37 protein-coding genes and 1 pseudogene (1 of these 38 running past the window's edge) are annotated in these 57,671 nt (G+C 46.2%); 25 read left to right on the top strand and 13 right to left on the bottom strand.

Going from position 1 to position 57,671, the window contains the following annotated elements; all coding sequences use genetic code 11:
* Positions 1–324, top strand: partial view of a phosphatase PAP2 family protein gene (locus ABDV94_RS19170; RefSeq protein ID WP_343748837.1) — the 3' portion only. The gene continues 264 nt to the left of window position 1, outside the view; 324 of the gene's 588 nt are visible here — the last part of the coding sequence; the start codon falls outside the window, past its left edge; it ends in the stop codon at positions 322–324.
* On the top strand, positions 321–689 hold the full coding sequence (locus ABDV94_RS19165; RefSeq protein ID WP_343748836.1) for a CrcB family protein: 369 nt from the start codon (positions 321–323) through the stop codon (positions 687–689). The genes ABDV94_RS19170 and ABDV94_RS19165 overlap by 4 nt, the downstream gene beginning before the upstream one ends.
* Before the next feature lie 94 nt (positions 690–783).
* Here ABDV94_RS19165 and ABDV94_RS19160 read toward each other — a convergent pair whose 3' ends face one another.
* Genes ABDV94_RS19160 through ABDV94_RS19150 form a run of 3 tightly spaced genes read right to left on the bottom strand, consistent with a single transcriptional unit; the run spans position 784 to position 6,569 of the window.
* The gene (locus ABDV94_RS19160) at positions 784–2,106 is read right to left on the bottom strand and encodes a 1-acyl-sn-glycerol-3-phosphate acyltransferase (protein WP_343748835.1); all 1,323 of its coding nucleotides are present in this window, start codon (positions 2,104–2,106) and stop codon (positions 784–786) included.
* Between the two features lie 47 nt (positions 2,107–2,153).
* A complete protein-coding gene (locus ABDV94_RS19155; protein ID WP_343748834.1) occupies positions 2,154–3,215 on the bottom strand; it encodes a PorP/SprF family type IX secretion system membrane protein in 1,062 nt (353 codons plus the stop codon).
* A 12-nt stretch (positions 3,216–3,227) separates the two neighbouring features.
* On the bottom strand, positions 3,228–6,569 hold the full coding sequence (locus ABDV94_RS19150) for an HYR domain-containing protein (protein WP_343748833.1): 3,342 nt from the start codon (positions 6,567–6,569) through the stop codon (positions 3,228–3,230).
* A gap of 128 nt (positions 6,570–6,697) precedes the next feature.
* Between ABDV94_RS19150 and purE the strand changes: the two genes are divergently transcribed.
* Positions 6,698–7,183, top strand: a complete 486-nt coding sequence (gene purE / locus ABDV94_RS19145; protein ID WP_343748832.1) for a 5-(carboxyamino)imidazole ribonucleotide mutase — start codon at positions 6,698–6,700, stop codon at positions 7,181–7,183.
* Positions 7,184–7,252: 69 nt separating this feature from the next.
* Here the strand turns inward: purE and ABDV94_RS19140 are convergent, their stop codons facing one another.
* Both ABDV94_RS19140 and ABDV94_RS19135 read right to left on the bottom strand, forming a co-directional pair.
* Positions 7,253–8,836: an FMN-binding glutamate synthase family protein gene (locus tag ABDV94_RS19140; protein ID WP_343748831.1), complete on the bottom strand. Its 1,584-nt coding sequence runs from the start codon at positions 8,834–8,836 to the stop codon at positions 7,253–7,255.
* Between the two features lie 471 nt (positions 8,837–9,307).
* Positions 9,308–10,564 carry a DUF1343 domain-containing protein gene (locus tag ABDV94_RS19135; RefSeq protein ID WP_343748830.1) on the bottom strand — a complete coding sequence of 419 codons (1,257 nt, stop codon included), beginning with the start codon at positions 10,562–10,564 and terminating at the stop codon, positions 9,308–9,310.
* A 13-nt stretch (positions 10,565–10,577) separates the two neighbouring features.
* Here ABDV94_RS19135 and ABDV94_RS19130 point away from each other — a divergent pair, with 13 nt between their 5' ends.
* From ABDV94_RS19130 to ABDV94_RS19120, 3 genes are all read left to right on the top strand, one after another.
* Positions 10,578–12,302 carry an FtsX-like permease family protein gene (locus ABDV94_RS19130; RefSeq protein ID WP_343748829.1) on the top strand — a complete coding sequence of 575 codons (1,725 nt, stop codon included), beginning with the start codon at positions 10,578–10,580 and terminating at the stop codon, positions 12,300–12,302.
* Between the two features lie 86 nt (positions 12,303–12,388).
* Complete coding sequence (locus ABDV94_RS19125; protein ID WP_343748828.1) at positions 12,389–13,150, top strand: hypothetical protein; 762 nt, start codon at positions 12,389–12,391, stop codon at positions 13,148–13,150.
* The gene (locus tag ABDV94_RS19120) at positions 13,151–14,356 is read left to right on the top strand and encodes a glycosyltransferase N-terminal domain-containing protein (protein ID WP_343748827.1); all 1,206 of its coding nucleotides are present in this window, start codon (positions 13,151–13,153) and stop codon (positions 14,354–14,356) included.
* A gap of 481 nt (positions 14,357–14,837) precedes the next feature.
* On the opposite strand, the gene ABDV94_RS19115 is transcribed toward ABDV94_RS19120, so the two are convergent.
* Positions 14,838–15,521, bottom strand: a complete 684-nt coding sequence (locus ABDV94_RS19115) for a TIGR00730 family Rossman fold protein (RefSeq protein WP_343748826.1) — start codon at positions 15,519–15,521, stop codon at positions 14,838–14,840.
* A 518-nt stretch (positions 15,522–16,039) separates the two neighbouring features.
* Between ABDV94_RS19115 and ABDV94_RS19110 the strand changes: the two genes are divergently transcribed.
* Genes ABDV94_RS19110 through ABDV94_RS19100 form a run of 3 tightly spaced genes read left to right on the top strand, consistent with a single transcriptional unit; the run spans position 16,040 to position 24,527 of the window.
* Positions 16,040–21,391, top strand: coding sequence for a gliding motility-associated C-terminal domain-containing protein (locus ABDV94_RS19110; protein ID WP_343748825.1), 5,352 nt, complete (start codon positions 16,040–16,042; stop codon positions 21,389–21,391).
* A 2-nt stretch (positions 21,392–21,393) separates the two neighbouring features.
* Positions 21,394–22,326 carry a type IX secretion system membrane protein PorP/SprF gene (locus ABDV94_RS19105; RefSeq protein WP_343748824.1) on the top strand — a complete coding sequence of 311 codons (933 nt, stop codon included), beginning with the start codon at positions 21,394–21,396 and terminating at the stop codon, positions 22,324–22,326.
* Between the two features lie 2 nt (positions 22,327–22,328).
* Entirely contained in the window at positions 22,329–24,527 is a 2,199-nt protein-coding gene (locus ABDV94_RS19100) for an OmpA family protein (RefSeq protein ID WP_343748823.1), read from the top strand.
* A gap of 215 nt (positions 24,528–24,742) precedes the next feature.
* Here ABDV94_RS19100 and uvrA read toward each other — a convergent pair whose 3' ends face one another.
* The 7 genes from uvrA to ABDV94_RS19065 form a co-directional block, all read right to left on the bottom strand.
* Complete coding sequence (uvrA, locus tag ABDV94_RS19095; RefSeq protein WP_343748822.1) at positions 24,743–27,589, bottom strand: excinuclease ABC subunit UvrA; 2,847 nt, start codon at positions 27,587–27,589, stop codon at positions 24,743–24,745.
* A 170-nt stretch (positions 27,590–27,759) separates the two neighbouring features.
* The gene (locus ABDV94_RS19090; protein WP_343748821.1) at positions 27,760–28,689 is read right to left on the bottom strand and encodes a lytic transglycosylase domain-containing protein; all 930 of its coding nucleotides are present in this window, start codon (positions 28,687–28,689) and stop codon (positions 27,760–27,762) included.
* A gap of 36 nt (positions 28,690–28,725) precedes the next feature.
* Entirely contained in the window at positions 28,726–29,790 is a 1,065-nt protein-coding gene (locus ABDV94_RS19085) for an MraY family glycosyltransferase (RefSeq protein ID WP_343748820.1), read from the bottom strand.
* Positions 29,787–30,344 (bottom strand): dTDP-4-dehydrorhamnose 3,5-epimerase, encoded by a 558-nt coding sequence (rfbC, locus tag ABDV94_RS19080; RefSeq protein ID WP_343748819.1) that lies wholly within the window; start codon positions 30,342–30,344, stop codon positions 29,787–29,789. The genes ABDV94_RS19085 and rfbC overlap by 4 nt, the downstream gene beginning before the upstream one ends.
* 4 nt (positions 30,345–30,348) lie before the next feature.
* Complete coding sequence (locus ABDV94_RS19075; protein WP_343748818.1) at positions 30,349–32,712, bottom strand: polysaccharide biosynthesis tyrosine autokinase; 2,364 nt, start codon at positions 32,710–32,712, stop codon at positions 30,349–30,351.
* 1 nt (position 32,713) lies between these two features.
* On the bottom strand, positions 32,714–33,484 hold the full coding sequence (locus ABDV94_RS19070) for a polysaccharide biosynthesis/export family protein (RefSeq protein WP_343748848.1): 771 nt from the start codon (positions 33,482–33,484) through the stop codon (positions 32,714–32,716).
* A complete protein-coding gene (locus ABDV94_RS19065) occupies positions 33,474–34,643 on the bottom strand; it encodes a glycosyltransferase (protein ID WP_343748817.1) in 1,170 nt (389 codons plus the stop codon). Before ABDV94_RS19065 ends, ABDV94_RS19070 begins: the two co-directional genes overlap by 11 nt.
* Before the next feature lie 181 nt (positions 34,644–34,824).
* Here ABDV94_RS19065 and dacB point away from each other — a divergent pair, with 181 nt between their 5' ends.
* The 16 genes and pseudogenes from dacB to ABDV94_RS18985 all read left to right on the top strand — a co-directional run.
* The gene (gene dacB / locus ABDV94_RS19060; protein ID WP_343748816.1) at positions 34,825–36,312 is read left to right on the top strand and encodes a D-alanyl-D-alanine carboxypeptidase/D-alanyl-D-alanine-endopeptidase; all 1,488 of its coding nucleotides are present in this window, start codon (positions 34,825–34,827) and stop codon (positions 36,310–36,312) included.
* 225 nt (positions 36,313–36,537) lie between these two features.
* Positions 36,538–37,389, top strand: a complete 852-nt coding sequence (locus ABDV94_RS19055; protein WP_343748815.1) for a methylated-DNA--[protein]-cysteine S-methyltransferase — start codon at positions 36,538–36,540, stop codon at positions 37,387–37,389.
* Between the two features lie 4 nt (positions 37,390–37,393).
* Positions 37,394–38,107, top strand: coding sequence for a 2OG-Fe(II) oxygenase (locus ABDV94_RS19050; protein ID WP_343748814.1), 714 nt, complete (start codon positions 37,394–37,396; stop codon positions 38,105–38,107).
* Between the two features lie 2 nt (positions 38,108–38,109).
* Positions 38,110–38,355, top strand: a complete 246-nt coding sequence (locus ABDV94_RS19045; RefSeq protein ID WP_343748813.1) for an Ada metal-binding domain-containing protein — start codon at positions 38,110–38,112, stop codon at positions 38,353–38,355.
* Complete coding sequence (locus ABDV94_RS19040) at positions 38,342–38,956, top strand: alpha-ketoglutarate-dependent dioxygenase AlkB (protein WP_343748812.1); 615 nt, start codon at positions 38,342–38,344, stop codon at positions 38,954–38,956. Before ABDV94_RS19045 ends, ABDV94_RS19040 begins: the two co-directional genes overlap by 14 nt.
* 248 nt (positions 38,957–39,204) lie before the next feature.
* Entirely contained in the window at positions 39,205–40,323 is a 1,119-nt protein-coding gene (locus tag ABDV94_RS19035; protein ID WP_343748847.1) for a DegT/DnrJ/EryC1/StrS family aminotransferase, read from the top strand.
* A 1-nt stretch (position 40,324) separates the two neighbouring features.
* Entirely contained in the window at positions 40,325–41,641 is a 1,317-nt protein-coding gene (locus tag ABDV94_RS19030; protein WP_343748811.1) for a UDP-glucose/GDP-mannose dehydrogenase family protein, read from the top strand.
* Between the two features lies 1 nt (position 41,642).
* On the top strand, positions 41,643–42,641 hold the full coding sequence (locus ABDV94_RS19025) for a UDP-glucuronic acid decarboxylase family protein (protein ID WP_343748810.1): 999 nt from the start codon (positions 41,643–41,645) through the stop codon (positions 42,639–42,641).
* Between the two features lie 112 nt (positions 42,642–42,753).
* Positions 42,754–43,326, top strand: coding sequence for an acyltransferase (locus tag ABDV94_RS19020; RefSeq protein WP_343748809.1), 573 nt, complete (start codon positions 42,754–42,756; stop codon positions 43,324–43,326).
* Between the two features lie 126 nt (positions 43,327–43,452).
* Positions 43,453–44,472, top strand: a complete 1,020-nt coding sequence (locus tag ABDV94_RS19015) for a Gfo/Idh/MocA family oxidoreductase (protein WP_343748808.1) — start codon at positions 43,453–43,455, stop codon at positions 44,470–44,472.
* Positions 44,450–45,751: a nucleotide sugar dehydrogenase gene (locus ABDV94_RS19010; protein ID WP_343748807.1), complete on the top strand. Its 1,302-nt coding sequence runs from the start codon at positions 44,450–44,452 to the stop codon at positions 45,749–45,751. Before ABDV94_RS19015 ends, ABDV94_RS19010 begins: the two co-directional genes overlap by 23 nt.
* Positions 45,752–45,988: 237 nt before the next feature.
* Complete coding sequence (locus ABDV94_RS19005) at positions 45,989–49,450, top strand: PKD domain-containing protein (RefSeq protein WP_343748806.1); 3,462 nt, start codon at positions 45,989–45,991, stop codon at positions 49,448–49,450.
* 60 nt (positions 49,451–49,510) lie between these two features.
* Positions 49,511–51,139 carry a hypothetical protein gene (locus ABDV94_RS19000; RefSeq protein WP_343748805.1) on the top strand — a complete coding sequence of 543 codons (1,629 nt, stop codon included), beginning with the start codon at positions 49,511–49,513 and terminating at the stop codon, positions 51,137–51,139.
* Positions 51,140–51,280: 141 nt separating this feature from the next.
* Positions 51,281–54,367 carry a T9SS type A sorting domain-containing protein gene (locus tag ABDV94_RS18995; protein ID WP_343748804.1) on the top strand — a complete coding sequence of 1,029 codons (3,087 nt, stop codon included), beginning with the start codon at positions 51,281–51,283 and terminating at the stop codon, positions 54,365–54,367.
* Positions 54,368–54,514: 147 nt separating this feature from the next.
* Positions 54,515–55,546, top strand: coding sequence for a sialidase family protein (locus ABDV94_RS18990; RefSeq protein ID WP_343748803.1), 1,032 nt, complete (start codon positions 54,515–54,517; stop codon positions 55,544–55,546).
* A 387-nt stretch (positions 55,547–55,933) separates the two neighbouring features.
* Positions 55,934–57,671, top strand: a pseudogene (locus ABDV94_RS18985) (hypothetical protein); the annotation flags it as partial.

Genomic DNA, 57,671 nt, shown 5'->3' with positions numbered 1-57,671 from the left:
TCACACAACCTGTTGCTCGAAAACCGGCTTCACTTTTATGTGAAAAGTAACGGTGATGTGTACCAGGGCGGACAATACGGTTTTTTCTCCTCACACGCGTCGAATAATGCCGCAATAGCACTGCTTTCCTGGTTCTTCCTCCGGGAGTTTTACCCGCGTCTGAAATGGCTGCTGATACTTGGGGTTGGGTTGATCGGCTTCAGCCGGATTTACCTCACTGTTCATTATTTATCCGATGTTCTGTGCGGAATTGTTTGGGGACTTCTCTGGGCTTTTGTATTTTGGAAGTTGTATCAACGATTGAGTACAAAAAGAATCAAATGAATAGCCTGTATGTTTTTTTGGGTGGAGGAATCGGTTCGCTTTTGCGCTACGGGCTCACATACCTGGTCCACAAATTCCCCAAGTCCGTTTTTCCGGTTGCAACGCTGGGATCTAACCTGATTGCTTCTTTCCTGGTGGGAGCCTCCCTGGTATTGATGATGAAAATGAAACCTGCGCATGCTGAATTCTTCCAGGCATTTTGCATTATCGGTATTTGTGGCGGATTCAGCACCTTTTCCACTTTTGCGAAAGACAACCTGGACCTGATGGAACGCGGATATTGGCTCATTGCAGGGTTGAACATCCTGGTTTCCGTTTCATTTTGTATCGGGATGGTGTATCTGGGACGGAAAATGCTGGGCTAGAAAAACACCGGTGAAAACGCTCTGGAACCCTTGTTCCTGCTGGGCAAATAGATGGATGTCTATCCGTATTTTTAAAGAACTCTTGAAGCAGAAATTAAGCCACCGGAATCAACTCCTGAATCCGTTTCTCCAAATCCGCACGTTTCTCTTCAAACTTGCTCAAATCAACGTTTTTCATCTTGCTTTTCAGCCGGATTTCCATGAATTGATGCGCGTATTCATAGCTCAAACGCCACAAAACAGGAACCATAAAATAGTACAAAACTCCTAAAGACCAATGTGGGAGATACCACTTGGTAAGGAAGATAATGATTGGAATATTGTAAATAGAACCAATGAGTTTCCCAAGCATCATTTTAACGGATCCCCAGAAAACTTTGCGCCGCATGATCTTTTCCGTTACTTTTTTCGCGATGATGTATGGAATAAACCCGTGAATAAACCCTACGATCGCAAATGGCCACATCAAAATCAGGTACAACCAGTTATTCAACGTATTGATCAGCTCCGGGTGTTTTTTAGCAACCACGAAACGGTCCTGGACTTTCATGCGTTTTTCCAGGTTAAAATAAGCGTCCAAATCTTTTTGAAGCGCCAGAATTTCTGTGCTTTCATCCGTCACATTCGCATTGATCCAAAGAGCCAGTTCGCGGGAGTATTCGAAACGTTTCAACAGCGGAATACTGTCGTCGTGGTTCGGATGATTGTATCCTTTCCGGGTAATCTGCATGATGTTTTCCAGGAGTGAATAACGCTTTGGGTTGGCAACGTAAACAATGCAGTTTTGCATGTCTTTTTCAACGCGCTTCGTCACTTCGTTGATCACCCGGTTTGGGTTTTCCTGGTAAGCTTCTTTGTAATCGTTCAGGCAAATTTTCGGACCGTTATTCAGAACAAATTCAGAACCAATCGTATTGCGGTCCGTGTAGCTGATCCCAATTCCGGAAATGTAAATCTTCTTACTCCAGTTGATAGATTCCAGTGCGCCGAATCCCATTCGAACCGGACCTTTTTTTACCGGTTTCAAACCGCGAATTGGTGTGTCGTCTGTAAATCCTTCCCCGAAAATCAGGATGTTTCGTCCCATTTTCAACGATTGGTTTACTTTTTTGAAGACATCCGAATTTTTCCCTTTCGTATCAGTTCCGTCCTGCTGGCGGTAAATAGGAAGCATGTGAGCAGCCCACAAGGTCGGCTTCAGCCACCAAACGAATACGTCCGAACGCGTCATGAAGTGAACGATCGGTCTGTTCATTGACCCGATCATAATCGGATCCATAAACGAATTGGGATGATTACTTACATAAATAGTGCTCCCAAAGAACTCTTTATGGCTATTTAAGACGAGAAATCGTTTGTAAAAAAGTCTAAAAGATATATTTAAGGAGATTTTTAGTAATAAATAAAACGGACGCATATTTATGATACTTTTTTACAAAATTAGCAATAGTTAGAAACTAACATTTATTCTTCCGGTTTAGTTTCGTCAGGTTTCGTTTCTTCCGGTGCCGGATTTTGCTTTTCGTCTTGTTTAAACTCCTTATTCATATTTCGCTTGTGTCCGAAAATAAATCCTAAGCGGATTTCGTGAGAAGTATTCCCGAATTTTTCCGTCACACCATTTCCGAATTCAAACGAATAGGAAACATTGAAATGAGCCAATACATTGACTCCGAATCCAACTCCGATGGAAGATTGTCTTCTGTAGGAAAGGCTCACCCAACCCAGGCGCATGTAGTGAAGGCGCATAGCCACATCGTAGCTGATAGGAGAGTGTCTCACGGATTTGAACTGAACAATCGGCTCCAAACCGTATTTCTGGCCTACGTCGAAACGGTAGCTTGCCAAAATGAACAGGTGCGGCCTGAAAGTGCTTTCAGTGGTGATGTCGCTCAAACGGGTTTTGTTGTTGAAAAGCTGACTTCCGCTTAAACTAACCAATAAACGGTCGTTATAGAGAACCAATCCTGCCTGTGCATCAAAGTAATTCTGACGCGCCGAAATTCCGAGGTAATTTACGTAGGCTTTATCGTCGGCAGTTCCCAAAGTCACTTTTGAAGCATCGATTCCGAAATTGGACCAGCCTAGTCCGATTCCAACTCCGGCGCTTAGTTTTTGAGACAAAGGAATGTGTACTCCGATGTTTCCTTTTACGCTGGTACGGGTAAACGGACCGATCACGTCATTGATAAACGTAAGTCCTGCAACCTGTTTGTAACCGATGGTGCGTTGTGGTGTGCTGTAGAATGTTTGTCCGAGTGAAGACAACTCGCTCAGTAAAGCTTTCGATTTGCGCTTTTTGAAACGAACCATACTCTGAATTCCGGCAAAAGTGGTCATAGGCCTTCCATCCACTCCTGCATATTGCAGGCGATTTCCGAGTACGACCTCACCAACGCTCATCATTCCACCCGCCGCCGGATTAATGAGGAACGGGGAAGAAGCGGTTTGTGTAAATTGAATATCCTGCTGACCAAAAGCGAATCCTGCAATCAGAAGGGAAGAGATAAATGCGATTTTTTTCATGATTGACAGGGATTAACGAATGATACTGATTGAACCTTTAAGTGCTTTGAAATCTCCGTTCGGAGAAACAATTTCGTAGAAATACGTTCCAAGCGGAAGTTCCTCTCCTTTGAAAGTTCCGTCCCACGGATCAGCATATCCTGTCGATTCAAATACTTTTGAACCCCAGCGGTTAATAATCATCACCTTGCAGTCGGGATACGTTTCGTGCAGGTTCGGAATGATGAATTTGTCGTTGTCTCCGTCCTGGTTCGGAGTGAACACGGTCGGGATCTCGAAAGAGCTTTCACCGCACAAATCCAGGTGGATTTTCAGGGTGTCCTGGGTAGCACCGCAGAAATCGTGAACGAGTTTGTACAACAACGTCAAATCGCCCGGAGCTGCTCCCGTAAGTTGTGTATTGGCAGTATATTTTTGAGTCAATGTTGCTGAACCTCCCAATACAATCCAGTAAGTTGCCTGGTCGTTTCCGGCATTACTTCCACTCAGGTTGATCGGCAGCTGGCTCAAACAAAGTGTGGTGTCATTGGTGAAGACATGCGCTTTCAACGGAACATAGACAATACTGCTGTCTACAGTACTTGGGCAACCGTTGGTGCTGATTGTCCAGTAAAGGGTGTGATATCCGTCCGGGATCGACAAAATGGTTGCCACCGGAGCGTGAATATTGTTGAAAGTAATGGTTGAATTACTCGACCAGGTTCCTTGTGCTCCGGGCCCGGGATTGTTTGCCTGAACCAGGTAGCTCGTTGTTGCACAGGCATACATCGAATCCGGAAGGGATGCTTGCGGTGGCGGCATGTTGACATCGATGCGAAGCGTGTCTCTGCGCGTGCCGCAGGTAGGTGAAGTAACCACCCATTCAAACGTGTTTGTTCCCAGGGAAAGATTCTGCACGGTTGTTTGCAACGCATTCGGATTGGTAATGGTTCCGCCTCCCGTCAGCATGTTCCACGAACCTGTTCCGGATTGAATTGCTTGCGCTGCAATCGGTGTAGTATACGTGTTGCACAAATAAATCAGGCTGTTTGGGATAAATGCTGTGTCAGGATATAGAAGTACCTGTACATTGAACGAACAGCTCGCCGTATTTCCGGAAGAATCCTCAATCTGGTATGTCTGGATCGTTGTTCCGATCGGGAAAATATCGCCGGAAGAAAAACCGGAAAGATCGGTTTGTGTCATCGTAAAGTAACAGTTATCCGTTCCAACCGGGTTCGAATAAGTTACCAGCGGGTTGCAGGTAGAGATATTTCCCGGACAGGTAATGGACGGAGCCTGTGTTTCGATAATAGTATAAGTCGTTGTACAGGAAGAACTGTTTCCAGCCAAATCCGTTGCGGTAATCGTCACGGTATGCGTCCCCGAAATCAGGTTGGTTCCTGCCGGAGGTTGCTGAGTAAGCGTATATCCGGAACAGTTATCCGTTACGGTTGCCAATGGTCTTAAATCCGAAATGATTGCGTAGCAGGAAACTCCGTTGTTATGAGTTTGTGCCGGGGGACAGGTAATGGACGGAGCAATGGATTCAATCGGAATGGTCTGCGTAATACAGGTTCCCACGTTTCCGGAAGTATCGGTATAGGAAATCACAATCCCTACCGGGTTGCTCACCACCGTCCCTGGAAGCGGATTTTGAGTAATGGTCAATAAATTCGAAGGAGTACAATTCTCAACAGCGCTATGCGTTCCTGTCAGGTTCGGAATCGTCATGGAACAACTACCTGAAATCGCCAGACTGGTATCAGCCAAACAGGTTACAACCGGCGCCAGTGTATCGATCGCAGTAATGAAAATCGTACAGCTTCCGATATTTCCGTTCAGATCGGCAGCGGTCATTAAAACCGTAATGGTATCGGAGAAAAGTAGTGTTGCCGGTTTGTTTTGAGCCAGTACAAGCAAACTGCTGGCAGTACAGTTATCCGTTGCAGAGACCAGTGGAACGAGATTCCCGACTTGAGCGAGGCATTGACCGTTTACCGGAGCTGTAATCGGTGAAGACGGACAGTTGATGACCGGAAGTGTTCCGTCCTGGACTGTCAGAACGAACTGACAAACCTGGGCGTTTCCGTCCTGGTCGATTGCCTGGATGGTTACGTTATTCGGCCCGATCGGAAGGCTGTTTCCAACCGCCGGACTTTGATTGAGTGAAAATACGGTGGAGCAGTTATCGACAACCGTTGCCTGCGAAGTGAAACTTGCCATGTCGTAAGTACAGCCGTTGTTGGTAGAAACCGCTTGGTTTGCCGGACAGGTAACCTGCGGTGAAATGGTGTCGAATAACAAAACGTGCGTGAAGCAGGTTCCAGCATTTCCGGCCTGGTCTGTTACGGTTACGAAAACGTTTTGCGTAGCATTCAATGTGGTTCCGGCTGCAGGGCTCTGACTGAAAGTCAACGAAGCAAATGGCGTACAATATTCAACAACAACCGTTACTTCCGGAATCAGGTTGGGAACAAATCCCGTGCAGGATGCAGACGCGTAAACGGTGTCGAGTGAAGGACAGGTTGGTTTGGGGGGAACAGTGTCCAGAACGGTCAATGTGAAGTTACAGCTTGCCGTATTTCCGGAAGGATCTACTGCCTGAAGAATAATGGTTGTATTGGCGCTCACGGTACTTCCGACAGGTGGAGACTGCACCACGGAAACAATTCCACAAGCATCACTGACAGTTGCCTGCGCTCCGTAATCCGGTAAAGTGAAGGTACACAACTCACTGGAGTATACTGATGCCGGAGAAGGGCAGGTAATGGTCGGCGGAGCTGTATCGGTGGAAGTTCCCTGGATGCGGAAATTATCGACTGCCGGAGCTTTGCTTCCGGTAACCGTATTGTTGTATGTGAAGCGGAATCCGATCCAGAAGGTGCTGTTGTTGAGCAGAGCAGGCAGTGACTGGCTGAATGCCGTGTAGTTGGTGTTTGCGGATAATTGCGAAGAAACGGCCGTCCAGGTTGCTCCTGAATTCGTACTATAAACCAATTCCAGGTAGTCGGCTCCGGCTTCTCCATCGATCTGTATTTCTGCCAGAACAGTCATCGTATTGAAACAGCTGGCATTGATCGATTGGTATACAATCGCAGTTTCTGTTCCCGATGCTGCATTTGTATATCCGTAGTGCTGGATTCCGGTTGGCGTACAGTCGTTGGTAGTTCCGCCGGAGGTAATGTACAAGGCAGCGTTTCCGCCATTGCTGGTGCATGGGCCCTGAATCCACTGATTGGAACCAGTCGTGCTGACAGTATTCCAGGAAAAGGAATTCTCAAAATTGTCTGTGACGAAAGTTGTTTGGGCGAGTAGTTGTGTGCTCCACAAAGTCAAAAAAGCACATAGGAGTGTTAGTATTGCTTTATTCATAATGTAAGTTGGACGAGGGCCAAAACTAACAGAAAATTCAATTAAGCAGGGAGTTTTTACTCCACAATCAGGGAATAGTTTTCAACGATGGGGATTATTCGTTAGATTTGCGTGCAAAATTGAATCAAATGGTTGGAATTATCATGGGCAGCACTTCAGATCTGCCGATTATGCAGGAAGCAGCAGACATCTTAAAACAGTTTGGAGTACCCTATGAGTTGACCATTGTTTCTGCCCACCGCACGCCGGAACGCATGTTCGAGTATGCAAAAACGGCATCCGAAAGAGGAATCCAGGTGATTGTTGCGGGAGCAGGAGGGGCAGCGCACTTGCCGGGGATGACAGCGAGCTTGACGCCACTTCCGGTGATCGGTGTTCCGATTAAATCCAGCAATTCAATCGACGGATGGGATAGTTTGCTGTCAATTGTTCAGATGCCAAACGGAATCCCGGTTGCAACCGTAGCAATCAATGCAGCGAAAAATGCAGGAATTCTGGCAGCGAAAATCTTGGGGGCTACCAATCCGGAGCTTCAAAAAACACTGAGTGCCTACATGGAATCCATGAAAGAAACCGTGCTGGAAGGCGCTAAGAAAGTGGAACAAAAAGGATAAGAGTAATTACGAATTCCAAAATTACGAATGCCGAATATCTTTTATTAGGAATTCGGCACTCGTAATTATTTACCATTGGTTCGCGTCGGCATTTTTAATGTCAACGACATATTTTTCCGGAATTTTTCCTTTCAACAAGCTTCCGGCTTCCAAACTCGGAAAGATTTCCTCATACGTTCGTGATTCGTACAGGAATACCCGGCGGTAAATCAAATCGCGGGTAATCTGGTCTCCGTGATCCATTCCTGCAGCGCCGATTAATTCCGCGTATGCTTTGACGGTTTCATGGTGGAAGTTGGCAACACGTACTTTTTTGTGGTTCACATTCAACCCGGCAACCAGCTGAGGATTTTGTGTCGCAACTCCTGTCGGACAAGTATTTGTATTACACTCCAACGCCTGAATACATCCCAATGCCAGCATCATCGCTCTGGCACAGTTCACCGCATCAGCACCCAAAGCCATGGCACGCACGATACTGAACCCGGTAAGAATTTTCCCGGAACCGATAATTTTGATGTGCTGTCGGATGTTGAACCCGGTCAGCATGTTGTCTACGAAAGCCAAAGCATCCAGGAACGGTGCTCCTACGTAGTTGCTGAATTCCTGCGGCGCAGCTCCGGTTCCTCCTTCACCACCGTCAACAGTAATAAAATCCGGGTAAGTATCCAGTTCGATCATCGCTTTACAAATTGCAATGAACTCGCTTTTCTTTCCGATACACAGTTTAAATCCAACCGGTTTTCCTCCGGATTCCTTGCGCAGCAACTGAACAAACTGGATGAGTTCTTTCGGTGTGCTGAATGCAGAGTGATAAGGAGGTGAATAAACAGTTGTATAAGGTTTCACGTGGCGGATTGCCGCAATTTCTTCCGTGTTTTTCTTCGCAGGAAGAATTCCTCCGTGTCCCGGTTTTGCTCCCTGGGATAATTTGATTTCGATCATTTTCACCTGCGGCAGGTGTGCGTTTTTGCGAAAAGTATCAATACTGAAACCTCCATCCATATCGCGTGCACCGAAATACCCGGTTCCGATCTGCCAGATGAGGTCACCACCGTTTTTCAAGTGGTATGGCGAGATTCCTCCCTCCCCGGTATTGTGCGCAAAATCGCCCAGTTTTGCCCCCGCATTGAGTGCTTCGATCGCTGCTGTAGACAAGGAACCGAAACTCATGGCACTGATGTTCATGATACTCGCGCTATAGGGTTGTGTACAATCTTTGTTCCCGATCAGAATGCGCGGATTTTGATTGATCGAATCGAATTCTTTCGGTTTGATGCTGTGCATCATCCACTCATACCCTTCTTTATACACGTCGTTTTGTGTTCCGAAAGGCATGGTGTCGGTTTCTTTTTTAGCCCGCTGGTACACTGTACTTCTGTCGATCCGGTTGATCGGCATTCCGTCCGTATCACTTTCAATGAAATACTGATACATTTTTGGCCGGAGTGCTTCCATGACCCAGCGGAGTCTTCCGAAAATCGGGAAGTTGCGCATCAGGGTGTGCTTTTTCTGGAAAAAGTCCACATACCCGATCGTAATTGGAATGAGTAGCACAGCGAGGATATACCACCATCCGATCCAGAAGAAGTAACCTGCTAATCCTAAGGAAATTACAAGGAGTGTGCTGAAGAAAACGAATTTTGTTCTCAAGGGGTGAAAATTTTAAACATTACAAGACCCGAAGGTAGGGTTTTAAAACCATATCCGATAGGTTAAAAATGCTAAAAAAACAATCGGATTATAGAACGAAACCAGGACTTTTGACAGGACACAGACGAAAAACCTTCCCGGACGCTATTCCCATTCTTTGGCTTAGGAATCAAATAGTAAATTCGCTAATTTGCCATATTGCGAACCCTCAGTAAAATATGGGGCTGTAGAGCGAAAAACAAGATGTGCGGATTGCTTGTCTGTAAATCAGGTACTTCTACTGCATTTTTAAAATGCTGCTTGTTGAACCTGCATAGAGGATTTATCACGAGCCTATTCTTGTTGATCATGCTTTCTGAAAACGGGTGCGATTTTCTGGCGGGAATCAGCAGTAAAATTCCCATATCGCCATATTGCGAACCCCCAGTAAAATATGGGGTTGTAGAGTGAGAAATAAGATAGTCTGATTGCTTATCTGTAAATCAGGTACTTCTGCCGCGTCTTCAAAAACGCCTGAATCCCCGGTTTCCACGTCTCCTTAATCTCCTTCGCGCCCATGCCTGATTTCAACTGTGAACGCAGCACGGAAGTTCCTGCCAGCCGGTCGAAAAAATTACGCTGGTTGATAAACTCAATACTGTCGCCCAATTGATCGCGCGCATTGATCAGCCAGCTCAGGTTGATCTCATACATGCGTTTGTTTTGGCTCACGCGTAAGTCGTACCCATTACAGGTACGGTTCTGCCACAAAGGGTCTTTTGCTCCGGTTGTCGGCATCGGAACAAAAGTAAAGCCGGTTCTTCTGAAATTCGGGTGACCGTACATCTCAAACGGACGTTCTGTTCCACGACCCACACTCACGGTCGTTGCTTCAAAAAAGCAAAGGCTCGGATAGAGGTTGATCGCCAAATCCGTGCGTAGGTTCGGTGAAGGAGGAATGGCAATTTCGAACTTGGTTTTGTGCGTATAATTCCGACAAGGAACAATATACATCTGACATGTCACATTGTTGTGCAGCCAAAATTCCCCGTTGATCATCAAGGCATATTCCCCGATAGTCATTCCGTAAACAATCGGAACGGGATGCATCCCGATAAAGGATGTCTGATCTTTTTCCAGGATCGGGCCGTCCACATAATGTGCATTCGGATTTGGACGGTCTAGGACGATGAGTGGTTTTCCGTTTTCCGCACAAGCCTCCATCACGTAGTGAAGTGTCGAGATATACGTATAAAAGCGAACGCCTACATCCTGGATGTCGAACAACACGATATCTACATCCCACAACTGGTCGGCACGCGGTTTTTTATTACTTCCGTAAAGCGAAACGATTGGTAATCCGGTAACAGGATCCTGGTGGCTCCAAACTTTTTCCCCTGCATCAGCTGTCCCCCTGAAACCGTGTTCCGGAGCAAATACCTTCTGAATGCGGATTCCAAGAGCAAGCAAGGTATCGACCAGGTGTTTTTCGCCCAATGCCGAAGATTGATTGGCAACAACAGCTACACGTTTTCCACGCAGGGAATCCAGGTAAAGATCCATCCGGCTGTTTCCCAGCTGCAGGTTCGGAAGTTTCTCAATTCCGTAAGCATCGTATCTGATTTCATCGTCGACCGGTTGAATGACCTGGTACTCTTTTGCCTTTTCAGGAGTCGAAACCGGGGGAACCGGAAGTGCATTTTTTTTTGTGGCACATGAAGCAAGGAAAAGCAAAAGAATACTTTTCAACGCCAAAAGCTTTATGTACTTTCGTATCCGCATGAGCAATAATTGGAATTATATATTTTTCATCGCTAAAAAACTTCAACGCCAACAAGCAGTTGCAGACGACTCGTTACAGGGAAATAAAAAAGCGGCCAAACCGATAACCCGGATTGCCGTACTCAGTATTTCGCTTGCAATGATAGTGAACATCGTTACAATTGCAGTGGTTGAAGGATTCCAACAAGAAGTGAGCCGCAAAGTTATAGGTTTTGGTTCATATATCTCCATTCAAAAGCAGGGAGAAATTTCCCTGATGGAATCGGCGCCTATGATGAGGAACGAAAAGTTCGAACAGACATTGCGTGGAATCGAAGGTGTGACGCACGTTCAATCGGTGGCCTACAAGCCTGCGCTGCTACAATCCAGGGGAGATGTGGAGCAGAAAGAAATTTTGGGAGTAGTACTGAAAGGTGTCGATAAATCATACGACTGGTCTTTTTTTAAAAGTTACCTGAAGGAGGGGAAAATTCCGTCTTTCAAAGATCCGGCTTCCAATGAAGTGCTCATTTCACAGCGAATCGCAAACGACCTGCACTATAAATTGGGGGATACGATCAATGCCTATTTCGTGAAGCAACAACCGATCCAGCGGCAATTCAGGATCACCGGGATTTATGAAACCGGTCTCGAAGACTTCGATAAAGAATTGGTGTTCTGTTACCTGCCGCAGGTGCAGCAACTCAACGACTGGGGAATCATGTCCGAAATTACAGTCGAAGATACCTTGTATTACGGCGATTTAATCCTGCATGCCCGGGTATCGGGAGGAAATGGAAATTACCGCTACGACTGGGGAAAAGGATTTGAACAATACTCCATGAATGCCATCTGCCCGACAAAAGATACGGTTGTGAGGCTCATCGTGGCAGATTACTATATTTCGATGGACGAACCCACCGGAAGCCTTGATTTGAGAGAAGGCGAAACCGCTATTCCCGATACGTCGTATCTGGCGATTAAAGTTCATGGGAACAAAGGTGCACCTTGTGTATTCCACCTGGATTCGGAAGGAAACCTGCAGCGGAAAGTACTCGATAAGGAAGGATATCGTTTTGAACTCAATGCGGGAACCAAGACAATTGAAGCGGAATCTTTTCCGGGACAAGGGTCTTATCATCATTACATTACTTCCTACGAATTGGCGGTCGAAGATTTTTCCAACATCGAAAATCAGAAGGATAAAATTGAGAAAGCCGTTCTTTTCAACCCGGATTTCCGGCAGCAGGTCAAAGTCAGCAGTATCAAAGACAATCAGCGCGATCTGTTCGTCTGGTTGAGTTTCCTCGATGTGAACCTGGCAATTGTGCTTTTGCTGATGCTGATCATCGGGATTGTGAACATGGGATCGGCATTGCTGGTACTGATTTTGGTGCGAACCAATTTCATCGGGATTCTGAAAGCATTGGGAGCGAGCAACCTCTTTGTGCGGAAAGTATTCCTGGTACACACCGGTCGTTTGATCCTGAGGGGAATGATCTGGGGAAATGTGGTTGGGATCGGTTTGTGCTGGTTGCAATACCAGTTCCACATCGTTCCGCTCGACCCGAAAGTGTATTACCTGAATACCGTTCCTATTGAGTTCAACCTGTTGAAAATCATTGGTTTAAATGTGGTTACATTAGGTGTTTGTCTCCTTGCGCTTTTTGTTCCCTCCCTGCTGATCAGCAGGATCAATCCGGCGCGTTCGATTCGCTTCAAATAAGCCATTCAATAGATAATTCGGCTATTTCCCGATAATTTGGCAATTTTCGGAACGATAATTCGTTATTTTTGAGCGACTATATTATCATGAGAAACTGTATTTTACTTGCTTTTTTAATGCTCCTGAGCCATTTCCACGGAATCAGCCAGCGAAATGTGCGCGATAGTGCCATTGCAACACCCTGGATTGGTCTGCAGTATGGATTGAACGCTCCGGGAGGAGATTTGAAAGAGCGCTTCGGGCCGATCAACCACCTGGGAATGATGGCCGGTTATAAAACCGCCAGAAACTGGGTTTACGGTCTGGACGGGAATTTTATGTTCGGAAATAAAGTACGGATTCCGGGAATGTTTGACCACCTGACCGATTCCTACGGAAATATTACCGATGTAAACGGAGACGTTGCTGTAGTGGTAGTTAACATGCGCGGCTTCAACGTAAATACGATGGTCGGAAAAGTGTTCCCGGTGTTTAGTCCCAATAAAAACTCGGGAATCTATGTTCACGGTGGTGTGGGGTATGTGCAGTATAAAGCACGGGTTGAAACACAGGAGCAGGTGATCCCGACGTTGGAGTTGAAATACCGCAAAGGATATGATCGCTACACAACCGGGGTGAATTTCCACCAGTTTATCGGGTATGCATTCATGGCAAACCAGGGATTCATTAATTTTTACGGAGGATTCTATATCCAGGAAGGATTGACATACAACCGCAGGGATATTTTCTTTGATCAGCCGGATGTTCCGGTTTCCAAAGCACAAAGACTCGACCTGCAGTACGGGTTCAAAGTAGGCTGGTTTGTACCGGTTTATAAACGAAAACCGAAAGACTATTATTTTGATTAAATGAGGTTGTTTTACGGATTTGGTATTCGCTGTTTTTTCGCAGTTATGTGGATTGCTTCGTGGTTTCACCCGAAAGCAAAGAAATGGATTGCAGGGAGGCGAATCCCAATCGATTCCTACCGGATTCCGAAAAACAAAGAACTCGTTTGGTTTCATTGTGCTTCCCTGGGAGAATTTGACCAGGGGCTTCCGGTAATGAACGCCTACAAAGAAGCAAAACCCGATACCTTTTTGTTGGTGACTTTTTTCAGCCCTTCGGGAATGGAATTTTACAACAAACGCGAACACCAGGTTGATCTGGCCGTATACTTGCCGTTGGATACCAAGCGCAAAGCACGAAAATTCATTGCTCATTTCAACCCAAAATCCGTGTTCTTCGTGAAATACGAATTCTGGTACAACCATTTGAAATGCGCCCGAAGAAACGGAGCGAATATCTACGGAGTGAGTAGTTTGTTTCGTCCCACGCACCGCTTTTTCAAATGGTACGGAGGTTTTTTCCGCCAGGCGCTGCGCCTTTTCGATCATTTCTACACGCAGGATATCCGTTCCAAAGACTTACTGAACAGCATCGGGATTGACCAGGTGACGGTAACCGGAGATACGCGCTACGACCGGATGATTGCCGTAAAGGAAAATTGTAAGGAAAACGAAATCCTGAAAACCTTTGTTGAATCGAAACCCGTTTTGATCCTGGGAAGTTCCTGGACAATCGATGAAGAAATTCTCGTTCCGGCTTTGTTCGAACTGCGTCAGAAATTTAAGATTATCATTGCTCCGCACGACATTTCAGAAAAGCACATTGAACAGATTGCCGCTGAATTTGACCACGATCCGGAGCGCTACACACAATTCCGCAACCTGGGACGCGATATCCTGATTCTCGATACAATAGGTCAGTTGACCAACGCGTATCAATATGCAGATATGGCGTATATCGGAGGTGGATTTACCGGGAAGTTGCACAATATTCTCGAACCCGGAGCATTTGGAATTCCGGTGTTCTTCGGCCCGAAATACGCCCGTTTTCCCGAAGCACAATTATTCCTGGATGAAGGAGTTGCATTTACCATTGAAGACAGCTTCAGCTTTGAGAAAGCTGTTGAAGAAGCAACCGGGAAGCGTGCTCAGATCAACGAAAAACTCAGCGAAATCTTTGCTAAAAACCAGGGCGCAGCCCGAAAGATTATTCGTTCCTTAGAATAACTCCATTTTCATATTCTACCTTTTTACCATTGCCGTAAAAAGGTAGGCCAAAAAGGTCTAGGCGCGGGTAAACCGATCGACCTGTTAGCAGATCATGACAGCATTTACCATAAAACTCGTCGTTCCTCCTCAAACGGGATGGTAAATTTTTCTGTCATTTCCCGCACAGGAACCCGATCTTGTTCACCGATGCGCCGGTTCTTGTTTTAATCCGGCTTCGGAGTTAGAAATAAATGAATTACTGATTTCGAAGAGCTGATTTTTTCAGACGAAGCAGTATCTGGTCTCATTCCGGAAGAGAACGTAAAGAGAAGTCCTGTACCGTAGTTTTAACAAAAAGCGCTTGTCGTTTGGATGAAGCGTAGCGTAATCCGCTCTTTTTGAATTAAAACAAGGTTAAAGGACTTTTTAGTGAACGACTTTGAATGAGACGAGCCTTTTGCTCCACTTTTTGGTAATTGAAAAAGTGGAAAAAGAAGGATTAGAAATTTGGACTTAAATCATGTGTTTTATAGAAATCATCCACATATTTCACTGCTTCGTCCGCCGTATCAACAACCGTCAAAAAGCGCATATCGTCAGGAGAAATGTTGTGTTCTTTTTCCAGCATAACCTTCTGAACCCAATCTACCAAACCGCTCCAGTATTCTTTTCCGACCAATACAACCGGTCGTTTCGTGATCTTTTTGGTTTGGATCAGCGTAATCGCTTCAAACAATTCGTCCATGGTTCCGAAACCTCCCGGCATCACGACGAATCCCTGGGAATATTTCACAAAAATCACCTTGCGGACGAAGAAATAATCAAAGTTCAGGTTGCTTTCGCGGTCGATGTATTTATTGTGAAACTGTTCAAACGGAAGGTCAATATTTAACCCGACGGATTTTCCACCACCTTTCTGAGCACCACGGTTTCCGGCTTCCATAATTCCCGGGCCTCCACCGGTGATAATCCCGTAACCTGATTTCGCCAGTTTTTCGGCAATTTCAATACTCAATTGATAGTATTTGTTCTCTTCCTTCGTGCGGGCTGAACCAAAAATGGAAATACACGGACCGATTCGTGCCATGCGTTCGTAGCCTTCCACGAATTCTGACATAATCTTAAAAATGGCCCAGCTATCGTTTGTTTTTATTTCGTTCCAGTCTTTGCGTAATGCGTTCATTTGAATGTATTAAAGAGGATAATCACCTGTTAGTAAAAATAAGTTCTTCGTCAAGAATAACGTGACTTTCGGCGAATAATTATGAACCTTTTAACGTTTATAAGGAACTATATCGGTTTTCTATTGTTAAAATTTTATCTCTTGGGGATCAAACTATATAAATAGTTACAATATTGATTTTCAATCGATTAAGACTCTTTGTTGATCGGTTCATATCCTATATTCATCGACGAATGATTAAATTTAAACGTTAAAAATTTGGAGCATGTTAAATTTTTTACTAATGTTGATTAGCCTTAATTACGACTATTTATGAATCCACGGAAAATGATTGCATAGCACTTTTTCCGTTTTCTGGTACGAGTAAGTAAGGGAACTAAAAACTATTGATTATGACCGTTATTTACTCGAATCGAGGCAGGATTCTTATGTCCTTACTGTTTAGTTCCTTTTTCGTTGCCGCCGTTCAAGGGCAATGTCCTGGTTCTAATACAGGTTATGTTAATCCTCAAATCAGTTTGAACAATGCTGCAGGCGGAACAGACGCCTGGAACAATCCCGGAAATGCACTTACAGACAACAACAGTTACGCAACACTTTCGAATGCTGCCCTGCTGATCGGGGGAACGGTGAGGAGCTCCAATTTTTTGGTGCTCAGGAACCTGAACCTGAATGTTCCGGTCAATGCGCAGATTTGCGGTGTAGAAGTGGAAATCCGGAAATTCAGTTCGGATAATTCCGGCTCCAACTGGACACGCGACCTGGATATCCGGATTCTGAAAAGTAACCAGATTACCGGAACCAATCACGCAAGTACGGGGGTAAACTGGCCAACCACGGAAACAGCATTCACTTACGGATCCAATTCCGACCTTTGGGGAACAACCCTTAGCGGGATGGATGTAAGCAGCAATGGATTCGGAGTCTCTATTGCCGTTGAATCACGGGCGGCAGGATTACTCCTTCCAACGGTGATTTCCTATATCGATGCCGTGCGGATCCGCGTTCATTACTATGTACAACAAACGGATATGGACAGCGATGGCGTTCCGGACTACAGCGATTTGGACGTAGACGGCGATGGAGTAGCGAACAATGCGGAATTGCAACCGTGTACAGCTTCAGTTACACTGCCCTTGACTGCACAAGCAGATCCGACACTTTACTATCCGACTATCAACGGGGTTTCCGCAAACTTCCTGACGCGTAATACGGCCGGTGCAGGAGTATCCACTTTTAATATTTCAGAGAACTATGCGGCGGTTTCAGGCCTTGAACTCTATACGGAGCAAGATGTGCTGGCAGCAACTGATCAATCCATTCAGGTGATGCGCTTCAGTCAGCCGGTAAGTAATTTATCCTTTAAACTTCAGGATGTCGATGTGGCGGTGGGTCAGTTCCAGGATGCAATTACGGTCAATGCTTATTCTTTTGGTCAATTGATCCAGCTCACATCGGCGAATTATACGCTGGGTAGCGGAAACTTCAACATGTACAACGGCGGAAACCAGTTCCGGGGACTCGTTGCGATGGATAATACTGAATTGAACGGGACGATTACCATCAACATTCCGGCTTTGGTCGACTCCGTCAGATTTATCTACGCAAACCTGGATGCAGGCCTCGGAAACCAGGGCTACGGAATCGGGGAAATTAAATTTTGTTCCCCTTCCGCATCTTCCCAGGATTTTGACAATGACGGAAAACCGGATTGGAAAGACAAAGACTCGGACAATGACGGAATCATGGATTTATACGAATACCAAACCTCTGCCGGATTTATTCCGCCAACAGGAATGGACTCCAATAACAACGGGTTAGACAATGCTTATGACGTGAGTTCGGGAGGAACATTGATTGTTCCGGTCAATACGGATGGAACCGACAACCCGGATTACATCGACCTGGACTCAGACAATGACGGCTTTTCCGATCAGCTGGAAGGAAACGATGCAAACCACAATTGTGTGGCCGATTTCAACTTGCTGAATATCGATACCGATGGTGACGGATTGGACAATGCCTACGATCCGGATAACGGTGGAACGCTCGCTCCGAGACAAGATACAGACGGAAACGGAGTTCCTGACTGGAGACAAAATTCGGTTCCAAGTGTTGCTTTTGCAGGAAACGACCAGAGCGGATGTGCATCTTCTTACACTTTGGCGGCAACTGCTCCAACATCAGGGCAGGGTTACTGGACATTGGGAGTAGGATCGGGGACATTCTCCAACGCGAATGCTCCGAACGCAACGGTTTCAGGATTGAATACCGGTTCGAACAGCTACAACTGGACAGTATACACCGATGGTTGTCACGCTACTTCCGACCAGGTGGTTATTACGCAAAGTACATCGATTTCCACTCCGAGTGCGATCAACAACGGACCGTTGTGTGAAGGAGCGACTTTGAATCTCACCACGCCAACTGTGGCAGGAGCAAGCTACGCCTGGACAGGGCCAAACGCATTTACCAGTTCGCTGCAAAACCCAACAATTTCGAACGTTACAGCCGCTGCCGGTGGAATCTATAACGTGGTTATCTCCATTTCGGGATGTAACTCCGCACCGGGAAGTACATCGGTAGTGGTCAATTCTGCCCCGATAGCACCTTCTGTTTCCAGTAACTCACCGGTTTGTCAGGGATCAGCAATCAATTTAACTGCTCCGACGGTTTCCGGTGCAACATATCAGTGGTCAGGTCCGGGAGGATTTGCTTCAACAGCACAGAACCCGACGATTGCATCAGCTACAGTTGCGAATGCCGGAACATACACTTTATTGATTACGAGCGGTGGTTGTACATCGACTTCGGGAAGTTCAACCAACGTAGTTGTGAACCCGACTCCGACCGCGGCAACGGCTTCGAGTAACAGCCCGGTTTGTCAGAATGCAATGATTAACCTCGCGGCGACAACCGTTACAGGAGCCAGCTATTCCTGGACAGGTCCGAACGGTTTCACCAGTACGGATCAAAACCCGATCATTTCAAATGCGCAGTCGGTGAATGCCGGAACATATTCGGTTACGACACTTGTGAGTGGTTGTGGTTCGGCTGCGAGCACGACTTCCGTTGTGATTAATCCAAGTCCGGTCATCGCTTTGGGTACGATTACCAACCCAACAACTTGTTCTTCCACAAACGGGAGCATCCAGGTCACAGGATCTGCAACCGGAAACCTGATTTGGACGGGAACCAGTTCCGGAAGTCAGACAGGGGTAACCTTACCTGCAACGATTCCGAACCTGGGTTCTGGGTCTTACATGATTCATTTAACCAATGCTTCCGGATGTTCATCCAATACACTTTCTCAAACATTGAGCGGACCAAGTGCTCCGTCAACACCTACGGTTACAGCCAGTGGCCCGACGACTTTCTGTTCGGGAGGTTCGGTGACACTGACATCATCTGCCGCAGCAACCTATTTATGGTCTAACGGAGCAACTACGCAATCCATCACCGTTTCAGCGAGCGGATCTTATACCGTAACCGTCGGAAACGGATCCGGTTGTGTGGCAACATCTGCTGCAACAACCGTTACGGTGAATCCGGCTCCGGCCGTACCGACAATCACAGCCGGTGGCCCAACTACGTTCTGTACGGGTGGATCAGTTGTCCTGACATCATCTGCTGCAACCGGAAATACCTGGTCGACTACGGAAACAACTCAATCCATTACGGTTTCCACTTCGGGAACGTATACTGTAACCGTTTCAAACGGAACCTGTAGCTCAACGAGTGCGGGAACTACGGTAACAGTAGGCCCGCCGCCGGCAACACCGACTATTACAGCTGGTGGCCCGACGACTTTCTGTTCGGGTGGATCAGTTGTATTGACTTCTTCCGCTGCAACCGGAAATACCTGGTCAACAGGTGAAACAACACAATCCATTACGGTTTCTTCGTCTGGTTCTTATACGGTTACCGTTGGTTCGGGAAGTTGTTCGGCAACATCTGCCGCAACAACCGTTACGGTAAACCCAACTCCGGTAGCAACGATTACACCGGGCGGACCTACTTCGTTCTGTAGCGGAGGTTCCGTAGCATTGACGGCTTCTTCAGGAAGCAGCTACCTTTGGTCTACCGGAGAAACGACACAATTTATCACTGTTTCCACTTCCGGATCGTATACTGTAACGGTTACCACATCCGGCTGCAGTGCAACCAGCAGCCCGGTAACAGTAACGGTAAGTCCGGTTCCGGCAACGCCAACGATTACGGCCAGCGGTCCAACGACGTTCTGTCTGGGTGGTTCGGTGACCTTAACATCTTCTTCAGCCGGTTCTTATTCCTGGTCAACGGGAGAAACCACACAAGCTATTACGGTTTCCGGTTCAGGATCTTATTCGGTAGTGATTACGACAGGAGGGTGTAGTTCAACCAGCGCTCCGACTACCGTAACAGTGAATCCAACGCCTGCTACACCGACGATTACAGCTCTCGGCCCAACCAGTTTCTGTGTGGGTGATTCGGTGGAGCTGATGTCATCGTCTGCAGCATCTTACTTGTGGTCTTCAGGAGAAACAACGCAATCCATTTGGGTACATAACTCCGGATCGTATACCGTAACGGTTTCGAACGGAACTTGTTCTTCCCAACCTTCTGCAGCAGTTGCAGTTACGGCTGCCAATTGTAATATCGATTCAGATGGTGATGGTTTATCCGACTTCGATGAGGTCAATAATTATGGAACGGATCCAAATAACCCGGATACGGACGGTGATGGGTATAACGACGGACACGAGATTGCTTTCGGTTCTGATCCGTTGAATCCGTGTGATCCGAACCCACTGAACCCGGTGTGTGATATCGACGGTGATGGATTGACAAATGCAGAAGAGGCAACAGCCGGAACGGATCCGAATAATCCGGACACAGACGGTGACGGAGTCCTTGACGGCGAAGAAGTACACGGAATCGATGATCCTTCAACGACCTATGTGGTAGTTGGTACTTCCGATCCCCTTGATCCATGTGATCCGATCAATACCAGTGCTTCCTGTGATACGGATGGCGATGGATTGTCGAATGGTGACGAAGCAACAGCCGGAACGGATCCGAATAACCCGGATACTGACGGCGACGGTTATAGCGATGGTTATGAAGTAACGCATGGCTCAGATCCGCTGAATCCGTGTGATCCGAATACCATGAGCGCATCTTGTGATCTGGATGGCGACGGTTTAACAAACGGGGAAGAAGCAACAGCCGGAACCAACCCGAATAATCCGGATACCGACGGTGACGGAGTACTGGATGGGGAAGAAGTTCATGGAATCGATGATCCTTCCACGGCGTATGTGCCAACAGGAACATCCGATCCGCTTGATCCGTGTGATCCGCTGGCAACCAGCCTGGCGTGTGACAGTGACGGAGACGGTGTTTCCAACAGTGATGAAGCGGCAAACGGAACGAATCCGAATAACCCGGATACGGATGGCGACGGAGTGACAGACGGTGAAGAAATTCACGGAGTGGATGATCCTTCAACTGCTTATGTGCCGACAGGAACTTCTGATCCGCTTGATCCATGTGATCCGCTTCCGAATGCACCGGCGTGTCATCCGGGCGGAAACGGAGGTGGAAGCGATGAGGTGGTTGTTCCGGAAGGATTCTCGCCAAACGGAGATAATTCGAACGAAACACTGGTTATTGCAAACCTGGATCAATATCCGAATAACACATTCTCGGTGTTTAACCGCTGGGGAGCAGAAGTGTTCAGTGCGAGTCCGTATAACAACGACTGGAAGGGAGATAACGAAGGTAAAAATGCTGTCGGAAAAGACGTATTGCCTGCCGGTACCTACTTCTACATCCTGGATTTAGGAAATGATAAGATAGTTAAAGGTTACATCTACATAACTCGATAACCATGAAAAACAGATTCATACTTTTCGCACTGATTGTTTTAGGTGTAAATCAATCGATTGCACAACAGCAAGCAGCATATACGCACTATATGTACAATACGCTTGTCATCAACCCTGCATATGCGGGGAGCCGGGATGCGCTTACATTCACCGCGCTGGGACGATTTCAGTGGGTTGGATTCAAAGGTGCTCCGACGACACAGACATTTACAGTCCACACACCGATTGCCAAAAAGAATATCGGTTTGGGGATGAGTTTTATGAATGATAAAATAGGTCCTACGAACAATACTTCTGTCAATGTGGATTTTGCCTACCGGTTGAAATTATCGACTAAAGCTCGCTTGTGTTTCGGGGTAAACGGAGGTTTTAACAGCTTCACGGCGAATGTAAACTCGCTGACACTGTCAGATCCGAACGATGCATCTTTCATGAGCAACATGCGCGGGAAAATGCTTCCGAGTTTGGGTGCGGGGTTGTATTTCCAGATGCCGAATTTCTACGTGGGAGCATCTGTTCCATCCATTTTGGAAAACAGTTTGTTTGCTACGGGAAGCAGTTCTTCGATGGATATTTCCCGGGAACAGAGACATTATTATGTGATTGCTGGGGCTGTGTTCCCGCTGTCGCCTTCCGTGAAGTTCAAACCGACTGCCTTGGCTAAGATTGTTCAGAATGCGCCGTTCCAGGTCGATATGACAGCTACGTTTATGCTGAGGGACCTGGTAGACCTCGGGGTGATGTACCGTACCGGCGACGGAGTAGGGGCTTTGCTGGGAATTCATATCTCACAGCAATTGCTCTTCGGGTATTCGTTTGACTGGTCTACAGGCGTAAGAACCGGGAAATACAACGGGGGAAGCCACGAGCTGATGCTGCGTTACGACCTGCTGTTTAACAATGACGGTAAAATCAAGTCACCAAGATACTTCTAACTATGAAAAGATCGATACTATTGGCTGTTTCATGCATCCTGACGGGGTGGGTGTCAGCACAGAACAAGAATGAGATTATCGGTACGAACCAGTTGAATAATTATGACTACTACGCATCTGTTACCACGCTTGAAAAAGTAAAGGAAAAAGATGCCGGAGTTTTGCGGAAACTGGCTCAGGGCTACGATATGATCGGTGACTATGCAAAAGCAGAATCCTGCTACGAAGCAATCTGTAAGCGTGCTGACCGCATTCCGAATGATTACCTGGAATATGCCCGCATGCTGATGAAAAACGAAAAATACGCAGAGGCAGAAACCCAGCTAAAGATGTATTCCCAATTGAATCCGAAGGATAGCGAAATGGAGCGTTTCAAATTATTGAACGAATCATTGGCAAAATATTCAGCTCAGGGGGTTGCAATTAGGGTCCAAAATGCGCCTTTCAATACAGAACAGGAGGATTTTGGACCTGCAATCCGCGATGGAAAACTGTACTTTACTTCATCCCGGAGAAAAAGTGAGGCGGTAAACAGAACCTGGCTCGGAAACCGGCTTTCGTTCCTGGATATTTATTATGCAGATATCCATGCTTCCGATAACAGTGTGAGTAATATTCAACGGGTTAAAAACAAAAAAGTGAACAAAAAATACCACGAAGGGCCGGTTGCATTTTCTCCTGACGGAAAAACGGCTTACATCACCCGGAACAATTATGCAGAGAAATCAGTTGATGGAACGCGGTTTTTCTCTCTGTATGTGTCTAAACTGAACGGTGACACCTGGGGTGAGCCGGAACCGGTTGCATTCAACAGCAATGACTACAGCGTAGGACACGCAACCATTTCGCCGGATGGAACCATGCTGTTTTTTGCGTCGGATATGCCGGGCGGAAAAGGCGGGGTTGATATTTACCGTTCCAAATGGGAAAACGGAGGCTGGTCTGTTCCGGAAAACATGGCTTCGATCAATACTTCGGGAGATGAAATGTTTCCTTTCTTCCACGAATCCGGAGCGTTTTTCTTCTCTTCGAACGGGTATGCAGGCTATGGTGGACTGGATGTGTTTGTGGGAGTGTACAAAGACGATGACATAAAACAGGCACGGAATGTCGGCGCACCGTTTAATTCTGCAGGAGATGATTTTTCCGTGTGGATGAACAGCGATTCAAAATCCGGGATGTTTTCTTCTAACCGAAGCGGTGGAAAAGGAAATGATGATTTGTATACGTTCACGATGGATAAACCGTTCTCTTTTGCCCGCACGATTAAAATCAACGTGAGGGATGAAAAAGGAAACAAACTGAGCGGTGTGGCTGTCAAACTGAGAGATGAGAAAGGGCAGGATTTGGGAACATATACCTCCAATGAAAATGCCGAAGTGATTTACGAAACTCCGGAAATCGGGAAAATCAATTTTGAAGGATCGAAGAAAGATTATTTTGAATCGTCCGGAGCCCTGGCGATTAAAGATGATTCGCCGGAAGCACTGAATGCCGATCTGGTGCTTGAAAAAGATCCGGGTTTCATGCTCCTGATCCGTGTATTGGACAAAAAATCAAGTGCGATGCTGGATAGTGTGAAGGTGACGCTGATCAATAACATGACCGGAAAGGAGGAAGTTTTCTATACTAATAAAGACGGCATGATCAAACGTCCGATCTACGACAAAAAATTGAATGACCGCGTTTCGTACAACATCCGGATGGAGAAAAAAGGATATCTCCCGAAAGGAACAACGTATAACAAAGAGCTGACCGTTCCCGGGGTATACGATGTGTCGAAAGATCTGAACCTGGGGATTGAGAAAATGGAGGTTGGTACGGATCTCGCAAAAGCAATCGACCTGAAACCGATTTATTTCGACCTGGCAAAATACGATATCCGTCCGGATGCTGCTTTGGAATTGGATAAAATTGTTGCAGTTATGAATGAATTCCCGAACATGGTGGTGGAATTGGGTTCTCATACCGACTGTCGTGGAACGGCTGCTAAAAACCTGGAGCTATCGCAAAAACGAGCAGATGCTTCGGCAAACTACATCAAATCGCGCATCAAAGACCCGTGGCGCATTTCAGGAAAAGGCTACGGGGAATCGAAAATTTTGAATGGTTGTACCTGTGAAGGGAAGAAACAACCGAAATATACGGAGGCACAGCATGCTGTGAACCGTAGAACGGAATTCCTGGTAGTGAAGATTTAATGCTTCACATAGTTCCAAGGCGCTTGTCAATCGATAAGCGCCTTTTTTGTTTTCAGGGCAGTAATTAGTTACCCGGGTATATGGTGGATAAGTGTACACTTATCCCCGAAGTGAAAAATTGCCTCCGAAACACCTGTATTTGATAAGAAAAACGCATCAGTCAATGAACCGATGCGTTTTTTGTGTTTGATTCTATTCTATTCCGTATTCCGGTTCTATTTCACGAGTTCTTTTCGTAATTTCTCCATGTGGTCCATTTCCATTTTCAGGTATTTGGCCGTATGGGAAACTTCCGTGTGTTTTTTGATCAGGTCTTCCGGAGTTCCCGTGCAGACAATGTTTCCACCTCCGCGTCCTCCTTCCGGGCCTACATCAATAAGATGATCTGCAACCTTCACAATGTCGAGGTTGTGTTCGATCACCAAAACCGTATTTCCTTCATCCACCAGGCGCTGCAATACAGCGATAAGCATGCGGATATCCTCGAAGTGAAGTCCTGTGCTCGGTTCATCCAGGATGTAGATTGTATTTCCCGTTCCGCGTTTGGTTAATTCCCCGGCCAGTTTGATGCGCTGTGCTTCCCCGCCGCTTAAGGTTGTGGAAGGCTGACCAAGTTTGATGTAACCCAAACCCACCGAATTCAAGGTCTCCAGTACGCGGTGGATTTTCGGGATGCTTTCAAAGAAGCCAACTGCATCTTCGATTGTCATTTCAAGTACATCGTTGATCGATTTTCCTTTGAAACGGACTTCCAGTGTTTCGCGGTTGTAGCGTTTCCCGTTACAGGTTTCGCATTCAACATACACATCCGGGAGGAAATTCATCTCGATCACCTTCAAACCACCTCCGCCGCAGGTGTCACAACGACCTCCGGCTACGTTGAACGAAAATCTTCCGGCTTTATATCCGCGGATTTGAGCTTCAGGAAGGGAAGCAAACAAACTGCGGATTTCGGTAAATACATTCGTGTAGGTTGCCGGATTACTTCGCGGCGTTCTCCCGATCGGACTCTGATCAATTTCAATCACTTTATCCAGGAATTCCAGGCCTTCAATCTTCTTGTAAGGCATCGGTTTTTTCACCCCGTTGTAAATATGTGCATTCAGGATCGGGTAAAGTGTGTGGTTGATCAATGTGGACTTCCCGCTTCCGGAAACACCGGTGACACAAGTCAGCGTTCCCAATGGAATTGTCAGATCCACATCCTTCAGGTTGTTTCCCGATGCTCCTTTGAGCACCAGTTTTTTGCCGTTTCCTTTTCTGCGTTTCTTTGGAATTTCAATTTCCATTTCACCGCGCAGGTATTTTGTCGTGATGGAGTCCGTGGAAATGAGTTCTTCGAACGGTGCCGCATTGACGATTTGTCCGCCGTGTACTCCCGCTCCGGGACCGATATCAACTACGAAATCTGCCGCCTCCATCATTTCGCGGTCGTGTTCCACCACAATCACTGAATTTCCGGTATCGCGCAGGCGTTTCAGTGAATTGATCAGGCGTGTATTGTCACGTTGGTGCAGCCCGATACTTGGTTCATCCAGGATGTAAAGCACATTCATCAGTTCAGAACCGATTTGAGTCGCCAAACGGATGCGCTGTGCTTCACCACCCGACAAACTGCGGGCAGAACGGTGCAGTGTGAGGTATTCCAGCCCCACTTCCAGGATGAAGCGGACACGTGCACGGATTTCCTTCAGAATTTCCGTTCCGATCACCTGCTGCTCGTTGCTGAGTGTGTCTTCGATATTTTCAAGCCACAATGCCAGTTCCTGGATGTCCAGGGTTGCTACTTCGCCCAGTGTTTTTTCACTGACTTTGAAATGAAGCGCTTCCTTTTTCAATCGCGCGCCGTGGCATTCCGGACATGTAATCTTATTCATGAAACTCTGTGCCCAGCGCTGGATTCCTGCGGTGCTTTCTTCCGCGTGGCGCGCCATGAAATTTCCAAGTCCTTCAAACTGAATGACGGCTTCTTTTCCGCTTTGTTCCAATCCTTCGTTTCCGTTCAGGATCACGTGGATCAGGTCGTCCGGAAGATCGGCAATCGGTGTATTGATCGTATAACCTTCCTGTTGTAAGAACGCTTCGATGCGCTCAAAGAACCAGTTGCGTTTGTATTCCCCGATCGGAGCCAAACCACCTTTTTTAATACTCAGTTTTGGGTCGGGAATGACTTTATCGCGGTCAATCTCCGAAATTTCTCCCAAACCGACGCAGGTAGGGCAGGCTCCGTAAGGAGAGTTGAATGAAAACAAATTCGGTTCCGGTTCCGGGTATGAAATTCCGGTCGTAGGACACATCAGCAGGCGGGAAAAGTGACGTACCTGGTTGGTATCAAAATCCTGGATCATCATACTCTTGCTTCCGTGCTTCATAGCTGTGGTGATCGCATCGTACAGTCGTTTGCGGTCATCTGCTTTCACCTGGATGCGGTCGATGACGATCTCAATGTCGTGAATCTTGTAACGATCCAGGCGCATGCCTTTTTCGATTTCCCGGATTTCGCCGTCAATGCGCACCTTGGAATAGCCCATTTTGGCAATTTGTTCGAACAATTCCCGGTAATGTCCCTTACGTCCCTTGATTTTCGGGGCGAGAATCAACACTTTTTTTCCGTCAAATTGCTCCATGATGAGATCTGTGATCTGCTCGTCGGAATACTTCACCATTTTTTCGCCTGTTTCATACGAATAGGCCGTTCCGATGCGCGCATACAGCAAACGCATGAAATCGTAGATTTCGGTGATGGTTCCCACCGTCGAGCGCGGACTGCGTGAAACCGTTTTCTGCTCGATGGAAATGACCGGACTCAGTCCGTTGATTTTGTCCACGTCCGGACGTTCCATCCCACCCAAAAACTGGCGTGCGTAGGAAGAAAACGTTTCGATGTATCTCCGCTGACCTTCTGCAAAAATGGTGTCGAAAGCCAGGGAAGATTTTCCGCTCCCGCTCAGGCCCGTAAAAACAACCAGTTTATCCCGTGGAATTTCCAGGTGAATATCTTTCAAATTGTGTTCTCTTGCTCCGAAGATGTCGATCGTTTTGTTGTGTTCGTCAAGACTCATGTCAGAATGTGTAATCTTAAAAAAAAGTATAAATTAATCTTAGGTCGTTCAAAAGATCAAAAGAGTTGAAAAGTTCAATGCTATTTTGAACCTGTTTCACCTTTTGAACTTGTTTCGGTTTCATGCAGATCAATGTCAAGTCGCCGGACCTTTTGAGTAAAACATAAAAACTACTTATAAGCATTATAAGGTTTCAGGTTTTCGGATGCTGAAGGTAAAACAAGCGTAAACTTTCGCCCGCCCTTGATTGTCAGTTTCGTTGTTTTTAACCAGGGGTTTAATTTACGAAGAATTTTGATGTTGAAGCCCTGGTCATTCGCCCAATCTGCCAAATTCGGAATGGATTCTTCGACCACTACTTTCTGGATTTTGAATGGTTCATACAGTTCCATTTTATCCGGATAATACCCGTAAGCTTCCGGGTTTTCATAAATCAGTTTGGTAGCCAGCAGCCGGAAAACGTAGCGTCCGGTTTCGCTGTTCTGATAGGTGTCGAAATAGTGATCCGTTTTCTGCCATTTCATGTCTTCCTGCACACCTCCCACACCACGGTTATATGCCGCAGTAGTCATAATCCAGTCATTCAGTACAGCGTTGGCATCTTTCAGGTAGTGACATGCGGCGCGCGTACTTTTTTCGATGTTCAGGCGCTCATCGATTTCAGGATTCATTTCCAGGTCATACAGCTTGGCTGTGGCCGGCATAAACTGCCAGAAACCTTGCGCTCCAACGGGAGAAATGGCCTGTTGAAGATTGCTTTCAATGATGGCCAGGTACTTGAAATCATCCGGAACGCCTTCTTCTTTCAAAATCCGTTCGATTTCCGGGAAATACCGGTTTGCACGCTTCAAACAACCTACCCAGGCGCTTTGATAGTAAGCCGTCATGAGCACTTCGCGATCCAGTCGCTCCCGCAGATCCTCATCCTGGAGATGAATCGTTGTTCCTGCAAATTCCATGCTCTGAGGCAGATCAGGGAAAACAACAGCTGTTGATGTAACGGATTCTTTCGGACGCTCGGACTTCGGTTGGCGTGTCTGCTGTGTTTGACACGCTGCCAGAAAAACTGCCGCCAGCAATAAAGGGAATAATTTGTTCATGTAATGCATCATTTGAGCACTACAAAATTACGGAATCTACGCCTTGTGAATAAGGGTATTACGGTATAAAACAAAAAATACTGCAAAAAAGTAGAATGTCAGGAAGAACGACATCCACGGATTGCCGAATTTGGCGAAAACAACTGCCAAAACGGTAACCAGCATTGCCATAAACCCGATCCCAAGGAAGACAATCCAAACCTGCTTGTCACTCAGACCAGCATAAACCAAATGGTGTGTTGTGTGGTCTTTCCCTCCGATCATCGGAGATTTTCCTTTTCTCAGTCGGTTGATGACAACTGTGAGCGTATCGGCAATGGCAGGGGTGAAAGCAATCAGGGTGATCGCGCCTCCGGTGAGTGGATTCAGTTGCACGTTATTCCCGATGCTCCACAATTCGTGAATGGAAAAGAAAGCTACAAACAACCCGATGAACTGGCTTCCTGCATCTCCCATAAACAATTTCGAAGGGTGGAGGTTGTAGAACAGGAAACCGATCACTGCCCCGATCTGGATCAGCATGGTCAGTGTCCAGATGTTCATATTCCAGCCAAAAAGAACAATGTTACTGATCAGGCAGGAAAGCAGGATAAATAGTGAAGTGGTTCCTGTAATCCCGTCCATGTTGTCGAGCATATTCAGCGAGTTCATAATTCCAACCACCCAGACAATTGTCAGCAGGGCATTGACCCAGTAAATCTGACTGATTTCAATGAGGTTGTGTGTGAGTACGAGAATGACTCCGCATAAAATCTGAACAAACAATTTCATGAAAGGTTTGGTGTTGTAGGCATCGTCTGCCAGTCCCATGATGAAAGAGATCGTTCCGGCAGTGAGAAGTCCCACAAAAGGCCTGTTCTGGAATAGGTTTTCCGTATTGAAAATGACCGAATAGGCAATGGTTCCGAAGAAAAAGGCAACAAAAAAACCGATTCCTCCCAGCGAAGGCTTGGATTCATTTGCCCAGCGGATCGTGATGTCATTTTTGTTCCGGATTCCCAAACTCTGCGAAAAACGCAGTAAAAGTCCGTTGGAAACGTAACTCATGATGATTCCTACAATCATGAATCCCAAACAAGCCAAAGTTATTTCTAACGTCATATCAACGAAACAAATGGAGTGTTAAAATCTGCCAGCAGCTGTCCTGCTTCATCCTTCGCGGACAAAATTGGATGTTCGATGCCCCATTGAATACCTAACGCGGGATCATTCCAAAGGATGCTTCCCTCGCTCGAAGGATGATACCAGTTGGTGCATTTGTATTGAAAAATGGTATTGTCCTCCAGTGTTGCGAACCCGTGGGCAAATCCTTCGGGAATGTAAGCCTGTAGTTTGTTTTCTTCACTCAGGATAAACGAAACATGCTGCCCGTAAGTAGGAGAATCTTTGCGGATATCCAGTGCCACATCCAGTACGCTTCCTTTCACAACACGAACCAGTTTTCCCTGTGCATGTGGCGGGGCCTGGAAATGTAGTCCGCGGAGTACTCCTTTTGCCGATTTGGATTCATTGTCTTGTACAAAACGGATGTCTGCTCCTACAAAATCATTGAATTTCTGCTGTTGGAATGATTCAAAAAAATAACCGCGGTCATCACCAAATAACGTGGGCTTTATCAGTATAACATCAGCAATTGCTGTACGTTCAAAATTCATCTAATTAGCTTTTTTTCTTCTTCTTATCTTTTTTATCATCCTCGTCGTAATAGTCATAGCCATAACCGTAGCCATATCCATAACCATACTTTCCTTTAAATGCTTTGGTTCCGTTCAGGATGATATTCAGGTGATTGATCTGGTTCATTTCAAATAACTCGCGTACTCTGCCTGCAAAAATCCGCTTCGAATAGTGCGCCTTGAAAATATAAATCGGAACATCTGCTTTTGCCAGGATTTGAACTCCGTCCGTTACCAAACCAACCGGCGGGTTGTCGATAATCACAATGTCGTAACGGGCTTTCAGCGTTTCGAGAATTTCCAGGAAGGAATCACTTAAAATCAACTCGGAAGGATTCGGAGGAATCGGCCCGGCACTAATGAAGTCGAGGTTTTCAATTTCCGATTTCCGGATGCACTCATCTAATTCCGCCTGTTTGATGATCAGGTTGCTGATTCCTTTTTCATTCGGAACATTCAACCCGAGGTGAACTTTCGGTTTGCGTAAATCGAGGTCGATCACGATCGTCTTCTTCCCCGACAAAGCGATGATCCCGGCCAGGTTCAGCGCCACAAAGGTTTTTCCTTCCCCTGAAATGGACGAAGAAATCGCAATGACCCGGACATTCGAATTGACAAAGCTCAGGTTGGTACGGATATTCCGCATGGATTCCGCCAGAATCGATTTGGGACTGTTGTGTACCATTAGCTGGCTGTATTCCGTACTGTCTTTCAACAGCGGGATATTCCCCAGAATGGTCACTTTTTCCGGGAGCAGGTGCTTCAGGTCTTCGATGGTGTTGATTTCGTTAAAGGTGACGTATTTGAAGAACAAGAAGGCAAAACCGGAAACAAACCCGATGAAGATAAAACCGGCATAGACGAGTTTTCTATTCGGACTCACCGGAGTGAAATTCATGGATGCTTCGTTCAATACCCGGTTGTTGGATGTGTAACCCGCATTGGAAATGGAATACATGACTTTTTTCTCGGTCAGCAACGTGTAGTACTTTTCGTTCAGATCCTGGAGGGATTTCAGGCGGTTGTATTCCATCTTTTTCTGAGGAATTTTGAGGTATTCGCCTTCCACAACTCCTATTTTCCCGCGGATCACATGTGCCTGTTCCATAATCCGTTCCTGGATTACTTCCACACTCCGGCGGATGGATTGAATTTTCGATTGAATGCGCAGATTCAGGTTTTTTAATTCCGAATTGTTCTCTGTCACATTGGTCAGCAATTCCTCTTTCCGTTCCAGGAGCTGGTTCAGATCTGTAATTTGCTTGGTGAGGGAAGCTTCGAAACTTTTCCCGAGCATTTCCGGGATCAGGCGGTAAATATCCAGCCGGTTCGGTTCGGTTCGCAATTTGGAATTGACCGTTCTGAGCGTTGCCAGTTCGTTTTCCATGTCGAACAGCAAATCCTGGTATTTTTCAATGTTCTGAGACAGGTTTTCTCCCTCGTTTTCCGGATCCCCAAGGTGGCTTTTCCGTTGGAAGTTCGTCAGACTGTCTTTCGAATCTTTCAGTTCTCCGGCAATGGAATCGAGTTGAATCTGGATGAATTTCAGGATGTTGTCGGCACTTTTCCGCTTCATTTCTTCGTCGTAATTGAAGAAGGTCTTTGCAACAGACTGCACAATGTCGCGGCACAATTCCGGGTTGTTTCCGTTGTATCGCAACTCGATGGTTTTTGCGTTGGCATCGATCGAAGTGACCTGCAAATTCGCAATTAAACGGGAAGCGAGGTTTTTTTGATTGTTGAAGGTGAAATACAATTCGTTGGACTCGTCATCCTGTTTCAGGACATCCCAGTTCTCCACCTTGAAACCGATTTCAAAATGCTTGGTTTTGATGGATTTATTGATTCCTGAAGTGACGGAATACGTCTGGTTGTTGAGTGTGTACCACAACTTTACCTGGTGGTTCCCGATGGTTTCAATCCATATCGGTGCGTCACAAAGACTGCTGTCACTCAGGCTGTATGGCAGAATGGTGAAACTGCTTTGGTGGTATTTTTCTTCCGTCAGGATTTTTCCTTTGGAAAAGATGGACACGTTCATGTTCATCCGGGAAATAGCCATTTCAAACAACAACTGAGACCTGAGTAATTCAATTTCCGTAGAAATGTCGCCCCGTGTATTGATGTTGTCGATTTCGAGCAGTTCCTTTCCCTGGTCTTTTTCCGCCAGCTGGATCAGCATGCTGGAATCGTAGACAGGTTTGGTATACCGGAGATAGAAAAAGGCAATGCTCATGAAGAACAGAACCAATAGGAGCACCCACCACCAATACCGGCGCAGGACTACATTCACAATGATGGGATTGTAATCTTTATTGATGAAAAGGGATGAGTTCGAATTATTCACGTTACTTCAGCGTTGAAAATACGGTAATGATGACTAATGCACTTGAAATGATGGAAACAACCGGCGCAATGACTTTCATCGTTTCCTGTCCGACCTGTTCCTTCGGTTCAATATAAATATAATCATTTGCCTGAACAATCATGTCCACGTATTGCAGGCCTTCGATCCGGGAGAGATCGACCACATACATGGTGCGCGCTCCGTTTTCGACCCGCATGATTTTGACTTTGCTGGCTTTTCCGCGTTCTGCAATTCCGCCGGCCAGTGCAATGGCTTCCATGAGTGTGGTATTGTTATTCTGAAGCGGAATCACTTTGGCCGCGCTTCCGTTCCCCGGAAAGACAATCACCCGCTGGTTGGTCAGTTTTACCTGTACAAAAGGCTTGTTGTAGCCGTTTTTCTGTTCGAACAGGTGAGCAAGGGTATCTTCACACTGTTTTACGGTGAGTCCGGCGATCCGGGTTGCCCCGAGAATCGGTAAATCAGCCGTTCCGTCGGTTCTTACAACGTACTCGATTTCTGCTTTCGCTACAGCGTCCTGGTTCATTCCTGCCATTTCATTCACAATGCGTTCCCCTTCGTTGGTATAGAGCATGAAGGTGAATTTATCGTCTTTGGAAATGGTATATTCGGAAGCCGGTTTCATGGGAATGCTGTCACTGACTTCTTTCACGCCTTTCGGAGTACGGAACATCAGGTTGCTGTTGATCCCGCAGGACTGTAACAGCAGCAAAGCAGTAAGCACCGTAAATAATAACCCTTTATTTCGCATTTTTTTCACTCTTTTCAATTAATTCCGCGTAATAATTTTCCATATTCCGAACCAACGTTGTGTAATGGAATTTATCTCTTACGAAGTTCCAGCCATTTTGTGACATTTTTGTGCGAATTTCTTCATTTTGGATCAGCAGCTGCAGTTTTTCACGGAAGGCCTGCACGTCTCCTTTCGGAACCACATAACCGGTTTCTCCTTCGCTCAAAATATCGCGCACACCACCTACATCCGTTGAAATAACAGGGACTCCGCTTGCCTGTGCTTCGATCAAACTGACCGGTGTTCCTTCATTGTCCGAACTCAGGCAGATGATGTCCATACCGGCATTGAACGATGCAATATCTTTGATCCAGCTCGTCAGTTCGACCTGGATTCCGTATGTTTTTCGCAATGCTTCTGCTCTTTTTTCAATGGCTTCACGTTCCTGTCCGTCGCCTACAATGAAGTAGCGCGCTTTCACGCCGTTCTTTGCCGCTGCTTCAAGTACGTCTAAAAAGAGCTGATGGTTTTTGATGGGAGCCAGGCGGCCTACAATTGCCACTGCCACTTCGTTTTCAGAAATGTTCCACTGATTCCGGGTTTGTATTCGTTTTTCAGGCAGATTTTCCTGGAATTTATTCAGGTCAAAACCCAATGGAATCACCCGGATTTTATCTGCTTTACAGATGCGGTGAGTTTTGCTCAGTTCCTCTTTCTGGATCGGGCTGATGGCAATGATTCCCGTTGAAAGTTTTGCCAACCGGCGCTCAATGGTTTTGTAGATGAGTGTTTTTGCCCTCCCGAAATAGGAATGAAACACGTGTCCGTGGAACGTATGTACGATCACCGGAACACCACATGCTTTGGCAGCTTTCCGCCCAAGCGCACCCGCTTTTGCTGCGTGTGTATGCACAATGTCGGGTTGGAACTCCTCGATAATCTGTTTGATTTTCCGGTAAGCTTCCCGGTCTGATTTAAAATTGGGAATGCGCTGCATTTCCGGGATCAGGAGCGGTTTCACACCATAGCTTTCCAAAATGTGCAGTGAATCGGATTCATCTGCTTCCGGCAGACCTCCGACCAATAACGTTTCGTAATCTTCCGAGATAAATTTCGTTAGGAAAGTAGCATTGTAGGTGGGACCACCGATGTTAAACCGATTAATGATTCTGAGCACTTTTGGCATGCGTTCTACCTTGTAGCGGATGTTTAAATTCAGTCAAAATTACGTATTATTCAACTAAAGCTTACGTAAAATGATAAATAGATGCGGCCGAATGGAAACTTTCCTAAGAGAACTGTTCAAAAGTTTTTAATTGGCAGCACTTTTGCATGGAGAGAATCAGGAACTTTATCATATGATTCGGTCACAATTAACAAGAAATACCCTTTTACTCGGATTCAGTTTGTTTCTTGCCGGGAATGTTCTTTTCGCTCAAACCCCGAACAGCATTCAGACGGCCATTGATGCTTTTTCTTCCAATGCATATTTTGCCAATGCATCGGTTAGTTTTATGGCGATGGATTGCTCAAACGGACAAGTACTGGCTGCAAAAAATCCAAGCCTGGCGCTCCCGCCGGCTTCAACGACCAAATTGTTTTCTACAGCTACCGCTTTTCAGTTACTCGGAAAAAATTATGCCCCACAAACTCGGATTTACCTCGACGGCGAACTGACGAAGGACGGAGTACTCAACGGGAATCTCTGGATTCGCGGAGGTGGAGACGTAGCGCTCGGAAGCCGTTACTACAATGGTGATGGAAAAGAATCCGACTTTTTGGAGAAATGGGCCGACACGCTGATGAAGCTCGGAATCAAAAAAATCAACGGATCGGTGGTCGGAGATGCTTCCGAATTTGGTTATGAAGGTGCTCCCGACGGCTGGAACTGGGGCGATATGGGAAATTATTACGGTGCAGGTGCTTCCGGTTTACCGATCTACGATAACATGCTGCGCTATACCTTCCAGGTCGGGGCAAAAAGCGGTGCGAAAACCACGCTCCTGGGAACGTTTCCGGTGATCAACGGGTTGAATTATTCGAATTACATTGTCACCGGAGGTTCGGGAGACAATTCCTATATCTATGGCGCGCCGTATTCGCTGGATCGCTTCGGAACGGGGACATTGGGTGCAGGACTCGGGAAATTCACCGTCAAAGGAAGTTTGCCCGATCCGGAGCTGAGTTTCTCACAGGAATTTACCCGCATTTTGAAGTCGAAAGGAATCGATGTGAAAGACAAAGCGCTGGCTGCGCGTACCATGCCGTGGGCTTCGGCAACGAGCCGTTATGCTGCAATGAAACTGTTTTTCGTACACAAGGGAAAACCGTTGAGCTCCATTGCCTGGTGGACGAATATGAAATCGGTAAACCTGTTTGCGGAAGAAGTGCTCTGCTGGATCGGTTACGGTACTTCGGGCAATGGCTCGGTAGACAACAGTATTTCGCGCATGATGAATTACTGGTCGGGGAAAATCAATACGATCGGTTTGTATATCACGGACGGATCGGGTTTGTCTCGGAGTAATGCCATTTCAGCCAACCATTTCTGTGAAATGCTCAAGTACATGACCACTTCGAAGGAATTTGACGGGTTTTACGGAACGCTGCCTGTTGCCGGAGTATCGGGGACGCTTTCTTCCGTTTGTAAGAATCAGCCGGGAGAAGGAAAAGTGCATGCGAAAAGCGGAACCATGAAGCGCATCAAAGCCTATTCGGGTTATGTGGAAACCAAGGCCGGGAAACGCATCTGTTTTTCGATCATCATCAATAACTTCAATTGTTCGTCCGAATACACGGTGGAGCAGATGGAGAAGGTGTTTAATGCGATGGTACTTTATCAATAATTGAAAATTGAAAAGTGAAAAAAAGGTTCATGCGTAATTCGGCATTCGAAATTCGTAGTTAAGAATTAAATATAGAGCATGATTCGGATTTCAGGAGTGATTTGCCGGTCGGATATTTGTAGTGTGAAAAGTTTAAAAAATTCAAAAGGCAAAATTCAAAATGCAAAAATGGAGGGTTGAATTTTTTAAACGGTGTTTTAGGAGACATTAAAAAACTGCACCGATATGGAAGAGCAAATGCATCGAAATTACGACCGGATCGCACAGGCAATTGAATACATCAACCAGCATTTCAAATCACAGCCGGGTCTGGATGAAATTGCGGAGAAGATTCACCTGAGTCCCGCACATTTTCAACGATTATTTACCGAATGGGCCGGAACGAGCCCGAAGAAATTCCTGCAATATGTGAGCCTGGAATATGCCAAGAAACTCTTGAAAGAAGCCCACAAGCCGACCTTGTTTGATGCGGCATACGAAACCGGGCTTTCCAGTACGAGCCGTCTGCATGACTTATTTGTGAGTATTGAAGGAATGACTCCCGCAGAATATCAGAACGGTGGAAAGAACCTGCAGATCAACTACAGTTTTGCAGAAAGTCCTTTCGGTTCACTGATCATTGCTTCAACGTCCAAAGGTGTTTGCCACATGGCGTTCCAGGAAGACGAACCGCAGGCATTGGATGAACTCAGAACTCGTTTTCCACATGCGGCATTACAGCAAAAACTGGATTTGTACCAGCAAAATGCCCTGTTCATCTTTCAGAATGACTGGAGCAGGTTGCCGGAAATCAAACTGCATTTAAAAGGAACGGATTTCCAGTTGAAGGTTTGGGAAAGCCTGTTGAAAATTCCAATGGGAAAACTGGCGACTTATGGTGGGGTGGCAGAACAGATCGGCAATCCGAATGCGTCGCGGGCGGTTGGAACAGCGATAGGGAGCAACCCGGTTGCTTTTTTGATTCCGTGCCACCGGGTCATTCAATCTTCCGGCGTTTTGGGAGGTTACATGTGGGGAACAACCCGCAAAACGGCCATTATCGGTTGGGAAGGGGCAAAGACGAACTCCGAAGTCTGAAAACATGGAACAAACGGTATTGAAAATCGCGCAAACAGACTGGACGGCTGTTACGGAATCCATGCATCAAAACGGCTACGCGTCCATTCCCAATTTGTTGACAGCTGAACAATGTGAAACGCTGAAGACCGCCTATGATGATCCGGACGCATACCGGAAAACGGTTCACATGGAGCGTCATCGTTTCGGGTTGGGGCAATACAAGTACTTTCATTACCCATTGCCGGAGTTGATTCAGCAGATCCGGACGGTGATTTATCCATACCTTGCGCCTATTGCCAATGCGTGGTTCAAAGCGTTGAACCTGGATCGGGTTTTCCCGCAGGAACATTCGGATTTATTGAAGATGTGTCACGAAAACGGACAGAAACTCGCCACGGTTTTGATACTCAAATACGGAAAAGGCGGTTTCAATACGCTGCACCAGGATTTGTACGGAGATGTGTATTTCCCGATCCAGGCAGTGTTGTTTTTGAGCGATCCGGAAAAGGATTATTCCGGCGGCGAGTTTGTACTGACTCAGCAGGTTCCCCGTTCACAGTCGAAAGCGATCGTACTGCGTCCGAAAAAAGGCGATTTGCTGCTTTTTACGACGAATTTCAAACCGGAAAAGGGATCGAAAGGCTATTACCGCACCACGATGAAGCATGGCGTGAGCGAGCTGCATGGCGGGGAGCGTTACACACTTGGGATTATTTTTCACGATGCAATGAGTTAGTGATGTTGTTTCATACGGAAATAGCGAACTTTGCATTGTATCGTGCTATCCGGGACAAAAGCATTGTACTTGGTGGCAACCGGAAGGGAAAAATATACGGAGAGCTGGATTGCATTTCGGGGAAAAGAATGAAACGGGAAAACCGGGTTTTCTTCGCATCGGAAGCAGAAGCAATTGGAGCAGGTTATCGTCCGTGTGGACATTGTATGAAGGAATCGTATCAAAAATGGAAGAATGAAATTATTTGAGGAGGAAGAAATGAGAGATAAAACCTTGAATTTGCTGCCATTTGACGGAACGGTTCATTATTACGGCAAATTGTTGGGAGCGCAGGAAGCGGATTTTTACCTGGAGCGGTTACTGGAAAGCATCGCATGGAGAAATGACGAAGCGGTGATCTTCGGAAAGCACATCCTGACGAAACGGAAAGTGGCCTGGTATGGCGAAAAAGCTTTCGAATACACCTATTCCAATACCACTAAATATGCCTTGCCCTGGACGGAAGAATTGCTGGCTTTGAAGGTGCTTGCGGAGCGGGAATCAGGGGAAACGTACAATTCCTGCCTGTTGAATCTGTATCACTCCGGAGAAGAGGGCATGGCCTGGCACAGCGACGGGGAAACCGACCTGAAAAAAGACGGCGCGATTGCTTCGCTGAGTTTCGGAGCGGAACGGAAATTTGCGTTTAAACACAAACGAACAGGTGATAAGGTGGAATTGATACTGGAACACGGAAGTTTGCTGGTGATGAAAGATGCCACCCAAACGCATTGGTTGCATCGCCTTCCGCCGAGTAAGCGGGTTACGGAGGCAAGGGTTAATTTGACGTTCCGGACGATTGTGGAGTGATAGAAGGTGTTTGGTCACGAGGCTACTTTCCACATAATTTTATAAATTTATAATATTGTGTAAAAAGCCCGCTGCTACTGGGCTAATAGATGGATGTCTATCCGTATTTTTCTCCCGGAGTGAACCCGGTATTACCTGTTTTTTAAGTTCCGCAACCGGAAGTTTTTCAATTCAGTGCTTTTATTACTTTTGTAAGAAGAGAACAGAATTAGTAATCGACACAGTTAATACGCGTGAAAAAAATTCAAATGGTCGACCTGGCTACCCAGTACCAGGCAATTAAATCAGACATAGATTCGGCAATCCAGGAAGTGTTGGATTCCTCCATGTACATCGGCGGACCGGTGGTACAGCGTTTTCAGCATGCATTGGAAACCTACCTGGGCGCAAAGCACGTGATTCCATGTGCCAACGGAACGGATGCGCTTCAAATCGCCATGATGGCCCTGGGATTGAAGCCGGGTGATGAGGTAATCACACCATCGTTTACCTACATTGCAACAACGGAAGTGATCGCACTGTTGGGTTTAACACCTGTTTTTGTCGACGTAGACCCGAAAACATTCTGTATTGACCCTGCAAAAATCGAAGCGGCGATTACACCGAAAACCAAAGCCATTGTTCCGGTACATTTATACGGACAAGCGTGTGACATGGAAGAAATCATGAAGATTGCAGAAAAACACAAGCTGTTTGTAGTAGAAGACAATGCGCAGGCAATCGGTTCGGACTATTTCTTCTCAAACGGGGAAGTGAAAAAACTGGGAACAATCGGAACCATTGGTTGTACGAGTTTCTTCCCGTCTAAAAATCTCGGATGTTACGGAGACGGAGGCGCAATTTTTACGAATGATGACATCCTGGCAACAGAATTGAAAATGGTGGCAAACCACGGACAGAAAGTAAAATACCAGCACGATGTGGTTGGATGTAACTCCCGTCTGGATGCCATTCAGGCAGCTGTTTTGAACGTGAAATTGCCGAAACTGGATGAATACATTGCTGCTAGAATTCAAGTAGCAGATACCTACGACCGCGTTTTGGGAGCATCGGAGAAAATCACCGTGCCTCACCGGGACGGGAAATCCAAACACGTTTTCCATCAATACACCGTTCAGCTGCATGGAGTTGACAGAGACGCATTGCAGGAATACCTCGCTTCGAAAGACATTCCTTCGATGATTTATTACCCGATTCCGGCACATAAACAGGGTATGTTTGCTTCATTCAACCTGTCGGGTCTTAACCTGCCGGTTACGGAAGAATTAACGAAACAGGTGATTTCATTCCCGATTCATACCGAAATGACCGAAGAGCAGCAAGCTTATATCTGCTCGGAGATTTTGAATTTTGTAAACGCCAATTAAGATGAAAAAAATTGCGGTCGTTGGAACAGGATACGTTGGATTGGTTACGGGAACCTGCTTTGCAGAAACCGGAAACCACGTGATTTGTGTCGACATAGACAGTAAAAAAGTCGAAAGAATGCGCAACGGAGAGGTTCCGATTTATGAGCCTCACCTGGATGTGCTTTTCGAACGGAATATCAAGGCAAACCGCCTGTCCTTTACCACCAATCTCGAAGAAGGAATCAAAGATGCAGAAATCATTTTCCTGGCACTGCCAACTCCTCCGGGAGAAGACGGTTCTGCGGATCTGAGATACATTCTCGGAGTAGCGGACGACCTGGGAAAACTGCTGACATCCTATAAAGTAATCGTTGATAAAAGCACCGTGCCGGTTGGTACGGCAGAAAAAGTGCACGCAGCGATTGCAAAAAATGCTCAAGTAGATTTTGATGTGGTTTCAAACCCGGAATTCCTGAGAGAAGGTTTTGCAGTAGACGATTTCATGAAACCGGATCGGGTGGTGTTGGGAACTTCTTCCGAACGTGCGGAGAAGATCATGGAACAACTCTACAAGCCGTTTGTGCGACAAGGAAACCCGATCATCTTCATGGATGAAAAATCTGCTGAGCTGACAAAATACGCGGCAAATGCATTTCTGGCAACGAAAATCACTTTCATGAATGAAATTGCCAATTTCTGTGAGCTGGTAGGAGCAGATGTGGATAAAGTCCGCATCGGAATCGGGTCGGATGAACGCATCGGAAAACGCTTTTTGTTTCCGGGAATCGGTTACGGAGGTTCCTGCTTCCCGAAAGACGTGCAGGCATTGGTAAATTCAGGTTCAGAAAACCAGTTTTCCTTTGAAATCCTCAAGGCGGTGATGGCTGTAAACGAATCGCAGAAAACGGTTCTTTTCCCGAAAATCCAAAACTTTTTCAGAGGAAACCTGGAAGGAAAGAAAATTGCCTTGTGGGGCTTGTCCTTTAAGCCTGATACAGACGATATCCGTGAAGCCCCGGCTTTGTACCTGATTGAGGCTTTAACCAAAGCAGGAGCGCAGGTAACGGCTTACGATCCGGAAGCAATGGAAAATGTCAAAGCTCAGATCGGAAACCGGATTGCCTACGCAGAAAACGAATACGAAGCATTGAAAGATGCCGATGCCTTGCTGATTTGCACGGAATGGGGCGTTTTCAGAAACCCGGATTTCGACCAGGTAAAATCCCTGATGAAAGATGCGGTGATTTTTGACGGAAGAAACCTCTTCGAGATCGCCGAAATGAACAAAAAAGGATTCTATTACCAATCCATCGGTCGTTCCATAGTTTTGAAATAGCATGAATACAGGCAGAAAACGCATATTGATTACAGGAGCAGCCGGTTTTTTAGGCTCTCATTTGTGTGACCGGTTTATCAAAGAAGATTACCACGTGATCGCGATGGATAACCTGATTACCGGGCGCATCAAGAACATCGAACACTTGTTTCACCTGGAGAACTTTGAATTTTACAACCACGACGTCTGTAAATTCATCCACATTCCGGGGAAACTCGACTATATTTTACACTTCGCATCACCGGCCAGCCCGATTGATTACCTGAAAATCCCGATTCAGACACTGAAAGTGGGATCGTTGGGAATTCACAACTGTTTGGGGCTGGCGCGCGTCAAAGGAGCGCGCGTATTGATCGCGAGTACATCCGAAATCTACGGAGACCCTACGGTGCACCCGCAGACGGAAGCATATTGGGGAAATGTGAACCCGGTTGGCCCGAGAGGTGTGTATGACGAGGCAAAACGCTTCCAGGAAGCCATTACGATGGCGTATCATACCTTCCACGGAGTGGAAACACGGATTGTACGTATTTTCAACACCTATGGGCCGCGTATGCGCCTGAACGACGGTCGTGTACTGCCTGCATTTATCGGTCAGGCACTGCGTGGAGAGGATTTGACCATTTTCGGCGACGGATCACAAACGCGTTCATTCTGCTATGTGGACGACCTGGTGGAAGGAATTTACCGCCTGTTGCACAGCGATTGTGCCGATCCGGTAAATATCGGGAACCCGGATGAAATTACGATCGGTCAGTTTGCAGAAGAAATCATTAAACTGACGGGAACAACCCAGAAAGTGGTTTACAAGGATTTGCCGGTCGACGACCCGAAACAGCGTCAGCCGGACATTACGAAAGCGAGACAATTGCTGGGGTGGGAACCGCAGATCGACCGGGCAGAAGGGCTGAAAAGAACCTATGCCTATTTCAAAAGTTTAACCAAAGAAGAATTGTATCAATCGGATCACATTGATTTCGAGAAATACATCGTTCGATAATTATTCATTGATAATGGAGAATTGAAAATTGAAAAGGTGGTTCGGTCTTCCACGGCTTCAATCCCGTTTCAAAAGTTTCTCAATGCTCCATTGTCCATTTTCACTTTAAAACATGGCAACATATTTTGCACACGAAACGGCGGTAGTCGATCCCGGATGTACGATCGGTGAAGGAACCAAAATCTGGCACTTTTCGCACATCATGCCGAATTGCACCATCGGGGAACGCTGCAATATCGGTCAGAACGTGGTGGTTTCCCCGGACGTGATTCTGGGAAACAACGTAAAGATTCAGAACAACGTGTCCATTTATACCGGGGTCATCTGTGAAGACGATGTGTTCCTCGGGCCTTCCATGGTATTCACCAATGTGATGAATCCGCGTTCTGCAGTGAACCGGAGAGATCAGTATTCAAAAACCGTTGTTCGAAAAGGAGCATCTATCGGGGCAAATGCCACGATTGTTTGTGGAAACGACATCGGTGAGTACGCATTCATCGGAGCGGGTTCCGTGGTGACGAAAGAAGTGCTTCCGTACTCGCTGGTGGTAGGAAACCCTGCACGACAAATCGGCTGGATGAGTGCTTACGGACACCGCCTCACTTTTGATGAGCATGGATTTGCCGTTTGTCCGGAAAGCAATGAGCGCTACCAATTGCTCGACGGACGTGTGAAAACAGTCTGACGAAGGCAATGATCGTCCTTTTAACGGTGACGACCTGATACAAATTTTATTACTTTTGCGCCGCAAGAATTGGTTCTGAAAACCAATAACAATACGTCAATAAATATGATACCTGAAAATCAAAAAGTGAAGTTTGCTGTTCTGGGAACAGGACACATCGGTAAAAGACATGCGGAGATGATCCGCAGAGATTCGGAAGCGGAGTTGGTTGCGTTGATCGATGTACGTTCCAAAGAAGCATGTGGGGCAGAGGATTTTGATGTTCCGTTTTTTACAACGCTGGACGAATTACTGGCATCCGGATTGGATTTCGACGTATTGAATGTGTGTACTCCGAATGGATTGCACGCTGAGCAGGCACTGGCTGGTTTGGAGAACAAAAAGCATGTGGTCGTAGAAAAACCGATGGGTTTGACGAAAGATCAGTGCGAAAAAGTCATTTTTAAATCATTACAGCAGTCCCGTCAGGTTTTCTGTGTGATGCAGAACCGTTATTCCCCTCCAAGCGAGTGGATCAAAGACCTGATCGAGACCAAAGTACTGGGAGAAATCTTCATGGTACAGCTGAATTGCTACTGGAACCGTGATGAGCGTTACTACAAAGCAGGAGGCTGGAAAGGAACGAAAGACCTGGACGGCGGAACATTGTTCACGCAATTCTCGCATTTCATTGATATCATGTATTGGTTGTTCGGAGATATCGACAACATCCAGGGGAAATTTGCTGATTTTACGCACAAAGATTCCACGGATTTCGAAGATTCGGGCTTCGTGAGCTTCGACTTTATCAACGGAGGAATGGGAAGTATCAATTATTCCACGTCAGTAGCTGAGAAAAACCTGGAAAGTTCCATGACGATTATCGGGAAGAACGGAAGCGTAAAGATCGGAGGTCAGTACATGAACGAAGTAGAGATTTGCAATATTCCGGGATATGAGATGCCGGAACTGGCGCCAACAAACCCGGGAAATGATTACGGAGCTTACAAAGGATCTGCTGCGAACCATCACTATGTGATCACCAATGTGATTGACACACTGAAAGGCAGAACTTCCGCAACGACGAATGCATTGGAAGGATTGAAAGTGGTAGAAATTATTGAACGTATTTACAAAGTAAGAAATGAGCAGCTCAATTTACAATAGATTAGTAGCCAAGGAAGCGAAACTGGCCGTGATCGGTCTGGGATATGTCGGGTTGCCGATTGCTCTGGAATTCGCCAGAAAAATCAAAGTTGTCGGGTTTGATATCAACCAGAAGCGCGTGGATATGATGCGCGACAAAAAAGACCCGAGTAACGAACTGGATGCTGCTGCTTTTGATGGTTGTGACATTCATTTCACGGCAGAGATCAACGATTTGAAAGATGTTCAGTTTTTCATTGTAGCAGTTCCCACACCGATCGACGATGCGAACCTTCCGGATTTGAAACCCTTGCTGGGAGCTTCAAAAACGGTGGCACAAGTCTTGAAAAGAGGAGATTACGTTGTCTTTGAATCCACGGTTTATCCGGGGTGTACGGAAGAAGACTGTATTCCGGTGCTGGAAGACATTTCCGGACTGGAATTCATGGAAGACTTCAAAGTAGGATATTCCCCTGAGCGAATCAATCCGGGAGACAAGGAACACACGTTGCAGAATGTGGTAAAAGTGGTTTCCGGATGTGGCGAAGAATCATTGGAAGAAATTGCAAAAACCTACGAATTGGTTGTCGGAGCGGGAGTTCACCGCGCAGCATCCATCAAAGTGGCGGAAGCAGCTAAAATCATCGAAAATACTCAGCGCGACGTAAATATTGCGTTGATCAATGAGTTGTCTATTATCTTCAATCGTTTGGGAATCAATACCTATGATGTGTTGGAGGCTGCCGGGACAAAATGGAATTTCCTCCGTTTTTCACCAGGATTGGTTGGCGGACACTGCATTGGGGTAGACCCGTATTACCTGACGCATAAAGCGCAGCAAGCCGGTTACCATGCGAAAATCATCAATAGCGGACGCTATGTGAACGATTCCATGGGCTTCTATATCGGGAAACAGACAACGAAAAAAATCATTGCACAGGGAAAACACATCCAGGACGCGAAAGTATTGGTAATGGGAGCAACCTTCAAAGAAGATGTTTCCGATATCCGCAACTCGAAAGTGATCGACGTAGTTACTGAGCTGAAATCATTCCAGGTAAAAGTAGACCTGGTTGACCCGCATGCATCTTCCGAAGAAATGGAACACGAGTATGGAGTAGGGTTGGTCGAGATCGGACAAAACTACGACGCGATCATCGTTGCTGTAAACCACAAAGAATACAAAAACCTGGACGAAGCGTATTTCAAATCCATCATGAAAGATGGAAAAGGAGTGTTCGTAGACATCAAAGGAATCTATAAGGGAAAAATCAACGATTTGGAATACTGGAGCTTGTAAAACTCCCGGTTGACCTATTGTTGACCTCCCGAGGGTATAAAAATGTGAAAAAACGTTCCTTTTTTGTTAAATAAGGAACGTTTTGTCTGTTTCGGGGGTGTTTGTCCCATATTTGTCCCAATAATATCAAGCAACCTTAACCTACTTTTGAAGTTTATCATGTTAAAACTACACGGAACAATGATATTCAAAAGTCTCTCAAAATCAATTCGAATTTGTATACTGGCCGGTTTAGGGATGAGCACGTCTGCTTTTTCCCAGTGCAACTGGTCAACTATCTTCTCGGATTCGTATGAATATTCGACCGTCATTCCATATATCGTCCCAGGATCAACGTATCAAAACACACCGCAGACATATGCGGGTTGCGTGCGAACCGGTTCCCAGGGAATGTACCTGAATATTACGGATGGTTATTTAGGACCACTTTATGTGCAGCCCTTCACCAATTTGTGTGTGGGAAGGCAATACCGGTTTTCATTTTCAACCCGGGATGCCTGGACGTCAAACAATAACCTGACGTTCAATATCAAGGATGCTTCAGGAACGGTTATTTTGACACAAACGGTGGCAAACGGATCGACCTGGAATGATATCACCATGGCAGCGTTTACGGCCCCTACATCAACGGTTTCATTCGAAATCGTGACCAATATTGCGGGTGGGCCGGGAAATGACGTCGGTTTTGATGATTTGGTACTGGCGCGTTGTAATCCGGTTCCGTTAACAGCAACACTGAACGCTTGTGCGGGGGCATCGCCCTACAATTTGTTTTCCCAGATTCCGGGAACAATGTCGCAAACAGGTGTTTGGACAGGACCTTCGACTTTGACCAATGGTTACCAGGGAACATTCACCCCGGGAACCAATACCAACGGAACATACACGTATACGGTTAGTAACGGAGCCAGTTGCGGTGATTCTACTGCGCTGATCACGGTTTCATTGACCAATACGCCGTCGCTGAACCCAATTGCGAACGTACAGGCTTGTTCTTCCTATACGCTGCCAGCCATTACAGGGACAACGCTTGCAGGAAACGAAAAATACTATACGGGGCCGGGAGGTACCGGAACCAGTTATAATGCAGGACAAACGATTACAACTACCCAAACCCTGTATGCTTACGGTGGCTCAACGGGGTGTTCGGACGAAAAACAATTCACGGTTACGATCTCTCAACCACTTTCTGCCGGTTTTGACAACGGAGCATATTACTGTGGCCCTGGCCCGGCAATTACACTGAATAATTTCCTGTCTGCGGGATCATCTACTTCGGGAACATGGAGTGAAACAACGAGTCCGGCATCCGGGCATTTTAACACCGGAACGAGTGTGTTCAGCACCAGCGGATTGACGCAGGGAATTTACACATTCAACTACCAGGTTCCTGCAGCAGGAGCTTGTCCGGCTGATAATGCGGTGTTCACCATTTCGATCGGGAATATTCCATCGGTGAATCTCGGGCCGGATACGACTTTGTGTACCGGGCAAACGATTACACTGAATGCAGCGGCTTCCGGAACCTATGACAGCTATTTGTGGAACAACAACTCCACGGCTGCAACCCGTTTTGTGACCAGTGCGGGGACGTACAGTGTGAAAGTGGGGAAACTGGGGAATAACCAGATTGTCAACGGAGACTTTGAATCCGGGAATACCGGCTTTACGACCAGCTACGTGGCAGGAACGGGCGGAGCCTATGGTTTGCTAACCAATGAGGGAACATATACCGTTACAACAAGCCCTTCGCTGGCTCACACGGATTTTACGAGCTGCCAGGATCATACTCCTGCGCCTGGAACCCAGATGATGGTGGTAAACGGATCAGGTGTTCCGGGAACCAATGTGTGGTGTCAGAACGTGCCGGTTCAGCCCAATACCGACTACCAGTTCGGAACGTGGGTGTCGAATGCATTGACCAATTCAAATGTGGCACAGCTCCAGTTTTCGATCAACGGAAGCACGCTGGGAAGTATTTTCTCTACGCCGGTAATCGGTTGTTCGTGGCAGCAGTTCTTCCAGACCTGGAACTCCGGGTTGAACAACTCTGCGCAAATCTGTATTTTGAACCAAAACACGAATATCGGTGGGAATGACTTCCTGCTCGATGATATTACCTTCAAACCGATTTGTTACTCTTACGATACCGTGGTAGTGAGTTACAGTACTTTCCCGGTAGTGAACCTGGGAGCAGATACTACGCTTTGTGAAGGTTCGGACTTACTTCTTGATGCACAGAATGCCGGAAGTACTTACCTGTGGAACGACGGGTCAACAAACCAAACGCTGAATGTGCAGGCGGCAGGAACGTATTCTGTGACGGTTAAAAACGCTGCACAGTGTGCCAAGACAGATGCGATTGTGATTACCTATGAAAATCAAAAACATGCAGGAACCGACAGTGCTGCTGTTTGGTGTGAAACGAACGGGGTGGTGGATCTGAATGCCTTGCTTTCGTCCGGTGCAACAACAGGCGGAACCTGGGCAGATATTGCTAACGGGTTGGGCACGAGCCTTACTTCAGCGGGATCGTTGACTGTCAGCGGAGCCATTGGATCCAACACGTTGGAATACGTGGTTCACGGAACGTATTGTCCGAATGATACAAGTCATTTCCAGATTTTGGTGAACAGCCAGCCATCCGGAGTGAATCCAACGAGTCTGCATGTGTGTAATACATCCGGATCTACGGTTGACCTGAACCCATATACCAACGGATCGGTGCAGACACAACCGGCATTCTGGACAGAAACGTCTCCTTTCCCGACCGGTCAGTTTGATGCGACTTCCGGGGTGCTTGATTTGTCGCTGCTTCCGAATGGAAATTACGAGTTTTCCTATGTTTTGCCTGCCGATACGATGTGTGTGAACGACACGACGAAGGTGACGGTGCAAGTGACCGAAAACCCGATTATCGCATTCTCTTCGGATGTGGTAAAAGGGTGTTTCCCATTGGAAGTGGAATTCCTCAACGAGAGTACATCCAACCAGAATTCGGTGGTGGAATGGAACCTGGGAGACGGAACGACTTCAAGCAATCCTTCGATTGTTGATCACACGTATACGGGAATCGACTGTTTTGACGTGACATTGACGATTACAGCAGACAATTTGTGTACAACAACCAAGACGGTTACTGACATGATTTGTGTGGATCCGTTGCCGCTGGCGAGCTTTAATGTGAATCCGCAGCAGGTATTCTCGTTTGATCCGACAGCTGTTTTTGAGAACACATCGGTATTGAACAACCAGAATTACTGGGATTTCGATGATGGAACCAACTCGCAGGAACTCAACCCGACGCATCAGTTCCCGATTGGTCAGATTGGAAACTACAACGTGCAGCTGATTGTTGTTTCAGACCAGGGATGCCGCGATACGACCTACCGGGTAGTGATCGTGAAAGACCAATTGCTTTTCTATGTTCCGAATACCTTCACGCCTGATGGTGACGAGCACAACAACATTTTCCTGCCGATCATGACAGCCGGTTTTTCTCCTGCAAGCTATGAGTGTTATATCTACAACCGCTGGGGCGAACTGATCTTTGAATCCAAGGATATTGCTATGGGCTGGGACGGAACTTATAACGGCAGTATGGTTCAAACGGGACTGTATACCTGGGTGCTTCGATTCAAGGATGATGACACCGATGAAAAGTACGAATTTGCCGGCCATGTGAATTTGATGCGTTAAGTTTTTAGCTGAAACAGAAATAGTTTACATTTGTAAAAATCAGACGGAACAAATTACGCATTGAAACAAATCTATCGACACTTAATCTTACTAACCTTTTTCTGTATTTTGAGCAATGCCCTGTTTGGGGCGAAGCTTACTGCGGAAAAGGGAGTAAATCAACTAATTGCAGCGCACAAGAGCAATGGGGTTTCCTATGTCAGGCTCTTTGAAAAGTACAGCAGTTCTGATTTCGTGAGCCGTTCCGAATGGATCCGGTTTTTAAAAAAACTGACCAAAGAAGACCAGATCGTCTCCGAACCGGATTACCCGGAGTTGTGTTTTTTGATTGGAAGCTGGTTTTATGAAGGATTACATTACCGGGATGCTTATTATTTCTTCTATAGTACTTTACGCGAAGAAAAGAACGTAAATACGTCGGATAAACCTTATCTGGCATCATTTCACAGTGCTTTAGGTCATGTGTACTATTTCTTTAGACGATATGATTTGTCCGAAAAACACCTGAATATCAGTTTGAAACATCCCTATTTATCTGAAAAGGGTAAGATCAAAATTTACAATACCCTGAGTTTGATTTACCGGGACAAAGGCGACACGGAAACTTCTGAAAAATACCTGCGAAAAGCTTACGATCAGGCTGTGAAAATGAAAGATGAAGCATGGACGGGGATTCTTTCCGGGAACCTGGGCTACATCGCATTTAAGAAGGGAGACTTTGAAAAGGCCCGCGGATTGATGGAGTTTGATTACACGGTAAGTAAGAAAAACAAACAAACCAGCAGCGAGCTCAATGCCTTGTCGTTACTGATCGAACTGGATTTGAAGCAAAATAAAATCGATCAGGCGGCCAGCAAACTGAAAACCTTCGACAACCTGATGGCCCGGGAAACAAGTATTGATCTGTTGAGTGTCATTTACCGCACAAAGACAAGTTATTACGAGAAAATCGGCGACGACAAAAAGGCGCTGGCAAGTTTCAAAAAGTATATTTCCTACAAGGAAGTGATGAACGAGGAACGACAGTTTCTGAATATTAAGAACGCCGAGTTCCAGATCGAATTTGAGAAAAAGCAGGGAGAGAATATCATTTACAAAGAGCGGAAAAGGACGGATGGACTCATCATCCTGGGACTTTTTGTGATTTGTCTGATCCTTGGATTGACGAGTTTTATCATTATCAAACAAATTCAGCGCAAGCGTCGACAGGACAAGGAAATCCTGACGTTGAAGGCGCAGAAGATGGAGGACGAGCTCAATGCGACGGAGCGTGAAATGCGTGCCCTGCTATCCACGATCCTGGATAAGAACAAAGTTATTTTTGAATTGAGCGAACAGCTCGAAACTGCTGAAAAGAACCAACATTCGCAATCAGATACAGAGCGTGAAGTGATGCTGAACAATCTGCAGTCCTTTTCCCTGCTGACGGAAAACGACTGGATTGAATTCAAGCGTTTGTTTGAAAAACTGAACCCGGGCTTTTTTGATTTCTTTCACGACCAGTTTCCGGAAATCACGGCGGCTGAAATTCGCCTGGCGGCCCTGATCAAATTGAATCTCTCGAATATCGAGATGGCGCGGACGCTTGCAATCTCCCCGGACTCTGTGAGAAAGACCAATCTGCGTTTACGAAAAAAACTGAATATTGAATCTGCGGATGACCTGACGCGTTTTATTAAAGCGATTTAGTTTAAAATAAAAACAGTTCAAAACTCCCGGGATTAAGGATTTAACAAAAGGCGGGTTTGTCCCGGTTTTGTCCAATAAACTTTTAGTAAAAGCACTTGATTTTTCTTTAAGTTAGCTCAAAATTAAACTTATCATAATCTTATGAAGAAACTTACCTTTAACGAAATGCGTAAGGGGGTTTTGTCTGGCAAGGCTATTGTTGCACTTGCACTGACAGTAACTTCTTTCCTTTCCCAGGCTCAAACGGTGACAACGAGCGTGGCGACAGGAACTAATACCTCGGCTTACGTGCCAATTAATGCCTATTACGGGTACACCTATTCCCAGCAGATTTATTTAGCATCTGATTTTGATGTAGCTGTTGCAGGACAGCTAAACCGTATTACAAAAATTCGTTTCTACAACGTTACAGGATCATTGACTAATTCCACTTCCTGGACGGTTTATATGGGAAGCACTTCTTTGACAAGTTTTGCATCCACTACATCCTGGGTTCCTGTTGGGAACATGACACAGGTTTACACCGGAACATTAACTGCTCCTGCCGCAAATACCTGGATGGAAATCACATTGGCAACTCCATTTATTTGGGACGGGATCAGCAACGTAGTGGTAGCGATCGATGAAAACACTCCCCTTTATGCGAGTTCGGATGTTTACTGGAGATCACACACAACCGGTGCAAACAGATCGATGTATTACTCCAGCGACGGTAACAACCCGAACCCGGCATCGCCTCCGACTGCTTTGAACAGATATTCATATGTTCCGCAAATGCAGTTTGTACACGAGCTGGCTCCGGATTGTGCAGGTGCTCCTACACACAGAACAGCAAACGCTTCTGTTACATCTATTTGTTCCAACAGTGCAGTTCCTGTGAACTTGTCGTTGACCGGTACTGATTTCGCAAACGGATTGACTTACCAGTGGCAGTACAACAACGGTTCCGGATGGGTAGACTACACGGGTGCAACTGCTGCAACGTACTCCACTCAGCCGACACAAACGATCAACGTTCGTGCAATCACAACCTGTTCTCATACAAGCGACCAGGATATCTCTGAAGAAGCTTCTATCACTGTAAATGCAGCACCAACTGTTGCAATTAACAACACTGCTCTGGCATTCTGTTCAGGAACTCCGGCGATGGTTATTGCGAATGGTGCAAATACGTATGCATGGACACCTGCAACAGGTTTGAACGTAACAAACAACGATACGGTGAATGCAAGTCCGACGAACGCAACAACGTATACGGTAATCGGTACGGATTTGGCTGGTTGTAAAGATACAGCAACTATCGCGGTAACTCCGCTTTCTAAAATCGAGAAAACAGTTACATATTCTCCTACAACCATCTGTTCTCCGGGAACTCCGGTAACTGTAACTGCAACAGCAGCTCCTGCGGTTATTTACGGTGGTGGTTCTTACGAATACCACTTTGTTGGAGCAAACGGTGCTGAATTGCAGCCTTGGGGTTCTAACAATACGTACACATTTGTTCCTGCGGCAGACAGTACTTACAAAGTATATGCTGATTTCCGCTCTTCTACTTGTTCGGATGCAATTGATTCCAGTCTGGCATCAATCATCGTTGGTTTCGGTGCTACTGTAAACGTAGTAGATTATGACTGTAACAACTTAGGTGGAACTGTTTCTTTGAGCAACACATTCGGTCAGGTAACGGTAAACCAGGTTTACAACAACCCATTTGCGAATGCATCTACAGATTTGACAAACGTATCCCTGCAAGGTGTTGCTGCGATCACTGCAGGAAGAGCCGTTTTGACTCCTTCTGCAACAAGCAACAACGGTTCGGTGATCATTACAGACCCGAACTTCCACACAGGATCAAACAATGCCATGACTCTGAGCTTCAAACTCACTGCTGACCAGCCGATCAACACGTACGGTACAGGTGGTGCAGACGGACTTTCTTACTCTTTCGCAGATGATATTTCGAACACAGGTAACCAAAACGGAAGCGGTTCCAAACTGCGTTTGGTATTCGACGCTGCAGATAACAGCCCGAACATCGCAGGAATTTACCTGGTATACGGAAATACTTCCGGTGTAAGCGGTACTGCCGTAACACCGACAGCAGCTTCAACAGTTGCTTATGCTGCAAACACCGCTTCATGGAAATTGGGAACAGATGTTCCGGTTGTATTGACAATTGACGTATCCGGAAAAGCAAGTTTGACAGTTGGTGGTACAGCCATCTTTACAAACGTTCAGATGCCTGCGGCTTACATGTCGGCAAACACTTCTACGTGGAAACAAGCATTCAGCGCTTCTACTGGAGGGGATGCATTGCGTCACGCTATTTCAAACGTAACAGTTACAGCACCAACTTCTCAGTTTGCGTTGGTTGCTGCAAACCAGACACCTGCAACATGGCAGTCGGGAGGAACCTTCACAGGAATTCAGCCTGGAACTTACGACGTATGGATGAGCAGCAACGGAACAACTTCTTGTGCGAAGAAAATCAAAACAATTGAAGTTGAAAACCTGAACCCGCTGGTATTGCTTGGAAATGACACAACTATTTGTGAAGGACAATCATTGGTATTGAATGCAGGAAACGCTGGTTCAACATATGTTTGGAGCAATTCCCAGGTTACAACTCAAACAAGAACAGTCACTCAGGCTGGAGCTTATGTCGTATATGTTACAAATGCTTCAGGATGTGTGGGGATCGGTTCAATCAACGTTGGAGTAAACGATGTTCCATCGGCAAACAGCGCGTTGTATGTTCAGAACAACATGCCTACATACACATTCACGGTATTGAACCCGCAGAATGTTGATTCTTACTCCTGGAACTTCGGAGACGGATCTGCAGTGTTGACAAACGCTCCTGCTACAGTGAGCCATACATACACCGTTGCAGGACCTTACGCGGTAACAGTAACATTGACAAACGAGTGTGGATCCGAAACAGTGATTCAAACAATCGTAGTGACAAGTACAGCAGGAATCGAAGAAAACGGAATCGAAGGTTTGAGTCTTTACCCGAACCCGGCTTCAGATAAAGTGACAATCACTATTCCTGAAACAACAGATGCATCTGCAACAGTTTACTCGGCTGCTGGAGCATTGGTTACAACTGTAGGAAAACTGGATACTCAGACAGAACTTTCTGTTCAGGACTGGAATCCGGGAGTTTACTTTGTACGCATTCAAAGTGCAGACAAAGCAAGCACGATCAAATTAGTGATTCAATAAAACACACACCAATTTAGATAACCCAATCAGGTTTTAGATTTATACTCGTAATAACAAGTAATGGTACACCAGCAGGCAGTTGTTTGCTGGTGTACCTGTTTTTTAACGGTTCGTTATCGGCATAAATACAGGCCTAAAAATTCAGATATGCACAGGATACTTTTCTTCTTTTGTTTGTGGGTGAGCACATGTAACCGGGCACAGGAAACACCTCCGGCGATCATACAGAATGAGTTTCTTTTTACCGAAGGGGCTGATTTCCTGCAATGCCATGCTTCTACGATAGAGCAAGCCTCTAATGGAAAACTCGTGGTGAGCTGGTTCGGTGGGACTCATGAGGGAAACAAAGATGTGGTTATCTGGGGAGTGCGCTCAGAAGGAAAAGGTTGGAGTAAGCCCGAAGTATGGGCTGATGGCCGTATGGATGATTCGCTGCAATACCCTTGCTGGAATCCTGTTTTATTCAGGGCTAAAAATGAAAAGACCATTTATTTGTACTATAAAGTGGGTTTGAATCCCCGGGAATGGTGGGGGATGGTAAAAACGTCCCATAACAATGGGAAAACATGGGGAAAAGCGCAGCGGTTACCGCAACCTATTCTCGGGCCGATCAAAAATAAACCTGTTGAACTGACAAACGGAACCATTCTGTCACCATCCAGTACGGAAGTCAGTGAGAATCGGTGGACGGCACATGTGGAACTCAGTGAAGATCATCAACAAACCTGGAAATCATATTCTGTTGATTCTGCTTCAACAATGAATGTAATCCAGCCATCTATTTTGGTGCATAAGGATGGAAAACTCCAGGTGTTGTGCAGAAGTAAAGAAGGTGCGGTGGCTACCTCCTGGTCGGAAGATCACGGAAAGCACTGGTCGGCGCTCACGGCAACTCATTTGGTAAACCCCAATGCAGCTATTGATGCAATTGCGTTCAGAGATTTTTTCCTGATTGTTTATAATCCGGAACTTCCCGGGAAAGAGTGGTGGGAAGGACGTGCCAAGTTGCGTTTGGCTTATTCATATAACGGAACGGATTGGCGGGATTTACTTGCTTTGGAAGAAGCAGAAAAGGGTGAGTTTAGTTATCCGACCATTTTTGAGGATTCCCAGGGACTGGTTCATATTGTTTACACCTATAACAGGATAACGATTAAACACCTGGTACTGCAATTTTAGGAGATGGACATCTTTAGGAATAAAAGTTGTTTTTCACTTCTCCCGGAATGGCTTTTTAAAAGATTCGTGGAAAATACCGTATTAAATGACCCCTTTTCCGGAATGTGGGGTGCCTGTTACACGGTTTGGATGTCCTGGAATGGACAAAAACGATCTGTTTTCGACCCGGATTTGTCCCGTTCTGAATTAAGAGGGTGGACAAGGCGTAAAAGTTACTTTTTGTTTAGTATTGATTTTCAGTATTTTGATGGATTTATTTTAATAAATGAACAAATATTGTGCTTAAATTTAACACAAAGTTAATTGTCTCTTTTTTGTCCGTTCTTTTTTTTGATTGAATGTGTTCGATTTCCATAAGTTAGCTCAAAAAATAAACTGAAATAACTTATGAAGAAACTTACTCTAAGTGAAATGCGTAAGGGGGTACTATTTGGCAAATACCTGTTTGGTTTTGCAATGGCAGTAATTCCTTTCCTTTCTTCTGCTCAAACGACGGTAACCATCGGTACCGGAACATCAACGACCAACAATGCCCCGGTCAATGCAACGAATGTTTATCATTACTCCGAAAGTATTTATAAAGCATCGGATATTATCGCTGCCGGGGGAACCGGTATGGGAACAATCACCAAAATCCGTTATTATTTGGGATCGGCAACATCTACGGCCAATTCAACGGATTGGACCGTATACCTCGGTCATACGACTAAAGTGAGCTTTACATCCACAACCGATTGGATTACTTCCGGGATTACAAGCTGTTTCTCCGGAACAGTAACTTATCCTGCAGTGGGTAACTGGATGGAGATTACGTTAACAACCCCTTTCCAATGGAATGGAGTTGACAATATTGTAGTTGGAGTAGATGAAAACCAGGCTGGTGCCGGATCCGGAGTTTTTTGGAGATACTCGACATACGGAACGGATTACAGAACTATCTACTACGGAAATGCTTCTACCAATCCGAACCCGGCATCTCCTCCAACAGCTTCTTCAAGAGGTCAGTGGGCACCGAATATCCAGTTTGAATGGACAGCAGCTCCTGCATGTTCAACACCTAGCCATGCAACAACAACGGTAAACAACGCTTCAATCTGTCCCGGACAATCAGTGAACCTTGGGATAAGCGGGGGGTCTTTTGCGACAGGACTGAGCTATTCCTGGCAGTATAATGATGGTTCCGGCTGGCTTGATTACCCTTCAGCTACTGCTTCTACTTATTCAACGGCTCCGGCACAAACCATGAATATCCGTGCTGTTACGACTTGTGGTGCTACCGGTGACCAGGATTTTGCGGAAGAAGCTTCCGTAGTCGTTAATCCGGTTCCGGTTATGGCGGTAAATACACCATCATCCGCCTTCTGTGCCGGATCATCTGTTTCGATCGTAGCAAGCGGTGCTGATACCTATGCTTGGACACCTGCTACAGGTTTGAACGTCACGAACAACGATACGGTGAATGCAAACCCAACCGCAATAACAACCTATACGGTAACGGGAACCAACTCATTCGGATGTACTGCAACCACAACTGCAATGGTAGCTCCGCTGACATTGGTGTCTAAAAGTGCGGTATACAGCCCGACGACTATTTGTGCTCCGGGATCTCCGGTAACTGTTCAGGCTTCTGTAACTCCGGCTGTGATTTCGGGGGGAAGTACCTGGGAATACCATTTTGTGGATGCAAACGGTGCAGAACTGCAGCCTTGGGGTGCAAATGATACGTATACATTTGTTCCGGGTGCTGACAGTGTGTATTCCGTTTATTACGATGTAAGAAGTAACGGTTGTTCGGATAACGTGGATTCAAGCAAAATTTCCATTCCGGTTGGATTTGGTGCAGATGTTTCCGTGATCGGTTACGACTGTAACAACTTAGGAGGGACTGTTTCTTTGAGCAACACATTCGGTCAGGTAACCGTAAACCCGGTTTACAACAACCCGTTTGCGAATGCATCTACAGATTTGACAAACGTAACATTGCAGGGTGTTGCTGCAATCACTGCAGGAAGAGCCGTTTTGACTCCTTCTGCAACAAGCAACAACGGTTCGGTGATCATTACAGACCCGAACTTCCACACAGGATCAAACAATGCCATGACTCTGAGCTTCAAACTCACTGCTG

Origin of the sequence: Fluviicola sp. (assembly GCF_039596355.1) — a bacterium.
In the GTDB taxonomy this organism is placed as follows: Bacteria; Bacteroidota; Bacteroidia; order Flavobacteriales_D; family Crocinitomicaceae; genus Fluviicola.
The sequence above is the reverse complement of the archived record's forward strand: the minus strand, read 5'-3'. Positions and strand labels throughout refer to the sequence as shown.

Excerpts from the sequence above, each read along its gene's own strand:
- ABDV94_RS19050 (WP_343748814.1), top strand. The coding sequence starts at position 37,394 with ATGGAACAAACGGTATTGAAAATCGCGCAAACAGACTGGACGGCTGTT.
- ABDV94_RS19070 (WP_343748848.1), bottom strand. The coding sequence starts at position 33,484 with ATGCGAAATAAAGGGTTATTATTTACGGTGCTTACTGCTTTGCTGCTG.
- ABDV94_RS19105 (WP_343748824.1), top strand. The coding sequence starts at position 21,394 with ATGAAAAACAGATTCATACTTTTCGCACTGATTGTTTTAGGTGTAAAT.
- ABDV94_RS19025 (WP_343748810.1), top strand. The coding sequence starts at position 41,643 with ATGAATACAGGCAGAAAACGCATATTGATTACAGGAGCAGCCGGTTTT.
- ABDV94_RS19115 (WP_343748826.1), bottom strand. The coding sequence starts at position 15,521 with ATGAACGCATTACGCAAAGACTGGAACGAAATAAAAACAAACGATAGC.
- ABDV94_RS19035 (WP_343748847.1), top strand. The coding sequence starts at position 39,205 with ATGGTCGACCTGGCTACCCAGTACCAGGCAATTAAATCAGACATAGAT.
- ABDV94_RS19130 (WP_343748829.1), top strand. The coding sequence starts at position 10,578 with ATGTACTTTCGTATCCGCATGAGCAATAATTGGAATTATATATTTTTC.
- rfbC (WP_343748819.1), bottom strand. The coding sequence starts at position 30,344 with ATGAATTTTGAACGTACAGCAATTGCTGATGTTATACTGATAAAGCCC.
- ABDV94_RS19160 (WP_343748835.1), bottom strand. The coding sequence starts at position 2,106 with ATGCGTCCGTTTTATTTATTACTAAAAATCTCCTTAAATATATCTTTT.
- ABDV94_RS19085 (WP_343748820.1), bottom strand. The coding sequence starts at position 29,790 with ATGACGTTAGAAATAACTTTGGCTTGTTTGGGATTCATGATTGTAGGA.
- ABDV94_RS19045 (WP_343748813.1), top strand. The coding sequence starts at position 38,110 with ATGTTGTTTCATACGGAAATAGCGAACTTTGCATTGTATCGTGCTATC.
- uvrA (WP_343748822.1), bottom strand. The coding sequence starts at position 27,589 with ATGAGTCTTGACGAACACAACAAAACGATCGACATCTTCGGAGCAAGA.
- ABDV94_RS19030 (WP_343748811.1), top strand. The coding sequence starts at position 40,325 with ATGAAAAAAATTGCGGTCGTTGGAACAGGATACGTTGGATTGGTTACG.
- dacB (WP_343748816.1), top strand. The coding sequence starts at position 34,825 with ATGATTCGGTCACAATTAACAAGAAATACCCTTTTACTCGGATTCAGT.
- ABDV94_RS19165 (WP_343748836.1), top strand. The coding sequence starts at position 321 with ATGAATAGCCTGTATGTTTTTTTGGGTGGAGGAATCGGTTCGCTTTTG.
- ABDV94_RS19005 (WP_343748806.1), top strand. The coding sequence starts at position 45,989 with ATGAGCACGTCTGCTTTTTCCCAGTGCAACTGGTCAACTATCTTCTCG.
- ABDV94_RS19120 (WP_343748827.1), top strand. The coding sequence starts at position 13,151 with ATGAGGTTGTTTTACGGATTTGGTATTCGCTGTTTTTTCGCAGTTATG.
- ABDV94_RS19150 (WP_343748833.1), bottom strand. The coding sequence starts at position 6,569 with ATGAATAAAGCAATACTAACACTCCTATGTGCTTTTTTGACTTTGTGG.
- ABDV94_RS19100 (WP_343748823.1), top strand. The coding sequence starts at position 22,329 with ATGAAAAGATCGATACTATTGGCTGTTTCATGCATCCTGACGGGGTGG.
- ABDV94_RS18990 (WP_343748803.1), top strand. The coding sequence starts at position 54,515 with ATGCACAGGATACTTTTCTTCTTTTGTTTGTGGGTGAGCACATGTAAC.
- ABDV94_RS19040 (WP_343748812.1), top strand. The coding sequence starts at position 38,342 with ATGAAATTATTTGAGGAGGAAGAAATGAGAGATAAAACCTTGAATTTG.
- ABDV94_RS18995 (WP_343748804.1), top strand. The coding sequence starts at position 51,281 with ATGAAGAAACTTACCTTTAACGAAATGCGTAAGGGGGTTTTGTCTGGC.
- ABDV94_RS19155 (WP_343748834.1), bottom strand. The coding sequence starts at position 3,215 with ATGAAAAAAATCGCATTTATCTCTTCCCTTCTGATTGCAGGATTCGCT.
- ABDV94_RS19010 (WP_343748807.1), top strand. The coding sequence starts at position 44,450 with ATGAGCAGCTCAATTTACAATAGATTAGTAGCCAAGGAAGCGAAACTG.
- purE (WP_343748832.1), top strand. The coding sequence starts at position 6,698 with ATGGTTGGAATTATCATGGGCAGCACTTCAGATCTGCCGATTATGCAG.
- ABDV94_RS19055 (WP_343748815.1), top strand. The coding sequence starts at position 36,538 with ATGGAAGAGCAAATGCATCGAAATTACGACCGGATCGCACAGGCAATT.
- ABDV94_RS19125 (WP_343748828.1), top strand. The coding sequence starts at position 12,389 with ATGAGAAACTGTATTTTACTTGCTTTTTTAATGCTCCTGAGCCATTTC.
- ABDV94_RS19020 (WP_343748809.1), top strand. The coding sequence starts at position 42,754 with ATGGCAACATATTTTGCACACGAAACGGCGGTAGTCGATCCCGGATGT.
- ABDV94_RS19090 (WP_343748821.1), bottom strand. The coding sequence starts at position 28,689 with ATGAACAAATTATTCCCTTTATTGCTGGCGGCAGTTTTTCTGGCAGCG.